Genomic DNA, 56555 nt, shown 5'->3' with positions numbered 1-56555 from the left:
GCGGACGAACACCGGCTGGGAGAACGAGGATCCGCTTCCGTTCGACTATCGCAAGGAACTGATCGGCGGCCGCACCCCCTGCCTGCTCGGCCAGGACAATCTCCTGCCGACCGCGAGCAAACTGGGCTGGCGGTACGACGCCAGTTCGCCCGGCGGCCGTCAGACCTGGCCCGTGAAGCGCGGCGGCGTCTGGGATCTTCCGCTGCAGGCGATGCCGTTCCCCGGGCACTCCTTCGAGGTGCTCTCGATGGACTACAACATCCTCGCCAATCAGTCGCAGAATTCGACGAAGGGTATGCCGTCGCGTTATCCGGGCTGGCGCACCCAGGCGACCGGGGCGTATCTCGCCGGTTTCCAGCGCGCGTACGAGTCGAATCGTGCGCCGTTCTACATCGGCAACCACTTCGAGGAGTGGAACGGCGGCATCTATATGGACGCCGTGGAAGAAGTGATCAAGAAGGTGGCCGACAAGGACGACGTGCGTCTCGTCTCGTTCCGGCAGTACGTCGACTGGCTCGACGTACAGGATCCCGCCGTGCTCGCCAAGCTCCGGACGCTGGACGTCGGACAGGCGCCCGCCGGTGGTTGGAACTCCTTCTTTAAACAGGCTTGACAAGGGGCTTTACGGGCACGGAGGGGGGCGCGGGGGAGCCCGGAATCTGCCATGCGAAACTTTTCACATGAGCTTTGGCCGCGCGTCCCGACGTCGCTTCACCCTGCTCGCCGCCACCGCTGTGGCCGGTGCCCTGACGCTGTCCGCGTGCAGCGGGGGCAACAAGGCCGGAGGCGGGGGCAACACCAACTTCGTCACCGGCAGCGGCGGCATCTCCACCGTCGCCAAGAGCGACCGGGTGGCGGCGCCGAAGCTCGACGGCAACGGTCTGGACGGCAAGCCGCTCGACCTCGCCGACTACCGGGGCAAGGTCGTCGTCCTCAACGTCTGGGGCTCCTGGTGCGGCCCCTGCCGCCTGGAGGCGAAGTACTTCGCGCAGGTCTCGAAGGAGACGGCGGACCAGGGCGTCCAGTTCGTCGGGATAAACACCCGCGACGCCCAGCGGGACGCGGCGATCAACTTCGAGAAGGACTACGGGGTCGAGTACCCGAGCTTCTACGACCCGATCGGCAAGCTCATCCTCCGCTTCCCCAAGGGCACCCTGAACCCGCAGGCTATCCCGTCCACCGTGGTCATCGACCGGGACGGGAAGATCGCGGCCCGCACGCTCCAGGCGCTCGACGCGGACGAGCTGCGCAAGATGATCGACCCGATCATCGCGGAGAAGTGATCCGGTGATCCCGCTCGCCGCGCACCACGAGACCGTCACGCTGGCCGCGTACAACGAGACCGTCATGAGCGGGACCCTCCTGGTGTCCCTGCCCATCGCCCTGCTGGCCGGCCTCATCTCTTTCTTCTCCCCGTGCGTGCTGCCCCTCGTGCCCGGCTATCTGAGCTACGTCACCGGGGTCAGCGGCACCGACCTCGCCGAGGCGCGCCGGGGCCGCGTGGTGACGGGCGCCGCCCTCTTCGTGCTCGGCTTCACCGTCGTCTTCGTCTCGGGCGGGGCCCTCTTCGGCTACTTCGGCCGGGAGCTCCAGGTACACGCCGAGCTGTTCAACCGGATCCTCGGCGTCCTGATGATCCTCATGGGGGTCTTCTTCATGGGGCTCCTGCCGGGGGTGACGCAGCGCGAGTTCCGGTTCCACAAGCGGCCGGTGACCGGGCTGGCCGGCGCGCCCCTGCTGGGCGCGCTCTTCGGGATCGGCTGGACCCCCTGCATCGGTCCGACCTTCGCCGCCGTGAGCACGCTCGCGTTCACCGAGGGCACCGCCGGACGTGGCGCGATACTGACCGTCGCGTACTGTCTCGGACTCGGTGTCCCGTTCGTCCTGGCCGCGGTCGCCTTCCGCAAGGCGCTCGGCGCGTTCGGCTGGGTCAAGCGCCACTACGCATGGGTGATGCGGATCGGCGGCGGCATGATGATCGTGACCGGAATCCTGCTGCTGACGGGTGCGTGGGCCACGCTCATGCAGCACATGCAGAGCTGGTCCAGCGGCTTCGTTGTAGGGATCTGAGTTCATGAGCAAGTCGAACAGCACGGAGACACGGGAGCGCGAGGACGAGCGCGGCCGGGGCTCCGCCCACGGCGCGGCGGGCGAACGGCTCTCCACCGCGCCCCGCGAGGAGCGCCCCGACACCGGGGCGGGCGTGCCCGCGATGAGCGTGGTCGGCTGGGTGCGCTGGTTCTGGCGTCAGCTCACCTCCATGCGGGTGGCCCTGATCCTGCTCTTCCTGCTCTCCCTCGGCGCGATCCCGGGGTCGCTGATCCCGCAGACCAGCGTTGACGACATGAAGGTGCAGGCCTTCAAGGACCAGCACACCACCCTCACCCCGATCTACGAGAAGCTCCAGCTCTTCGACGTCTACAGCTCGGTGTGGTTCTCCGCGATCTACATCCTGCTGTTCGTCTCGCTCATCGGCTGCATCGTGCCGCGCACCGGCCAGTTCGTCGGCCAGCTGCGCAGCCGCCCGCCGGGCGCGCCGAAGCGGCTGACCCGGCTGCCCGCGTACACCACCTGGCGCACGGAGGCCGAGCCCGAGGAGGTCCGCGAGGCGGCCCTCGCGGTCCTGCGCGGGCGGCGCTTCCGGACGCACGAGGTGGGCGACGCGGTCGCCGCCGAGAAGGGCTACCTCCGCGAGGCCGGGAACCTGGTCTTCCACATCGCCCTGATCGTGATGCTGGTGGCCTTCGCCTCCGGGCAGCTCTTCAAGTCCGAGGGCGGCAAGCTGATCGTCGAGGGCGACGGCTTCTCCAACACGCTCACCCAGTACGACGACTTCAAGTCGGGCTCGCTCTACGACTCCGACTCGCTGGCCCCGTTCAGCTTCGTGCTCGACGAGTTCGTCGGTACGTACGAGAAGAGCGGCCCGCAGCGCGGCACCCCGCGGACCTTCGAGGCCCGGGTGACGTACGCCGAGGGAGCCGACGGCGCGGAGCGCAAGGGCGTCATCAAGGTCAACGAACCGCTCGTCGTGGACGGCACCAAGGTCTATCTGATCGCCCACGGCTACGCGCCCGTCGTCACCGTCCGGGACGGCAGGGGGAAGGTCGTCTCGCGGTCCGCGGTCCCGCTGCTGCCGATCGACAACAACATCACCTCGTCCGGCGCCATCAAGGTGATGGACGGCTACAAGGACAAGAAGGGCGAGAAGACCCAGCTGGGCTTCAAGGCGTTCTTCGTGCCGACCTTCGCCGGCGAGGGCAAGGGCCAGATGTTCTCGCAGTTCCCCGCCCTGGACTTCCCCGTGCTGGCGCTCAGCGCCTACCACGGCTCCCTCGGCGTCGACTCCGGGCTCGCGCAGAACGTCTACCAGCTCGACACGTCCAAGATGAAGGAGTTCAAGGGCGAGGACGGCGAGCTCCTCAAGAAGATGATGATGCCCGGCGAGAAGCTGGACCTGCCCGACGGCGCCGGATCCATCACCTTCGACGGCGTCGAGGAGTGGGCCAGCTTCCAGGTCTCCCAGCAGCCGGGCAACGGCTGGGCGCTCGGCGGATCCGTCGCCGCCATCGCCGGTCTCGCCGGCTCGCTGTTCATCCAGCGCCGCCGGGTGTGGGTGCGGGCGGTCCGGGGCGCCGACGGCGTCACGGTCGTGGAGATGGCGGGCCTGGGCCGCAGCGAGTCCGCGAAGCTCCCCGAGGAACTGGGCGACCTGTCGGCCGCTCTGGTCACCACGGCGCCCGTCGCCCCCGCCGCCGCGGAGGCCCCGGACACGCCGGAGAAACCGGACGCGCCGGACGGGCCCGGCTCGACCGACGCCACGACCGACGCCACGAACGAGGCCGGGAGCCGGCCCGTACATCCTGCCGAAGCACCTGTCGAAGGGGCTGAGAAGTGAATCTCGCCGCCGCAACCAACGAGAGCCTGGCGAACACCAGCAATGTGCTGATCTATTCGTCGATGGCCGTCTACACCCTGGCGTTCTTCGCGCACATCGCGGAGTGGGTCCTCGGCAGCCGCAGCAAGGTCGGCCGTACGGCCGCCGCGCTGTCCGCCCCCGGAGCCGGTGCCTCCGCCGCCACCGCGGGGAAGGCGCGCGCCGGTGGCACGGCCGTGCTGGACCGGCCCGAGGTCATCACCCGCTCCGCCACCGGTACGCGTGACGTGCCCGACGGCCCGGGTGCGGCCGGCGGCACGTTCAAGGGCGACCTGTGGGGCCGGATCGCGGTCTCGCTGACCGTGGTGGCGTTCCTCGTCGAGGCGAGCGGCGTCGCCACCCGCGCCCTGTCGGTGCAGCGGGCCCCCTGGGCCAACATGTACGAGTTCTCCATCACCTTCTCCACAGTGGCGGTCGGCTCCTACCTGGTGCTGCTCGCACTGAAGAAGAACGTCCGCTGGATCGGTCTCCCGCTGGTGACCACCGTCCTGCTGGACCTCGGCATTGCGGTCACGACGCTCTACACCGACAGCGACCAGCTGGTGCCCGCGCTGCACTCGTACTGGCTGTGGATCCACGTCTCGACCGCGATCATCTGCGGCGCCGTCTTCTACCTCGGCGCGGTCGGTACGGTCCTCTACCTCTTCCGCGACAGCTACGAGAGCAAGCTCGCCTCCGGCGGCACGCCCGGGAAGTTCGCCTCCTCCGTCATGGAGCGGCTGCCCTCGGCGTCCTCGCTGGACAAGTTCTCGTACCGGATCAACGCGGCCGTCTTCCCGCTGTGGACGTTCACGATCATCGCCGGCGCGATCTGGGCGGGCGACGCCTGGGGCCGGTACTGGGGCTGGGACCCCAAGGAGGTCTGGTCCTTCATCACCTGGGTCGCCTACGCCGCCTATCTGCACGCCCGCGCCACCGCCGGCTGGAAGGGCCGCAAGGCCGCCTACCTGGCGCTCGTCGCGTTCGCCTGCTGGCTGTTCAACTACTACGGCGTGAACATCTTCGTCTCCGGCCTGCACTCCTACGCGGGGGTCTGAGAAGGCCGCGCACGGCATACGACGGCTCCCCGGACGGATTCTCGTCCGGGGAGCCGTCGTATGCCGTGCCGCGGGTCGTCGGTGCGCTGTCAGGAGGCCGGCGGGGTCTTGTCGTCGGGGCCCGTCCCGCCGTCGCGGCGGCCCCGCTCCTCCTCGGCGTCGGGCTCGGCGTCCTTGTCGTCCTTGAGCGACTTGAGGAAGTCCGGGTTGTCGTCCGGGGCCACCCACTGCTGCCGCCTGTTCCGCTGCCACGAGCCGGGTCCCGCGGCCCCGGCCCTGTTGTGGCGGGTCTTGCCGGCGGCGAGCCACACGACCGGGCCGACAATCCAGAACAGCAGGATGATGAAGACCCAGGCGATCTTCGGCAGATGCTTGGTGTCCTCCTCCGTGGTGTTCAGGCAGTCGATGAACGCGTAGATCGTCAGAGCCAGCGGGACGATGAACATCAGGGCTCTCATGGTGCGTCCCCCAGGAAGCGGCGGTGGGCGGGATGACGCCCGGTGTCGCGGCCAGGGTACCGGCTCGGCATGAAGGATCCGGGGCCCGGAGCCGGACCTGCCGGGCGCGTGCGCGGACGATCGGCGGACTTTCGGTGCGCGGCACCGGGGGAGCCCCGGCGGGGCCGCGGGGGCGGGGATGACAAACTGGACCGCATGGCTTACGACGATCTTCGCTCCCTGCTCCGTGCTCTTGAGCGCGATGGTGATCTCAAGCGCGTCAAGGTCGAGGTCGACCCCCACCTGGAGGTCGGCGAGATCGTCGACCGGGTCAACAAGGCGGGCGGGCCCGCCCTGCTGTTCGAGAACGTCAAGGGGGCCTCGATGCCCCTGGCCATGAACGTCTTCGGTACCGACCGGCGCCTCCTGAAGGCCCTCGGGCTGAAGTCGTACAGCGACATCAGCGACAAGATCGGCGGACTCCTCAAGCCGGAGCTGCCGCAGGGCTTCGTCGGGGTGCGGGAGGCCTTCGGGAAGCTCGGCTCGATGGTGCACGTGCCGCCGAAGAAGGTGAAGTCCGGCGACGCGCCCGTCCAGGAAGTGGTGCTGACCGGCGACGACGTCGACCTGGACAAGCTGCCCGCGCTGTTCACCTGGCCCGAGGACGGCGGCTCGTTCTTCAACCTGGGCCTCACCCACACCAAGCACCCCGAGAACGGCGTCCGGAACCTGGGCCTCTACCGGCTCCAGCGGCACGACAAGCGCACCATCGGGATGCACTGGCAGATCCACAAGGACAGCGCCAACCACTACCAGGTCGCCGCCCGGCGCGGTGAGCGGCTGCCCGTCGCCATCGCCTTCGGCGCGCCGCCGGCCGTGACGTACGCCTCCACCGCGCCGCTGCCCGGGGACATCGACGAGTACCTCTTCGCCGGGTTCATCCAGGGCAAGCGGATCGAGATGGTCGACTGCAAGACCGTGCCGCTCCAGGTCCCCGCGCAGGCGGAGGTCGTCATCGAGGGCTGGCTGGAGCCGGGCGAGATGCTCCCCGAGGGCCCGTTCGGGGACCACACCGGCTTCTACACCCCGCAGGAACCGTTCCCCGCACTGACCATCGACTGCGTCACCATGCGGAAGCGGCCGCTGCTCCAGTCCATCGTGGTGGGCCGCCCGCCGACCGAGGACGGGCCGCTGGGCCGGGCCACGGAACGTTTCTTCCTTCCGCTGCTGAAGATCATCGTGCCGGACATCGTGGACTACCACCTGCCGGAGTCGGGCGGCTTCCACAACTGCGCGATCGTCTCGATCGACAAGAAGTACCCGAAGCACGCGCAGAAGGTCATGAGCGCGATCTGGGGCGCGCACATGATGTCGCTGACCAAGCTGATCGTGGTGGTGGACTCCGACTGCGACGTCCACGATCTGCACGAGGTCGCCTGGCGGGCCCTCGGCAACACCGACTACGCCCGCGACCTCACGGTCACCGAAGGGCCGGTCGACCACCTGGACCACGCCTCGTACCAGCAGTTCTGGGGAGGCAAGGCCGGCATCGACGCCACCAGGAAGCTGACCACGGAGGGCTACACCCGGGACGGCGGGTGGCCGGAGATGGTCGTCTCCGATCCGGAGACGGCGGCGAAGGTCGACCGGCGCTGGAAGGAATACGGGCTGTGAGCAGTACGGCAGAAGCGGCGTCCGTTCCCGGGCCCGCGCCATCGGACAGCAAGGTGAAGGCCTTCCTGCGGCTCGTGATGATCGAGCACTCGGTGTTCGCGCTGCCCTTCGCGTACATCGCCGCGCTGACCGCGATGTTCCGGCTGGACGGCTCCATCCACTGGGGCACGCTGCTGCTCGTCACGCTGGCGATGGTGGGTCTGCGGACGTTCGCGATGGCCGCCAACCGGATCATCGACCGGGAGATCGACGCCCGGAACCCGCGCACCGCCGGCCGTGAGCTGGTGACAGGCGCGGTGTCGGTGAAGTCCGCGTGGACCGGTGCGCTCGTCGCGCTGGCGGTCTTCCTGGGGGCGGCGGCCCTGCTCAACCCGCTGTGCCTGGCGCTCGCGCCGCTGGCCGTCGTGCCGATGGTGGTCTACCCGTACGGCAAGCGGTTCACGAACTTCCCGCACGCCATTCTGGGCCTCGCGCAGGCCATCGGGCCGGTCGGCGCCTGGCTCGCGGTGACCGGGAGCTGGTCGTGGGACGCGGTGATCCTCGGGCTCGCCGTGGGGATCTGGATCGGCGGCTTCGACCTGATCTTCGCCTGCCAGGACGTGGCCGCGGACCGGGCCCACGGGGTGCACTCCTTCCCGGCGCGCTTCGGGATCCCGGCCTCGCTGTGGGGCGCGCGGGTGTGCCACGCGATCACGACCGGGCTGCTGGTGTGGTTCGGGCTGGCCACGGACGCCGAGGTCTTCTACTGGATCGGCATGGTGATCGTCGCGGTGGCGTTCGTCTACGAGCACCGGGTGGTGCGGCCGCACGATCTGTCCCGGCTGAACCGGGCGTTCTTCTCGGTGAACGGCTTCATCGGCATCGCGCTGTTCGCCTGCGCGCTGCTCGACCTGCTGGTGCGCGGCCTGACGCCCTGAGTCCCCTCAGACGGTGACCAGGTTGTCCGGGCCGCGGCGCGCGGACGGGCGGCGGAAGAGGAACGCCGCCGCCACCCCGCCGGCCAGGCCGAACAGGTGGCCCTGCCAGCTGACGCCCGAGTCGGTCGGCAGGACGCCCCACAGCAGCGAGCCGTAGACCACGGCGACGCCGACGCCTATGAGGACGTCCCAGGGGCGGCGGTCCACGAAGCCGCGGACCAGCAGATAGCCGAGCAGTCCGAAGACCACGCCGGACGCGCCGAGCGTCACCGTGTCCGACGGGGCGGTCAGCCAGACGCCGAGGCCGCTGACCAGGATGATCGTCACGACGACGGCGGCGAACCGGCGCAGTCCCGCGAGGGCGGCGATGAAGCCGAGGACCAGCAGCGGGACGGTGTTGGAGGCCAGGTGTTCCCAGCCGCTGTGCAGGAACGCGGCGGGCACCACGTCCCGCAGCTCCGCCGTCTCGCGCGGGCTGATGCCGTAGGTGTCCAGGGCGTTGCCCGTGGCCGTGTCGATTCCTTCGAGGATCCACAGCAGGGCCACCCAGCCCGCCATCAGGAGCCCGGCGGTCAGGGCCCGCGCACCGCCGGTGGTGCCGTTGCTCGTGGTGCGGTCGGTGGTCCAGTAGTCGCCCATGGTCTGCCCCTGCCCCCGGGTTGCCCGTCACCCGGTGAACGTCTGCGGCGCCCGCCCGGTTCCGGGTGCCGGGCGCGAGGGCGTGCCGGATAGGCTCGCAGGTGTGGAATCCAGGACTTCAGTGACTCATCAGCAGCGGCGGCCTTGGATTGTCGGGGTGTCCGGTGCTTCGGGGACCCCGTTCGCGGCCGCCGTTCTGCGCGGGCTGCTGGCGGCCGGCGAGAGCGTGGACCTGGTGGTGAGCCGGGCCTCGCGGCTCACCCTGCTGGACGAGACCGGTATCGCGTTCCGGGACGGTCACTGGCGCGAGGATCTGCGGACCTGGCTGGAGCGGGGGGCCGACGGGAAGCCGGACGCGTTCGCGGTGGGGGAGGCGGAGCTGGAGCGCGTACGCCACTGGCCCGCCGGTGATCTGGCCGCAGGGCCGTCCTCCGGGTCGTACCCGGCGAAGGGGATGCTGATCGTGCCGGCCTCGACGGCCTGTGTGGCCGGAGTGGCGCTCGGTCTGTCGAAGGATCTGCTCCAGCGGGCCGCGAGCGTGACGCTCAAGGAGCGCCGCCCGCTCGTCGTCGCGGTGCGCGAGACTCCGCTGAGCGGCCAGACGCTGAAGCAGATGGTGGCCCTGGACGAGGCGGGCGCGATCGTGCTGCCCGCCTCTCCGGCGTTCTACGCGGGTGCGACGCACATCCAGGATCTGGTGGATTTCGTCGCGGGGCGGGTGCTGGACGCGGGAGGCGTACCGCACCGGCTGTACCGCCGTTGGGAAGGAGAGCTCGGTGGCGGTTCCCGAGACCCTCAGGACCGATAGGCCCTGGTCAGCGCTTCTTGTGCGCGCGCGGGGTGCGGGTCTTGTCGACGCGGTGCGCGGCGGCGGGCTGGTGGGCACGCGAGCGGTTGGCCAGGTCCTGCAGCTCGCGCATCCGGGCGTAGGCCATCTCGATCGTGTACACGGTGAAGTTCACTCCTGAAGATTCGAAAGCGTTTCTTGGATGTTCTAGAAGATTTGCAGGGCGTCAGCCCTGCATGCCTTAGATTCTACACGTAAAGTCGCGGTACTGCTGAACAATGGAAGGCTTCAGTCATATGGACGCGGTGGACAGGCAGCTCATCCAGGCCCTCAGGGAGAACGGCAGGGCCTCGTACGCCGAGCTGGGACGGCTCGTGGGGCTCTCCGGGCCCAGCGTCACCGACCGCATCAACCGGCTGGAAACCGCCGGGGTCATCACCGGCTACCGCGCCACCGTCGACTCCGCGTCGCTGGGGCTCGGCGTGACCGCGCTGATCGGGATCTCGCTCTCGGACGCGGCCGACCACGAGGACGTGGCGCGCCGGCTGAAGGACCTCGCGGAGATCGAGGACTGCTGGTTCATCGCGGGCGACGACTCGTACATGCTCAAGGTCAGGGTCGGCGACGTGGACGGCCTGGAGAAGACGATCCGCCGCCTCAGCGGTACGAAGGGCGTCTCCCGGACGCGTACGACGATCGTGCTCTCCACCAAGTGGGAGAACCGGGTCGGAGAACTCCCCGAAGAGGCGTAGGCGTACGGTTGGTCGGAGTCTGATACACGGAGATATGGGAGGCGGCCTAGTGGACGCGGGACTCAAGCGCGAGCTGGAGGAGAAGGTCCGGGCCGGCGAGCGGCTGACCCGCGAGGACGGGATCGCCCTCTACGAGTCCGACGACCTGGCGTGGCTGGGCGGGCTGGCGCACGAGGTGCGCACGCGCAAGAACGGCGACGTGGTGCACTTCAACGTCAACCGTCACCTCAACATGACCAACGTGTGCACCGCCTCGTGCGCGTACTGCTCGTTCCAGCGCAAGCCGGGCGAGAAGGACGCGTACACGATGCGCATCGAGGAGGCCGTCCGCCTCGCCAAGGCGATGGAGGGCGAGAACCTCACCGAGCTGCACATCGTCAACGGACTCCACCCGACGCTGCCGTGGCGCTACTACCCGCGCTCGCTCAGCGCGCTGAAGGAAGCCCTCCCGGACGTCGCGCTGAAGGCGTTCACGGCGACGGAGATCCACCACTTCGAGACGATCTCCGGCCTCTCGGCCTCCGAGATCCTCGACGAGCTGATCGAGGCCGGTCTCGAATCGCTGACCGGCGGCGGTGCGGAGATCTTCGACTGGGAGGTCCGCCAGCACATCGTCGACCACCGCACCCACTGGGAGGACTGGTCGCGCATCCACCGGCTCGCGCACGAGAAGGGGCTCAAGACCCCCGCGACGATGCTGTACGGGCACATCGAGGAGCCCCGTCACCGCGTCGACCACGTGCTGCGGCTGCGGGAGATGCAGGACGAGACCGGCGGCTTCCAGGTCTTCATCCCGCTGCGCTACCAGCACGACTTCGTGGACATGAAGGACGGCAAGGTCCGCAACAAGCTCCAGGCGCGCACCACGATGGCGACCGGCGCCGAGGCGCTGAAGACCTTCGCGGTCTCCCGGCTGCTCTTCGACAACGTGCCGCACGTCAAGGTGTTCTGGGTGATGCACGGTGTGCAGACCGCCCAGCTCGCGCTGCAGCACGGTGCGGACGACATGGACGGCTCGGTCGTCGAGTACAAGATCACGCACGACGCCGACGACTTCGGCACGCCGAACAAGCTCGGCCGCGAGGATCTGCTGGACCTGATCCGCGACGCCGGTTTCCGGCCGGTCGAGCGGAACACCCGGTACGAGATCCTGCGTGAGTACCCGGGGCCGGAGGCGGACCGCCGCGAGTCACCGCAGCCGATGCGCGTCTGACGCCGCCCTGCCCGACCCCACACCGAACGAAAGCCCCGGCCGCCGTCCCCGGCCGGGGCTTTCTCGCGTTTCGGACAGGGTTGAGCCGAGCGAGGTGTAATGGTTAGTCTGCGCTTATGGCGCTTACCTTCGAGCTGGATCCCTCGTTCACTCCCGCCCTGCGCGACGGCGTCACCGCCCTGTGGGCCGACGTCAGCAACGCGGGCGGTGCCGTCGGCTTCGTCCCGCCCGTCACGGCCGAGGAGATCCGGCCCGAGCTGCTGAAGCACCTGGTCGCCATCGAGGACGGTCGCACCCGGCTGCTGGTCGGCCGGGACGAGGACGGGGCCGTCGCCGCCACCGCCTTCCTCGCCCTGAACACCCACCGGCTGATGAAGCACTGGCTGTGGCTCTACACCGTCATGGTCCACCCCCGCCACCAGGGCAGGGGGTACGGCCGCGACCTCATGGCCGCCGCCGCCGACGCCGCCCGCTCCGTCGAGGGCATCGAGGCGATCCGCCTCACCTGCCGGGGCGGCACCGGCGCCGACCGCTTCTACGCCGCCTGCGGATACAAGGAGGTCGGCCGGGTGCCGGACGCGATCCGGGTCGCCCCCGGCGACGACCGGGACGACGTCATCATGCTGCTCCCGCTGGGCCCCGCGACCCCCTGAACCGAGAACTCCCGCCGCCCGGCAACCCCCTGAACCGAGAGAATTCGGGCCATGCTTCACTGGACGGGCAGAAGCGTGTCGAGAGTCCATGGGAAGAGAGAGGGCCAGCCGTGTCCGCTGCCAAGCCGAGCGCGTTGATCCGTTACACGGCGTTGCGCCTGCTGATCTTCGTCGGCTGCTTCCTCGCCGCCGGTGTCGCCGTCCACTTCGGGCTGGTGCCCGCAGGGCTCGGGGGCTCCAACATCGTCTGGGTGATCCTCCTCGGCCTCCTCCTGTCCGCCCCGCTCAGCTACGTGCTGCTGCGCAGGCAGCGCGACGAGATGTCCGAGCAGATCGTCTCCACCGTCGACCGCACCAAGGCACGCCTCGACGCCAACCGCACCCGCGAGGACGCGGTCCAGTAGCACCCGTGGTGCCTGTAGGCGCCACGTAAGCTTCCTCACACGCGCACGCCGTGCGCACCCCTTCTCCGCCGGACCCCGGGCCGGAGCCGACAGGCTCCAGCACCGGGGTTCGCGGCGTTCTCCACTGTTTTCCGGCGCTTTCCAGCCTTTTCTGCCCGGCGGAACCATGCCCGGGAGCCAAAGAAAGGCTTTGAGGTTCCCAAAGTTCAAGTGTTAACGTATTCGACATGAAGACAGCTGTGCGCCTCCGTCATGCCGCGAGCATCCCGCTCGTGGCGCGCCTGCATGTCGATCTCTGCCGCTGTATGTCCGCGGTCTGTTGCCGCAAGGTCTGATACGGCATCATGCAGCGGCTCCGCCCCCGATGCGGGCGCCGCGACCCCGTCCCCGTTCCACCGCACGACCGCACGGATGGATCCGTGCGTCCCGATGCGTCCCCAGTTGGAGTGTGTCCGTGTCCGCGAATCCCGCGTCCGCCGCCCCCGAGGCCGAGCAGCCCACCGGCTCCGGTTCCCGTATACCCAGGGTCCCGTTCTGGGCCCAGATCGTCGCCGGTCTGGTCCTCGGCGTGCTGCTCGGCTGGCTGGCCCGCAGCCAGGACCTCGGCTGGCTCGTCACCACCCTCGACGAGATCGGCTCGCTCTTCGTCCAGCTGCTGAAGCTGGCCGTCGCCCCGCTGGTCTTCTTCGCGATCCTCGTGTCGATCACCAACCTGCGCCAGGTCAACAACGCCGCCCGGCTCGCGACCCGCACCCTGCTCTGGTTCATGATCACGTCCCTGATCGCGGTCGCCATCGGCCTCGCGATCGGCCTGATCACCAACCCGGGCTCCGGCACCGGCCTCACGCCGAAGGACGGCGCGCTCTCCGAGACCAAGGGCAGCTGGATCGACTTCCTGACCGGCATCGTCCCGGACAACGTGATCACGCCGTTCACCGAGCTGAACGTGCTCCAGATCGTGTTCATGGCCGCCGTCGCCGGTATCGCCGCCCTCAAGCTCGGCGACAGGGCCAAGCCGATCCTCACCCTCAGCCAGTCGATCCTGGAGCTGCTCCAGAAGGCCCTGTGGTGGGTCATCCGCCTCGCTCCGATCGGCACCGTCGGCCTCATCGGCTACGCCATCGCCGACTACGGCTGGGACCTCATCGGCAAGTACGCGACGTTCACCGCCGACGTCTACATCGGCTGCGCCCTGGTGATGTTCGGCGTCTACCCGCTGCTCCTGGCCACCGTCGCCAAGGTCAGCCCGCTCCAGTTCTTCAAGGGCGCCTGGCCCGCGATCCAGCTCGCCTTCGTCTCCCGCTCCTCGGTCGGCACGATGCCGGTCACGCAGAAGGTCACCGAGCGCCTCGGCGTTCCGAAGGAGTACGCCTCCTTCGCCGTCCCGTTCGGCGCCACCACGAAGATGGACGGCTGCGCCGCGATCTACCCGGCGCTGGCGGCGATCTTCATCGCGCAGATCTTCGACGTGCAGCTGGGCATCGGCGACTACCTCCTGATCGCCTTCGTCTCGGTGATCGGCTCGGCGGCCACCGCCGGTCTCACCGGCGCGACGGTCATGCTGACCCTCACCCTGTCCACGCTGGGCCTCCCGCTGGAGGGCGTCGGCCTGCTGATGGCCATCGACCCGATCCTGGACATGATGCGCACCGCCACCAACGTGGCCGGCCAGGCGCTGGTCCCGGTGATCGTCGCGGCCCGGGAGAAGATCCTCGACCACGACGCGTACAACTCGGCCTCGGCCTCCCCGATCGACTCGTTCGGTGACACCGACCGGGACGAGGTCCGCGACGCGGAGCCCCAGAGCGCGGTGCCCGTCACCGCCTAGCGCCACTCGGCCCCGGCCGTCCTGACAGCGCCCTCGGACCACGTACGGAACGTGGTGGTCCGAGGGCGCTGTCGTGCTGTCCGTACGGTCAGGGGTGCTGGAAGAGGACCTCGGGGTTGGCCGGGGTCGGGCCGTTCAGCAGGCGGGCCGGCCGGCCGCGCAGGCTCCGGTCGAAGAAGGCCGTCACATAGCTCCGGGTGATCGTGGTCGAGCGCGCGGCGGAGAGGGGCGCTTCCGGGTCCTCGATGCCGAGCTGCTCACCGATCTCGGGGAGGTCGGTGAAGGTGAAGTGCCCGGAGTCCCGGACCGTCAGCCACCGCTTGAAGCCGTCCAGCCGGTCCCAGGCGTCGTCCCAGGACCTGTCGACGCCGGGGCCGTGCCCGGGGTCGGTGCCCAGCATCAGGAACGGTCGCCCGTCCAGCCCCCGGACGGGGGCCGGGTCGAAGAACGTGCCGTCCATGTCGACCCCCGCGTCCACCCGGCGGTCGGCGGCCATCGTGGAGGAGGCCGCGTTGCCCCCGATGGAGTGGCCCGCCATGCCCACCCGCCGCGGGTCGATCGTCCGCGAGTGCCGCCATGCCGGGTCCGGGCCGGTCAGCCGGTCCAGCAGGAACGAGAAGTCGTCGGCCCGCCCGGCGGAGACGGCGGCCAGGACCTCCCGCCGCGCGGCGTCGTCGGGCTGTGCGTCCACCTTGTCGCAGGCCGCACAGGTGAGGACCCGCCCGTCGGGCAGCTGCGTACCGGTCGACTCGTACGGATGGTCCGCGGTCGCCACGACGTAACCCCGGCTCGCCAGTTCCTCCGCGAGCCCGGTCAGCGTGGCCCGGGGCGTGCCGAAGCCGGGGGAGAGCAGGACCAGGGGGAAGCGGCCCGGGGCCGGACGGGCCGCCGTACGGGCATGGGTGCCGATGTCGCTGACCAGCTCGGGCGGCACGACGTCCTCAAGGCCGCGCTGCGCGAGCATCAGCCGCGCCTCTTCCTTCGTCAGGTACGGGGCCGGGTCGCCGCCGGTGCCGGGGCGGGCCGGGTAGTTCAGCGACACCAGCAACTGGCGCGGCCCGGCGGCCGGCACCCAGGCGTCGGTGCGCGTGTGGTCGGTGAGGAACAGGGTGTCGCGGCCGGTGGCGTACCGGCCGGTGGGGCGGGGAAGGGTGGGCGCCGCAGGCTCGGCCGGGGCGGCGGAGGCGGGGGCTAAGGCGGTGGCCGGCGCCGGACCGGACGCCGAGGCGGGCGCGGCCGTGGCCAGCGCGGCCAGAGCGGTCAGGGCGAGCGCCGCGGCGGTCGCGGCGACCCCGGCCGGTCTGTTGCGAAGCGAGATCGTCATGTCCGCAACGCTAGGCGGCGGCCCGGACGGCCCGCATCGGACGCCGGGTGGAAGCGTTGTCGGACCAGGGGATGACCCCTCTCCTCCGCCGGTCGCACGGGCGGGTCCCCGCCACCGGTGATCGCTCTCCACGACGCCGGGCCGCGGGCCGCCGTACCCTGGGGCGGGAGCAGGGCAGTGGGGGCGGGGAGGATCGACATGGGTGCAGTGAAGAGCAAACGGATGCCGCGCGCCGTGCGCGAGCAGCAGATGATGGACGCCGCGGTGCGGACCTTCGGGCAGCGCGGCTACCGGGCCGCCTCGATGGACGAGATCGCGGAGCTGGCGGGCGTGTCCAAGCCGTTGGTCTACCTGTACCTGAATTCCAAGGAAGAGCTGTTCTCCGCCTGCATCCGCCGCGAGGCGAACGCCCTGCTGGAGGCGGTGCGCGCCGGGGTGGAGCCGGGGCTGCCCGCCGACGGCCAACTGTGGGCGGGACTGCGGGCGTTCTTCCTCCACACCGCCGAGAACCCGGACGGCTGGTCGGTCCTGCACCGCCAGGCGCGCTCGCACGGGGAGCCGTTCGTCAGCGAGCTCGGCTCCATGCGGGACGAGATCGTCGCGTTCGTGACGGGTCTGATCGGGGCCGCCGCCCGCGAGGCGCACCGTGACCCCGCACTCGCGGACCGGGACGTGGTGGGGCTCGCGCAGGCGCTGGTGGGGGCCGCGGAGTCGCTGGCGGGCTGGGCCAACGACACCCCGGACGTCTCGGCGAAGGAGGCCGCGGCGACCCTCATGAACTTCGCCTGGGCGGGCCTGGAGAACCTGATGCACGCCCGGCCCTGGCAGCCTCCGGCGGCGTAGGGACGCCTTCCCGGTCGGGCCGGGGCGGGCACGGCGCCCCCTGGCGGTCGCGGCGGGCAACCCCGGGGCGGGTGGGTAGCAACTCATCTTCATCGGCCGCTGGTTGAGTACATGTACTCAAGAAGGCGCTTGCCCGCGAGGCTGAGACTGGCGGCCCGTACCGACCTCCTAGGAGCAGGCGATGGCCGCCACCACCCCGAACCCCGCCCCGTCGCTGGACGTGCGGCTGTCGTCGAGCCGCCGGCTGCCGGCCGCCCTTGCCGTCGCGGTGACCGCGGCGCTCGTCGTGTCGAGGTTCGGCGCCGCCGACCCGACCACCTGGCTGCTGGAGACGGTGTGGGTGATGGCGGGCCTGCCGCTGATCATCCTGTTCCGCAACCGTTTCCCGCTGAGTGGCCTGCTCTGCGGCTTGTTGGCGGCGCATGCCCTGGTGCTCATCGTGGGCGGCCACTACACCTACGCGGAGGTGCCGGTGGGCGACTGGGTGCGCGACTGGCTCGGATGGGAACGCAACCCCTACGACCGCTTCGGCCACCTCGTGCAGGGCTTCGTCCCGGCCGTCCTCGTGCGCGAACTGCTCGTCCGCACCTCCCCTCTGCGCGGCAGCCGCTGGCTCGCCGTCCTCACCGTCTGCGCCTGCCTGGCCTTCAGCGCCGTCTTCGAGATGCTGGAATGGCTGGCGGCCGTCACCGGCGGCGAGGCCGCGGACGCGTTCCTGGGAACGCAGGGGGACGTGTGGGACACCCAGTGGGACATGTTCTGCGCCCTGATCGGCGCCATCTGCGCCCTGCTGATCCTGAGCCGCGTCCACGACCGTGCCCTCACCCGCCCGGGGCTGGAGCGGTCACCCCGTCGGTGAACCCCCGGTCTGCCTCGTCACCGCCCCCACCAGGTGCACGCGCCCGTCGGGGCCGCGCAGTTCGAAGGCGTTCCCGGTGGCGTCGGCCGCGTACGTCACGGTGGCGGGCAGCAGGACGGGAGCCCTGAACCCGGCCCGTACGGAACGGATCGAGGACGGGTCGCCGGCCTCGGCCAGGCAGCGGGCGACCGTCCACATGCCGTGCGCGATGGCCCGGGGAAAGCCGAACAGCCGGGCGGTCAGCGGGTGGAGGTGGATCGGGTTGCGGTCCCCGGAGACGGCCCCGTAGCGCCGCCCCAGATTACCGGGCAGTCGCCATTCGGCGCGGGACGGAAGGCCCCCGGCGTCCGGGGGGACGGCGGTGACGGGGCCGGCCGCCTGCGCGGCCTGCCGGTGACGGGACAGATAGCCGCTGCGCGATTCCCACACCAGCTCCCCGTCCACCCGCGCCTCGGTCGCCATCGTGACCTCGGTGCCCCGCCGGTGCGGGGTCAACTTCTCTGCGTACACCGTCAGTTCGAGTGGTTCGGCGGGCGCCGCGGCCCGGTGCGGGGTGATCTCGATCCAGGTGTGGACGAGCCCGAGCACCGGCAGGGGGAAGGCGTGTCCGGTCATCAGCCGCATGGTGAGCGGGAAGGCCAGTACATGCGGGTACGTGAGCGGCAGCGGCCCGGATTCCGTGAACCCGCAGATCCTCCCGTACGCGGCGAGGGGGCCGGGCGCGACGGGCGCGGCCGGGCGGGCCAGGCGGTCGGCGGGCAGTGTGGCGTCCGGCCGTCCGGCGCGCTTGAACGGCGAGGTGAGGGCCCCGCGCGCGAGCGAGGCGGTGAGCGAGGTCATCGGACTCATGCCCCCAGCAGGCTCTGGCCGCAGACGCGCAGCACCTGGCCGTTGACGGCCCCGGAGGCGGGCTGGGCGAACCACGCGACGGCCTCGGCGACGTCGGCCGGGAGCCCGCCCTGGGAGAGGGAGTTCATCCGGCGGCCCGCCTCACGGATGAGGAACGGCACGGCGGCGGTCATCCTCGTCTCGATGAAGCCGGGGGCCACCGCGTTGACGGTGACGCCGTGCCCGGCGGCGGCGCGCGGGCCGAGCGAGCGGACCAGGCCGATGACGCCCGCCTTGCTGGCCGCGTAGTTGGTCTGGCCGTCGTTGCCCGCGATGCCCGCGATGGAGGCGGTGGCGACGATCCGGCCGCCCCGGTTCAGGGCGCCCGAGGCCAGGAGCTCGTCGGTGGTGCGGAGCACGCTGTCGAGGTTGACCTCGATGACCTGGGCCCAGCGTTCGGCCGGCATGTTGGCGAGGCGGCGGTCGCGGGTGATGCCCGCGTTGTGGACGAGGACGTCGAGCCCGTCCGGTGCGGCGGCGGCGATGCGGGCCGCGGCGTCGGGTGCGGTGATGTCCAGCGGGAGCGCGGTGGCCCCGAGCCGGTCGGCGGTGCGCACCAGGTCGTCCCGGGCCCCGGGGACGTCCAGCACGATCACCTGTGCCCCGTCGCGGGCGAGCACCGAGGCGACGGACGCGCCGATGCCCCGGGCGGCGCCGGTGACCAGGGCGGTCCGGCCGGCGAGCGGGGCGGCCCAGTCGGGCACGGAGCCCGGGGCGGCGGAGGTCAGCTCGATCACCTGGCCGCTGACGTACGCGGACCGGGGGGAGAGGAGGAAGCGGAGGGTGGACTCGGCGGCCTCCGGCGTCCCGTCGGCCGGGAGCCGCAGGAGCTGGACCGTGGAGCCCCGCCCGACCTCTTTGCCCAGCGACCGGACGAAACCCTCCAACGCCTGCTGGGCAGCGGCCTGATGGTGGTCCTCGGGGGACGGCGGCGTGCCGATGACGACGATCCGGCCACCGGGAGCCAGCGACCGTACGACGGGATGGAGGGCGGCGTGCACCTCGGCGAGTCCCCGGGCGGAGGTGACCCCCGTGGCGTCCAGGACGATTCCGGCGGGCCGCGCCGGCCGCGCCTCGACGGTGAGCCCGGTCGTGGCCAGCACCTTCGCCAGTCCGTCCCGGATCGCCGAGGTCCCGGCGGTCAGGTGCAGCAGCGGCCCGTCCAGGCGCGGGGTCTCCAGGGTCCAGCGGCGCAGCGGGGCGGGCTGCGGCAGGCCGAGCCGCCGGGTGAGGAAGCGGCCGGGTGCTGTGCCGGTGAGGTGCAGATAGCGATCGGCCATTGTCCTGACTCCCTGCTCGGTCGTAGATTTACTCCTGAGTAAGGTTACTTAAGAGTCAGGAGCTGGTCGAGATGAACAATCCCGGACCGACCGAGACGAGATGGTCACGGTGACGCGCCCGCGCCCGTCGATTCCCCTCGCCCTGCCGCAGCCGCGCCGCGTCGCGGTCATCGGCGGCAGCCGTACTCCCTTCGCCCGCTCCGACGGCCCGTACGCGACCGCCTCCAACCAGGATCTGCTGACGGCCGCGCTCGACGGCCTCGTGGAGCGGTACGGCCTGGCCGGGGACCGGGTCGGGGCGTTCGTCGCGGGCGCGGTCCTCAAGCACAGCCGCGACTTCAACCTGGCGAGGGAGACGGTCCTCGGCTCCGCGCTCGACCCGCGCACCCCGGCCTACGACATCCAACAGGCCTGCGGCACGGGCCTCCAGGCGGTGATCGCCGCCGCGAACACGATCGCGCTCGGGTCCGTCGACTCGGCGATCGCGGGCGGCTCCGACACCACCAGCGACGCCCCGCTCGGCGTCAACGACGAACTGCGCCGCATCCTGCTCGCCGCCCGCCGCGCGAGGACGGCGGGCGCCCGCCTCAAGGCGCTGGCCGCCGTCCGCCCCCGCCACCTCGTCCCGGACATCCCGCGCAACGCCGAACCCCGCACCGGCCTGTCGATGGGCGAGCACGCCGCCGTCACCGCCCGCCGCTGGGCGGTGAGCCGCGAGGACCAGGACCTGCTGGCCGCCACCAGCCACCAGCGCCTGGCGGCCGCGTACGAACGGGGCTTCCTGGACGACCTGGTGGTCCCGTACCGGGGCCTGGACCGGGACCAGAACCTCCGCCCGGGATCAACGGTCGGGAAACTGGCGGCGCTCAAGCCGGTGTTCGGGACATCCGACCCCGACCCCACCATGACGGCAGGCAATTCGACCCCGCTGACGGACGGGGCGGCGACGGTCCTGCTGGCGACGGAGGAGTGGGCACGGGAGCGGGGTCTGGAGCCGCTCGCCCACCTCTCCCTGTACGAGACGGCGGCGGTGGACTACGTGGACGGCGACGACGGCCTCCTCATGGCACCGGCGTACGCGGTGCCGCGCCTGCTGGAGCGGGCCGGGCTGGGGATCGAGGACTTCGACCTGTACGAGATCCACGAGGCGTTCGCCTCCCAGGTGCTGGCCACCCTCGCCGCCTGGGAGAAGCAGGGCCTCGCCCCGGTGGACCGGGCCCGCCTGAACGTGGCCGGGTCCTCCCTGGCCACCGGCCACCCCTTCGCCGCGACGGGCGCCCGGATCGTCGCCACCCTGGCCAAGCTCCTCGCGGAACGGGACGCGCCGGGCCGGGGCCTGATCTCGATCTGCGCGGCGGGCGGCCAGGGGGTGACGGCCATCCTGGAACGCCCCTGACCCGCTCGCCTCTTGCCGCACCACTGCCGGACGGACGACCCGGCGGACCGACCCGCCCGACCCCCGAACCGAGGAGCCGCACGTGTCAACGCCACCTTCCGCCGCCGCAACCGCCCCCGCAGTCAAGCCCGTTCTGGTCGAACCGACGAAGAGGCGAGGCCCCGACGGGAGGGTCCAGGAGGTCTCCGTACCGAGGTCCGCACCGGTCGTGGAGCGCGGCTCGCTCGCCGAGATCCCGTTCGACAACGCCCGGGAGGCCCCGTCGGATCCGGTGCTCAGCCGCAAGGACGCCGAGGGCGTGTGGCAGGACGTGACGGCGGCCGAGTTCGCCGCCGAGGTGCTGGCCGTGGCCAAGGGCCTGATGGCGGAGGGGCTGCGGGCGGGCGACCGGGTCGCGATCATGGCCCGGACGACGTACGAGTGGACGCTGCTGGACTTCGCGTCCTGGGCGGCCGGCCTGGTGACGGTCCCCATCTACCCGACCTCCTCCGCCTTCCAGGCCCGCTGGATCCTCCAGAACTCGGGCGCGGTGGCATGCGCGGTGGAGTCGAAGGAACAGGGCCGCGTGATCAGCCAGGAGCGCAAGCAGCTCGGCGACCTGGCGCATCTGTGGCAGTTCGACACGGGGGCGATCGGCCACCTGAAGTCCCTCGGCAAGGACATCCCGGACGCGGCGGTGACGGCCCGCCGGGCCTCCCTGGAACCGGACACCCCCGCCACCCTGATCTACACCTCGGGCACCACGGGCCGCCCGAAGGGCTGCGTCCTGACCCACGGCAACTTCTTCGCCGAGGTCGACAACGCGATCGAACTCCTGCACCCGGTCTTCAAGTCGGTCTCGAAGGACCCGGCCTCCACCCTCCTCTTCCTCCCCCTCTCCCATGTGTTCGGCCGCATGGTGGCGATCGGCTGCATGCGGGCGAGGGTGCGCCTGGGCCACGCGCCGTCCATTCAGACGGAGGAGTTGCTGGCGGACCTGGCGGGCTTCCGCCCGACCTTCCTGCTCGCCATCCCGTACGTCCTGGAGAAGGTCTACAACACGGGGCGGGCGACGGCCGAGAAGATGGGCCGGGCCTCCTCGTTCGACCGGGCGGCCCGCATAGCCCAGCGCTACGGCAAGGCGGTCGAGGCCGCCGAACACGGTACGGGACCGGGCCCCGGTCTGGGCCTGCGCGCCGCCCGCGCCCTGTACGACCCGCTGGTCTACCGCCGTATCCGGGCGGCGCTCGGCGGCAGGGTCCGGTACGTGATCTGCGGCGGCTCCCCGCTGGGCCGCCGGCTCGCCGCGTTCTACGAGGGCGCCGGCATCGGCATCTTCGAGGGCTACGGCCTCACGGAGACCACGGCCGCCCACACGGTGACCCCGCCCCTCAAACCCCGCCTGGGCACGGTCGGTTGGCCGCTGCCCGGCACGTCGGTGCGCATCGCGGACGACGGCGAGGTGCTCCTGCGGGGCGGCCAGGTCTTCCGGGGCTACTGGGACGGCGAACGGGCGGAGGTGACCCCGGCGCTCCTGCCGGACGACTGGTTCCCCACGGGCGACCTGGGCGCGCTGGACGAGGACGGCTATCTGACGATCACGGGCCGCAAGAAGGACATCATCATCACGTCGGGCGGCAAGAACGTCACCCCGGCCCCGCTGGAGGACTGGCTGCGCGCCCACCCCCTGGTCAGCCAGTGCATGGTCGTCGGCGACAACCGCTCGTTCATCACCGCCCTGATCACCCTGGAGCCGGACGGCCTCCAGCACTGGCGCCAGATGACCAAGAAGCAGGACATCCCGATGCGGGACCTGGTCCACGACGAGGACCTGCGCACGTCGCTCCAGAAGGCGGTCGACGAGGCCAACCGCCTGGTCTCCCGCGCGGAGTCGATCCGTAAGTTCACGGTCCTGGCCGTGGACTTCACGGAGGAGGCGGGCCACCTGACGCCGTCGCTGAAGCTGAAGCGGGACGCGATCGCGCGGGACTTCGCGGGGGAGATCGAGACGTTGTACCGGAAGTGAGGGGCGGGGGCGGGGCCTGCCCCCACGGGTCGGGCCCGCCCCCGCTCCGGGCGTTTGGCGGAACCGGTCAGGCGGCCTGGAGGACGTCACAGGAGCAGTGGCGGAATTCCAGGCCGAGCTCCCGGTCCACGGCCGCGCTCGAACGCGTGGCGGCTTCGGAGACCTTCTCCCAGGAGCCGTACTTCAGGTAGAGCTGGTCCGCCGTCGGGCCGAGCGGGTTCCCGTACTTCTTCTGGTTGCGCGCCTCCAGCTCCGCGACCTGCTCCGGGGTCATGCCGGCGCGGACGACGTCCTTGGCGTCATTGCGCATCTCGACCAGAGCGCGGGCGATGTCCTCCTCCGAGCGCCCTTCGGCGCGCATGGCGCACTCCGTGCGTTCCATGTCCTCAAGGAGGTCGTGATAGCGCATCCGCTGTGCGCGGGCGACCTCGCGCTGCTGCGGCGTCTCGCTCCGGATCAGGCACACGACCGGTTCCGGACTGGTGCAGTCACCGTGCTCCGGTGCGGCCTGCGAGACGGGCGCGACGACGACCGAACCGCAGCCGGCGGACGACGCGCACGGGTGCGCGGTGAGCGCGGTGGCCGAGGCGGACTGGAGCGGGAAAAGGGCGACTTGGGCGACCAGCAGCGCGGGTACCACGCGGCGGGCCAGCGAACGCAGACCGTTCGGCGATGTGTTCAGTGACATGCGCTCATGCTTCGGCACACCACGACGGGACCGAAGCATGGCGAGGCCGGACCACCCCTGCGGGCGGCCGACTCCACTCCGCCGGGTGAAGCGGGGTGAAGCCGGAGGGAGCCCGACGGGGTTCAGGTCACCCGGCCTGTTCCGGCGGGTCCGCCTCAGGAGCGGGAGCGGGATCGGAGGTGGGCGCGGGAGTGCGGACGGAGGCGGGCGCGGGAGTGGGGACGGAGGCGGGCACGGGAGTGGGGACGGAGGCGGGCACGGAGGCGGGCATGCGTCGGGCCACGATCGCACCCGTCACGAGTCCCGCACCGGCCAGCAGCGTGGCCACCAGGTACGGGTCGAACGCGTGCAGGGCGGGCGCGAAGCCGACCCCGACGCAGACCGCCACCCCGGCCGCGCCGCCCATCTGGTCAGCGGCGCGCTGGACGCCCGAGGCGATTCCGGCGTCGTCCTCGGTGACGCCGGTGACCGCGACGTACTGGAGCCCGACGATGCCGAACCCCATGCCGGCCGCGATCAGGAGCATGGCCGGGACCAGCGCGGCCCCGCCCGCGGACGAGGCCGAGACGAGCGCGATCGCCACCATCGCCGCCGCGGTGAACCCCATCCCGGCGAGCACGCACGCGCGTGCCCCCCAACGGCCCAGCAGGCGGGGCACCAGCATGGAGAACGCGATCAGCGAGACCGCCAGGGGCAGCATCGTCAGACCCGCGCCCAGCGGGCCCATGCCCAGCCGGTCCTGCAGAAAGAACGTGAACAGCAGGAACGACGTCGACAGCGCCCCGCTCAGCAGCATCGTGGCCAGATTGGCCGCGACCCGGGTGCGGTGGGCGAAGAAGCGCAGCGGTACCAGCGGGTTGCGCGAGCGTGCCTCGACCCGTACGAACCCGATCCCGGCCGCCACCGCCCCGGCCAGCGCCGCCGGGACCACCCATAGGGGTGTTCCGGGCTCACCGGCCTCGACCACGCCGAACGTGAACAGCAGCGGGCAGGCGGTCAGCAGCAGTGCGCCGGGAAGGTCCAGCGCCTGCCGGTCCTCGGCCACGGGCCGGTCGGCGTCGACCAGGAAGACGGCTGCCAGCAGGACGACCAGGATGAACGGGACGGAGATCAGGAAGATCCACCGCCACCCCAGGTGAGCGGTGACGAAGCCGGAGAGCACGAACCCGAGCACGAGTCCGCAGCTGGCCACCGCCGCCCATACGCCCAGGGCCCGCGACCGGCGCGGCCCCTCGGGGAACATCAGGATGACCGTGGCCATCGCGGCGGGCAGTGCGACGGCCTCCCCGGCGCCCTGGAGCAGGCGCATGACGACCAGCAGGCCGAACGTGGGGGCCAGGCCCGCCAGCAGCGACGCGACGCCGAACAGGCCGGTGCCCAGCAGCAGCACGCGCCGCCGCCCGAGCAGGTCGCCCAGCCGGCCGCCGAGCATCAGCATCCCGCCGCCGGTGACCGTGTACCCGACCACGACCCAGGTGAGGGAGTGCCCGTCGACGCCGAAGTCGGCGCCGATCGAGGGCAGGGCGATGTTGACCACGGTCACGTCGACCGCGATGAAGAACTGCAGCATGGACATCGCGCACAGCACCAGCCATGCGCGTACGGGGGACGGGCTGTGCCCGCGTGAAGACCCGCGTGAAGAGAGGATGCCTGAGAACATCAGGTGCTCCGTAGCTCAGAAGTGGCTCCGAGCAGCACGAAGATGCCGCCCGGATCTGATCACGAAGCGGCTGGACGCCCTGGAAAGTGTGTGAGCAGAACGCCCGCCGCTAGCGGCGGGTCCTGGTCACCGCGGCGCAAGCGGCCGCGCACGAAGCTGCAGACATGCGATCGACGGTACCAGGAGGGGTCGGTGTGGGCCGGGGAGCGCCGAGGAGCGGCACCCCCGGAAGCCCCCCGGAAGCCCCCCCCGCGAGGTCTGTCGCTCCGCCGGAAGTTGCGGCACCCTGGTCTCCGTTCAACTCGCGTAGATGCACCGGCACTTCGTACTTCGCATCTCGCGCCGCGCGCTCCGCACCTCGCACCCCACTGCCCGGTTGTCGACCCGGAGGATTCCCCGCCCATGCGCTCGACCCGTACCAGTCTGCTGGCCCTGCTGGCGCTCCTCGGAGGCCTGCTCACCGTCACCGCCGCCGCGAGCCCGGCCGCGGCCGCCCCCAACTTCAAGGCGCCCTACGGCTGCGGCCAGCAATGGACGTACAGTCATCACTCCGCCGAGGTCAGACAGGCTCTCGACTTCGTCCGCACGGACGGCGGGGCCACGGCCGGCTCCCCGGTCCTCGCCTCGGCGGCCGGAACCGCCTACCGCTACTCCCAGCCGAGCGGGGCGGGCAACTACATCGCGATCGAGCACGGCGGCGGCTGGAAGACGTACTACTTCCACCTCGCCGCGTTCTCCGTCGCCAACGGGGCCCAGGTCGCCCAGGGCCAGCAGATCGGCACCACCGGCTCCACCGGGAACAGCTCCGGCGCCCACATCCACTACGAGCAGCTCTACAACGGCGTCGGCCAGAACATCGTGATCAACGGCCAGTCGCTCGCCCCGTACCCCGGCTCGTACTACAACAAGTACCTGACCAGCGACAACGGTTGCGGTGGCGGCGGAGGCGGAAAGTACTGGGTCGACACCTTCGCCAACGCCACCGGCTACGCCGCCGCGAACACGGCCGACGCCCAGGGCATCCTGAACGCCGGCACGAACTACGTGTACTGCAAGGTGTGGGGGGAGCGGGTCGGCACGGCCACCCAGTTCAACCACTGGTGGCTGCGCACCGACCTGGACACGGTGTACGCGGGCAAGAACGGCCGCAACGCGTATGTCTCCGCGTACTACCTCTCCCGCTGGGGCAACGACGAGGCCCGCGACAACAACGGGGCGGTGATCCCGAACTGCTGAGCCGGGGGCGGCCCGGCGGAGTGGCGCGTCGCGGTATGGCGTAAAAGCCGTCGAGCAAGATCGGTCCGGCCTGGCACCCTGGATGTACGGGCCCGACGGCGGAAGTTCCGGGGGCAGGGGACCTCACGGAGGAGCGGGCCACATGGCGACCGTCGTCGATCTGTTCACCTACCCCGTCAAGGGCTGCGCGGGAACGCCCCTGGACAGTACGCACCTCACCCCGGCAGGTCTCGCGCACGACCGCAGCTTCATGGTCGTCAGCACCGACGGGGTCTACCGCACCCAACGCCGCGACCCCCGCCTCGCCCTCGTCCGGCCCACCATCAGCGCCGACGGCGGCAGGCTCACGCTCGCATCGGCGGAGCGGGGGAGCGGCGACGGCGGGGACGGGGTTCGCGGTGGTGACGGGGTTCGCGGTGGTGAGGACGAGCTGCACCTCGACGTCACCACGTCCGCGCCCCGGCGCGACGTCGACCTGTTCGGCGCGACGTTCCAGGGCATCGACCAGGGCGAGGAGGCAGCAGCCTGGCTCTCGGACTTCCTGGGCGTCCCGAGCCGGCTGGTCCGCGTGCCGCCGGAGCACGACCGGAAGACCGATGGCCTGACCCCGGGCACCTCCGGCTACGCGGACAGCAGCGCCGTGCATCTGCTCTCCCGCGCCTCGCTCACCCACCTGCACGCGCGGATGGCCGAGCGCGGCGCCCCGCCCCTGGCCATGGACCGCTTCCGCCCGAACATCGTCATCGACAGTCGCCCCGGGGAGCGCCACGGGGAGGACTGGGCGGCGGCGCCCCACGCCGAGGACCGGATCCGCCGGATGACCATCGGCGCGGCCGACCTGGGTTACACCAAGCTCGCCGTCCGCTGCGCGGTCACCCTGGTCGACCAGGAGGCCGGGGCCCGGGGCGGCCCGGAGCCGCTGCGGACGCTCGCGGGCTACCGGCGGGCCGCGGGCGGCGGTGTGGTGTTCGGCGCGAAGTTCTCCGTGGTGCGGCCGGGGAAGCTCTCGGTGGGCGATGAGGTGGCCGTCGAGGAGTGGGGCGACGCGGAGGTCTGACGCCGGGGTGCGGGCGGCTTTCTCCGAGCTACGGCCGAGTGGCTAGAGTCGGCGGCTCACCCCTCACCGAAGAAGCTGGAATCACTGTGACGACTGGAGCCCGTCCCACCATCCGCCCGGCGACCGGGGAAGACCTCGGTGAGCTCCGGGCTCTTGCGCGTCGCACGATCGACACCTGCTACCGAGGGTTCCTCGGCGACGAGGCAGTGGACTGGTTCACCGGCAGTGGTGCTTCCGACGAGCACGTGAGGAGCCACCTGGAGCGGGGCGGCGTCCACTGCCTCAGCCAGGACGGCCGGATCGTCGGCCTCTCCATCCTCGACGGCCGCACGGTCGACCTGATGATGGTCGACCCGGACCATCACCGTCGAGGGTGGGGGCGGCTCCTGCTGCGGCACGCGGAGGAGACGCTCCTCGCCCGGTACTCGACCATCCGGCTGGAGACCTTCCCGGACAACGCCGGGGCCAAGTCGTTCTACGAGGCGTGCGGCTGGGTTCTCGCCGAGCGACTGGAGGGCGAAGGGCCGGCCAAGCTCGTCTACACCAAGAGCGGCACGGGCGACTGAAGGCTTCCAGCTTGCGAACCCGGACTTCCCGGAGTTCGCCGAAGCTGCCGCCGCCGACCCGGAGGGGGGCGTCCGGGACGAGCCGAACGAGAGGCCCGGGTCCGCCCGGGTACTGCCGACGGCCGGCTCAGCTGCTCCCCGCGATCCCGTCCAGCCGCGCCCGCTGCTCCGGCGTGAGCGCGATGTCCGCCGCCGCCGTGTTCTCCTCCAGGTGGGCGACGCTGGACGTGCCCGGGATCGGGAGCATCACCGGGGAGTGGTCCAGCAGCCAGGCCAGGCAGACCTGGGTGGCCGTGACGCCCAGGTCGGCGGCGACGGCCGCCACTTCCGCGCGGTCGCCCGCCTTGCCCCAGGCCACCGTCCGCCACGGCAGGAAGGCGATGCCCGCCGCCTCGCACGCCGCGAGGACCGGCTCGTGTTCGCGGTCGGTCAGGTTGTAGCGGTTCTGCACGCTCGCGATGTCGACGATCTCCCGGGCGGCTGCCAGCTCGGCGGCCGACACCTCGGAGAGGCCGATCCGGCCCACCTTGCCCGCCTCGCGCAGGTCCCGCAGAGCGCCGAGCTGGTCGGCGAGCGGGGTCTCCGGGTCGATGCGGTGGAGCTGGAGCAGATCGATCCGGTCGACGCGGAGCCGGCGCAGGGCGTGGTCCACCTCCGCGCGCAGGGACTCCGGGCGGCCGTTCAGGGACCAGTCGCCCGTCCCGGCGGAGCGGACGACGCCGACCTTCGTCGTGATCAGGAGGTCCTTCGGGTACGGGTGGAGCGCCTCGGCCAGAACATCCTCGTTGGCGCCACCCCCGTACATGTGGGCCGTGTCGATCAGGGTGACGCCCAGTTCGACCGCCCGGCGGGCCACGGCGATGGCTGACGGCCGGTCCTCGGGGCGTTCGGTGGGCAGGTGCATCGCGCCGAAGCCCAGTCGCCCCACGGTCAGGTCCCCGCCGATACGGAATGTCGTCGTCGATGGCATGTTCGCTGGCGTCCCCTTGTTCGGATGGCCTTCGACAACCTAGTGGCCCGTGCCGTGCGGAGGAGCGGATTCAGGGTGTTCCCGGGCCCTGGAGGATCTGGAGGTAGTTGCCCACCGGGTCCACGATCGTGGAGAAGAACCAGCCGTCCCCGGTGTCCTCGACCGGCCGCACCCAGGTCACCCCGAGCGTGTTGAGGTGCTTCTCGGCCGCCCGGATGTCGCGCACGGTGAGGTTGATCAGCTGCCGGCCCGGTTCGGCGGCCTTCTCCGCCACGTCGTCCCGCTCGTCGAACCCGATGATCGCCCCGGGGCCGACGATCAGCAGATGTTCCGCCCAGCGGGCGCCCAGGGGCTCCAGTGCGGCGCGGTACCAGGCGATCAGGGCGGCGGAGTCGGTGCTGCCGATGACGACGCCGAGGCCTGTGATGCCCTCGGTGCCGGTGGTGCCGGTGGTGCCGTCAGTGGTGGTGTCGGCGGTGTCGTCGTTCGTGGGTGTGGTCATCGTTGTTCCCCTTGCTCTGCCGATAGTGCGTGCGGCGTGCGGCGTGCGGCGTGCCTCGTGCCATGTGCTGCGTGCGGGCCGGGTCACCCCGGCCGCCCGCTTTGTCCTGCCTGCCAGTCATGACCGCTCCCGGCCGCGAAACTCATCGGTGCCGCCGCCGATGCGCCCCGATGTCCCCCCACCCCTTGTCTGATGGTCCGTCAGGTATGACGATGGCGGCCGTCGCCCGGGGCGGGACCGTCCCGGGCCGGAGGGGAAGGAGGCCGTCGTGCCGATATCGCCCGATGGGCCGCTGGCGTACGGGATGCAGCTGCCGGTCCAGTCGCAGAGCGCCATCTACGCGGAACCCTGGGAGGCGGCGGCGACCCCCGCCGATCTCGTCCGCACAGCCCGCGCCGCCGATCGGGGCGGCTTCGCCTACGTCGCCGGTTGCGATCACGTCGCCATTCCGCGCCGACTGGCGGACGGCATGAGCACCGTCTGGTACGACCCCGTCGCCACGCTCTCCTTTCTCGCCGGGGTCACCGAGCGCGTGCTGCTGATGAGCCATGTCGCCGTCGTCGGGCTGCGCCATCCGCTCGTCACCGCCAAGCAGTACGCCACCCTCGACCACCTCAGCGGCGGCCGGCTGATCCTCGGGGTCGGGGCCGGGCACGTCCGGGAGGAGTTCGAGGCGGTCGGGGCGGACTTCGACGGGCGCGGGGGCGTGCTGGACGAGTCGATCGACGCGCTGCGGGCCGCGCTCGGGCCCGAGGAGTACCCGGAGTTCGCGGGGGAGCGGTTCTCGTTCGGCGGGCTCGGGCAGTTGCCCCGGCCGGCCCAGGAGCGGGTGCCGATCTGGGTGGGCGGCTCCTCGCCCGCCGCCACCCGCCGGGCCGCCGTGCGCGGGGACGGGTGGCTGCCGCAGGGTGATGCCCGGGAGCGGCTGCCCGCGCAGATCGCCCGGGTGCGCGCCCTGCGGGAGGAGGCGGGCGTCGAAGCGCCGATCGTCATCGGTGCGATCACCGAACCGCTGTACGTGGGTGAGCCCGGGTGGCCCGTGGGGCGGCGGACGCTCACGGGGAAGCCGGAGGCCCTCGCGGAGTCGCTGCGGGAGTACGCGGCGATCGGCGTGCACCAGATCCAGGTGCGCTTCCGGAGCCGGAGCGTGGACGAACTGACCGATCAGATGGCGGCGTTCGGTGCGGACGTGGCCCCCCACCTCGGTACGTGAAGGAGACGGACATGGGCAAGCTGGACGGGCGGGTCTTCCTGGTCACCGGGGCGGCGCGCGGGCAGGGCGAGCAGGAGGCGCGGCTCTTCGCGGCCGAGGGCGCACGGGTCGTCGTCGCCGATGTGCTGGTCGAGCAGGGGGAGGCGCTGGTCAAGGAGTTGGGCGAGGAGTTCGGGGAGGACGTCGCCCGGTTCGTGCGGCTGGACGTCGGGAGCGAGGAGGACTGGGCCGCCGCCGTCGCCGTCGCCAAGGACGCCTTCGGGAAGATCGACGGGCTCGTCAACAACGCGGGCATCCTGCGCTTCAACGAGCTGGTCAACACCCCGCTGGCCGAGTTCGAGCAGGTGGTGCGGGTCAACATGACGGGCGCGTTCCTCGGGATACGCGCCGTCGCGCCCGAGATCGAGGCCGCGGGCGGCGGGACGATCGTCAACACGTCCTCGTACACCGGTCTGACCGGCATGCCCCTGGTCGGCGCGTACGCCGCGACCAAACACGCGGTGCTGGGGCTCACCAAGGTCGCCGCCATGGAGCTGGCGGGGAAGGGCGTCCGGGTCAACGCCGTCTGTCCGGGGGCCGTCGACACCGCGATGACCAACCCGGCCCTGCTGGACGCGGACGCCGATCTGGCGACGTCCGGCGCGGCCCTGGACGCGTACTACCGCAAGCTCGTGCCAATGGGGCGGATCGGCAGGCCCGAGGAGGTCGCCGCGCTGGTCCTGTTCCTGTCCTCGGACGACTCCTCGTACATCACCGGCCAGCCGTTCGTCATCGACGGGGGGTGGCTCGCGGGGGTCAGCCCTTTCTGACGCAGCGTCAGCTATTGACGGGTCGCGGTGGCGGTGGAACAGTCGGTCGCACCACAATCTGACGGTGCGTCAGAAAAACCGCCAGGAAAACTTGAGGACGGTGAACCTCCGTGGAATTCGGGCTCTTTGTTCAGGGGTACGTGCCCGCCGCGCGTGCCAAGGTGGACCCCGAGGCAGAGCACAAGGCACTGATCGAGGAGACCGAGTACGTCATCCAGGCGGACAAGTCCGGCTTCAAGTACGCCTGGGCCTCCGAGCACCACTTCCTGGAGGAGTACTCGCACCTCTCCGCCAACGACGTGTACCTCGGCTATCTGGCGCACGCCACCGAGCGCATCCACCTCGGCTCCGGCATCTTCAACCCGCTCGCGCCCGTCAACCATCCGGTGAAGGTCGCCGAGAAGGTCGCGATGCTCGACCATCTCTCCGAGGGGCGCTTCGAGTTCGGCACCGGGCGCGGCGCCGGCAGCCACGAGATCCTCGGGTTCATGCCGGGCATCACCGACATGAACCACACGAAGGAGCTGTGGGAGGAGACGATCGCCGAGTTCCCCAAGATGTGGCTCCAGGACGAGTACGTCGGCTTCCAGGGCAAGCACTGGTCCCTGCCGCCGCGCAAGATCCTGCCGAAGCCGTACGGGAAGTCCCACCCGGCCATGTGGTACGCGGCCGGGTCGCCGTCCTCGTACGCCATGGCGGGCAAGAAGGGGCTCGGCGTGCTGGGCTTCAGCGTGCAGAAGGTCTCCGACATGGAGTGGGTCGTCGAGTCCTACAAGAACGCGGTCAAGGACGCGGAGCCGGTGGGCGCGTTCGTCAACGACAACGTGATGGTGACGTCCACCGCGATCTGCGCCGAGACGCATGCCAAGGCGGTGGAGATCGCGGTCGGCGGCGGGCTCAACTACCTCCAGTCGCTGCTGTTCCGCTACCACGACACGTTCCCCCGGCCGGAGGGGATTCCGGAGTGGCCGCAGCTGCTGCCGGAGTACACCGAGGAGATCGTCGAGCTGCTCATCGCGGAGGAGCTGATGATCTGCGGGGATCCCGACGAGGTGCTGAAGCAGTGCCGGCGGTGGGACCGGGCGGGGGCGGACCAGTTGAGCTTCGGGCTGCCGATCGGGATCAGTCCCGAGGACACGATGAACACGATCCGGTTGATCGGGGAGCACGTGATTCCGCAGATCGACACGGATCCCGTGCATCGGACCTCGCGGTTCCGGGCCGCGGGCTGACCCGCAGGAAAGACTCGCCTCAAACGCCGGCGGGGCTGGACAACCAAGCCCCCCGGCCCACAGCCGGGCGGCGTCTTCCCGGACCGTCGCCCTGATGAGCCGGGGTACGTACCGCGGCCGAAAGCGTGCGTACCCCGGCTGTCCCAGCCGTCCAAGCCGTCCCAGCCGTCCCACCCGAGCCGGAGAAGGAACCCCGAGAAGGGAACCGTCATGCTCGACCACCTCATCCGCCGCGCGACCGTCGTGGACGGCACCGGCGGGCCCGCGTACACCGCCGACGTCGGTATCCGCGGCGGCCGGATCGTCGTCGTCGCCGAGCCGGGGGCCGTCGCCGAAGAGGCCGTCACCAGCGAGGACGCCGACGGGCTCGTCCTCGCCCCCGGCTTCGTCGACCCGCACACCCACTACGACGCCCAGCTCTTCTGGGACCCCTACGCCACCCCCTCCATGAACCACGGCGTCACCACCGTCGCGGGCGGCAACTGCGGGTTCACCCTCGCCCCGCTCCACCCCGACCGGCCCGAGGACGCCGACTACACCCGGCGGATGATGTCGCGGGTCGAAGGCATGGCGCTCGCCGCGCTGGAGGAAGGCGTCGACTGGACCTGGTCCACCTTCCGCGAGTACCTCGACGCCCTCGAAGGGCGCATCGCCGTCAACGCCGGGTTCATGGTCGGGCACTGCGCCCTGCGCCGGCACGTCATGGGCGCCGACGCCGTCGGCGGGCAGCCGACCCCGGCGCAGCTGGACGCCATGCTCGCCCTGTTCCACGACGCGATGGACGCCGGGGCCTGGGGGCTCTCCACCACCCAGTCCTCCACCCACTCCGACGGCGACGGCGAGCCCGTCGCCTCCCGGCACGCCCGGCCCGAGGAGCTGCTCGCCCTCTCCCGCGCGGTCGGCGAGCACGAGGGGACCCAGCTGGAGGCGATCGTCGCCGGGTGCCTGGACCAGTTCTCCGACGAGGAGATCGACCTCTTCGTCGACATGACGGCCGCCGCCGGACGCCCGCTCAACTGGAACGTCCTCACCATCGACGCCGCCGTCCCCGAACGCGTACCGCGCCAGTTGATCCCGAGCGAGCGAGCCCGCCGCGCCGGCGGGCGGATCGTGGCCCTCACCATGCCGATCCTCACCCCGATGAACATGTCGCTCGGCACCTTCTGCGCCCTCAACCTCATCCCCGGGTGGGGCGAGATCCTCGCCCTTCCCGTCCCCGAGCGGATCGAACGCCTCCGGGACGCCGGCACCCGCGCCGAGATGCTGCGCCGGGCCGACAGCAAGGAGGCCGGGGTCTTCCGCCGGCTCGCGAACTTCGGCCGGTACGTCATCGGGGACACCTACAGCGCCGCCAACGAAGGGCTCAGCGGCCGGGTCGTCAACGACATCGCCGCCGAACGCGGCCAGGACGCCTTCCACTGCCTGGTCGAGATCTGCGCCGCCGACGACCTGCGTACGGTCCTGTGGCCGATGCCCACCGACAACGACCCGGACTCCTGGGCGCTGCGGCAGCGGACCTGGGAGCACGAGGACGTCATGCTCGGCGGCTCCGACGCGGGCGCGCACCTGGACCGGATGTGCGGGGCCCCGTACACCACCCGCTTCCTCGGCGACTGTCTGCGCGGGCGCAAGCTCGTCCCGCTGACCGCCGCCGTCAAGATGCTCACCGACGACCCCGCCCGGCTCTTCGGGCTGCGCGAGCGCGGCCGGATCGAGGAGGGCTTCCACGCCGACCTCGTCCTCTTCGACCCCGAACGGATCGACGCCGGGCCCGCCACCCTCGTCCACGACCTGCCCGGGGACAGCCCGCGCCTGGACTCCAAGGCCATCGGGATCGTCTCCGTACGCGTCAACGGGATCGAGACCCTGCGCGACGACAAGGTGACGGGGGCCGTGCCGGGGACGGTGCTGCGCTCGGGCCGCGACACCCGGACGGTGAGTACCGCGTGAGCCCCGCACCGGAGCGGCTGTTCATCGGCGGGGAGTGGACCGAGCCCGACGGCGGCCACTACGAGGTGGTCGACCCCGCCACCGAGGAGGTCGTCGGCCTCGCCCCGGAGGCGAGCCGCGCCCAGGTGTACGAGGCGGCCGGGGCGGCCAAGGAGGCCTTCGGGCCCTGGTCGCGGACGCGGCCCGAGGAGCGTGCCGCGATCCTGGACCGGGCAGCCGACATCGTCCAGCGCGACTTCCTCGCGCACGCCGAGGTCGCCCGCGCGGAGAGCGGGGCCACCGCCTCCACCGCCCGGGGCATGCAGGTGGGGGTCGGTGTCGCCCGCTTCCGGCGGTACGCGCGAGGGGCCCTGGAGCCCGTCGAGGAGGCGATCGCGCCCCAGATCAACGAGGCCGGTCCGATGGGCCGGGCCGGGGTCTTCGGGGCGCTGGCCGTCCGCCAGCCGGTCGGCGTGATCACGTGCATCACCTCGTACAACAACCCCTGGGCCAACCCGGCGGGCAAGATCGCGCCCGCGCTCGCGATGGGCAACACGGTCGTGGTGAAGCCCGCCCCGCAGGACCCGCTCTCCGTCTACCGGATGGCCGCCGCTCTCGCGGAGGCGGGTGTTCCGCCGGGCGTCGTGAACGTCGTCACCGGGTCGGGCGCGGAGGCGGGGGAGGCCGCGGTCGACTCCCCGGACGTCGACATGGTCAGCTTCACCGGGTCCACCGCCGTCGGGCAGCGCATCGCGGAGGTGTGCGGGCGCGGGATGAAGCGGCAGTTGATGGAGCTGGGCGGCAAGGGAGCGGCGCTCGTCCTCGACGATGCCGATCTGTCCTCGGCCGTCGCGGGGATCGGGACCACGTTCTCCTTCTACAGCGGACAGATCTGTACGGCTCCGACCCGCGTCCTGGTCCACCGGTCCCGGCAGGACGAGCTGATCGCCGCGCTCACCGCGTACGCGAACCGGCTCACCGTCGGCGACCCCCGCGACCGGGCCACCGTCGTCGGCCCGGTCATCTCCGCCGCCCACCGCGACCGCGTCGAGGCGTACGTGGAGCTGGGCCGGAAGGAAGGCGCGCGGGTCGTCGCGGGCGGCGTCCGGCCCGGCCACCTGGACCGGGGGTTCTACGTGGCCCCCACGCTGCTGGCCGACTGCACGCCGGACATGCGGGTGGTCCGCGAAGAGATCTTCGGGCCGGTCGTCGTGGTCGTCCCCTTCGACGACGAGGAGGAGGCCGTCGCCCTGGCCAACGACAGCGACTACGGCCTCATCGACTACGTGTGGTCCGGCGACGTGGCCCGCGCCTTCCGGATCGCCCGCCGGCTGCGCGCCGGCGGGGTCGGCGTCAACACGGTCGGGCGGAACATGGAGGCCCCGTTCGGCGGGTTCAAGAAGAGCGGGGTGGGGCGGGACGTGGGCTCGTACGCACTGCACGCCTACAGCGAGACGCAGGCGATCGTCTGGCCCGGCTGAGGTCGCTTCCACGCACCGCGGGAAAATTTTGAATCGGTAGATAACGGACAGTGCTGCGATTACCGTACGTCGTCACGCTCGGCCGAGTGGCATGCAATACAAGGTTTCATGTGAATGTGACCTTGAATTGATGAAGTCTTCTTGGGGAGTTGGCTGGTATATCCAAGGGTGAGACGCGGGAGTCTCGCACTCCGGATGTGGATATCGCAGCGCATAGCGTCCTTCCCATGACTCAGCTGGACGCGCGGCCACAGGCCGGAGACACGGTACGGGGAAGCGCCCCGGCCGACGGCGGTGACGGCCGCGGCGGCGTACGGGGCAAGGGGCTCGGCGGGAACTCCGTCGGCCTCATGGGCAGCGCCGTCATCGGCGTCTCCACCGTCGCCCCCGTCTACTGCCTGACGTCCACCCTCGGCTCCACCGCCGGAGAGGTCGGCGTGCAGATGCCCGCCGTCTTCCTGGCCGGGTTCCTGCCGATGCTGCTCGTGGCCTTCGCCTACCGCGAGCTGAACCGGGCGATGCCGGACTGCGGCACCTCCTTCACCTGGACGGTGAAGGCGTTCGGTCCGCGCGTCGGCTGGATGTGCGGCTGGGGCCTGGTGATCGCGACGATCATCGTGCTGTCCAACCTGGCGGGCGTCGCCACCTCGTACTTCTGGCTGCTCGCGGGGGAGATCACCGGCAGCGCGTCGGTCGCCGCCCTGGACGACAGCAAGCCGGTCCACATCCTCACCTGCCTGGTCCTCATCGCCGTCGCCACCGCCATCAGCTACCGGGGCATGACCGCCACCAAGGGCATTCAGTACGCCCTGGTCGGGCTCCAGTTGGTCGTTCTCGCCGTGTTCGTGACGATGGCCCTGAGCAAGGCGGGCAGCGGCGGACCGGACTTCGCGTCCTCGCTCGACTTCTCCTGGTCCTGGCTGAACCCCTTCGCCGTCCAGTCCTTCGCGGCCTTCACCGCCGGCCTGTCCCTCTCGATCTTCATGTTCTGGGGCTGGGACGCCTGCCTGACCGCCAACGAGGAGACCACCGGCAGTGAGAAGACCCCCGGCCGCGCGGCCCTCATCGCGATGGTCGTCCTGGTCGGCTCCTACCTCGCCACCGGCATCGCCGCGCAGATGGCCGTCGGCTCCGGCACCTCCGGGCTCGGCCTCGCCAACCCGGACACCTCCGACAACGTCTTCGCCGCCCTCGCCGGACCGGTGATGGGCCCCGGCCTCGGCGTCCTGCTCTTCCTCGCGGTCCTCGCCTCGGCCGCCGCCAGCCTCCAGACCACGTTCATCCCGGTCGCCCGCACGGTGCTCGCGATGTCCGCGTACGAGGCGATGCCGGCCTCGTACGCCCAGGTCCACCCCCGCTTCAAGACCCCCGGCCGGGCGACGATCACGGCGGGCATCGGCACCGGCGTCTTCTACACCGTGATGACCCTGGTCAGCGAGCACGTCCTGGTCGACACCATCTACGCGCTCGGCCTCATGATCTGCTTCTACTACGCGCTGACCGCCTTCGCCTGCGCCTGGTACTTCCGCGCCGAACTGACCCGCTCCGCCCGGGACCTGGTCTTCAAGGGCCTCTTCCCGCTGCTCGGCGGCACCCTGCTCGCAGCCGTCTTCGCCAAGACCCTCTACGACATGTGGGACCCGGCGTACGGCTCCGGATCCTCGGTCCTCGGCGTCGGATCGGTGTTCGTCATCGGGGTGGGGCTGCTGCTCCTCGGGGTGGTGCTGATGGTTGCGATGGAGCGCCGCAGCCCGGCGTTCTTCCGGGGCGAGATCCTGACGAAGGAGACCCCGGCCCTCGTGGTCGAGGACTGAGGTCTCCGGCGGTTCGTCGCCGACCGCCAGGTCGACAGGGCCTAGGGCCGCCAGTAACCCAGCGCGTTCACCCGGTCCTTGGGCAGGCCCAGCTCCTTGCGGAGGTACGCCGACAGGGTCCGGGTGGTCGCCGTGTCGCAGGCGACCCAGACGTACGCGTCCGTGTGGTCCTCGCCCAGCAGCTCGGGCAGGGTCGCCTTCACCTCGGAGACGAGCTGCCCGCCCGCGTCGCCGCGCGCCACGTGGTGCAGGGTGTGGTGGGCCTCGTCGAGGCGGAACGGCAGTTCCCGGTCCTCCTCGTGCGCGGTCTCGAACCAGATCGTCGCCTCGGCCGACGGGACCGCGTCCAGCAGGGAGTTGATCGCGGGCAGCGCCGCCGCGTCACCGATCACGAAGAGCCGCGAGGGCGCCGGGTCGGGCAGCGTGAAGCCGGTGCCCTGGAGCGTCGCGTCGATCGTCTCGCCGATCTTGACGGTCCTCGCCCACGTGCAGGCGGCGCCCTCGTGCAGGGCGAATTCCAGACCGAACGTGCCCGTCTCCGGGTCGGGGTCGACCAGCGTGTAGGCGCGCTGATGCGGTTTGCCGTCCTTCTCGAACCACAGTCGCACCCACATCGTCGGGTGGGCCCCGCCGGTCGCGGCCAGCAGCCCGCCGTCGGTCACGCGCACCCGGCGGAAGCGGTCGGTGACCTGCTCCGTGCCGGTCACCGTGAACGTGAAGTCACGCCCCCGGAACAGTTTGAGAACGACGCCTTCCCAGCCATGCCCCACGGTGTCTCCTGCCTCGCCCCGGTGCCCCGGCCCACTGCCCAGAGGGTCACTTTAGGTTAGGCTAACCTAAATCCCGGGGGCTGGGGAGTGGCTGAAAACCACCGGAAGCAGGGGATGGGCGAAACGATGACCACGGGCGTCGACAGCGAGAGACCGGGCGCGGGCGCGCCCGGCGGTTCCGAAGCGTTCCCGGATGACGGGGAAGCGTCCCGCGACCCCTTCGAGGTGTTCCGGGACGACTGGGGGATACCGCACCTGCGGGCCGCCGACGCCCTCGCGCTGGCCCGCGCCCAGGGGTACGTCACCGCCCTCGACCGGGCCTGGCAACTGGAGACCGAGCGGCACCGGTTGCTCGGCACCAGCGCCTCCTGTCTCGGTGCGGAAGCCGTCGACTGGGACCGGTTCGTCCGGCGGGCCCGGCTCGCCGACACCGCCCGCCGCTGCTTCGGCCGCCTCGCGCCGGAGACCGCCGCCTGGGTGGGGGCATACGTCGACGGCGTCAACGACGGACTCGCCGAAGGGGCGTCCCGCGCACCCGAGTTCGCCGCGGTGGGCCGCGCCCCCGGCCGCTGGGAGCCGTGGACCCCGCTCGGCGTCTGGCTCTCCACGCACATCCTGTTCGCGGGGTTCCCGACCAAACTCTGGCGCGAAGAGGTCGCCCACCGGCTCGGCGAGGACCGGATGACCCTCTTCGCGACCGACGGCCCCGGCACCGCGGGCAGCAACGGCTGGTTGCTCTCCGGCGAGCGCACGGCCTCCGGCGCCCCGATCCTCGCGGGCGACCCGCACCGCTTCATCGAGGCTCCCGGCGTCTACCAGCAGATCCGGCTCGCCTGCCCCGAGTTCGACGTCGTCGGCCTCGCGGTCCCCGGCATCCCGGGCATCGCCCACTTCGGGCACACCGGGGGTGTCGCCTGGGCGATCACCAACGCCATGGCCGACTACCAGGACCTCTACCGGGAGCAGTTGCGCCGCACCCCGGACGGCGGGGTGGAGGCGCTCGGCCCGGACGGCTGGTACCGGGCCCACGCCCACACCGAGACGATCGAGGTGGCGGGGGCGGACCCGGAGACGGTCGAGGTGATCGAGACGGACCGGGGACCGGTGATCATCGGAGGCCCGGACGGTGCCTCGGGCGGTGACCCGGGCGGTGGCCTGGACGGTCCCTCGGGCGGTGGCTCGGGTGGTGATCAGGGCGGTGGCCTGGCCGGTGGCTCGGGCGCTGGCCCGGGCTGTTCCCCGGGCGGTGACCAGGGCCGCGACCGGGGCGGTGACCAGGGCGGGGGCCCGGACGCCGACGCCTCCGCGGAGGGCCCCCGTGCCATCAGCCTGCGTCACCCGCCCCGGGTCACCGGAGCGTTGGGGTTCGACGTGCTGCCCGCCCTGCTCCGGGCCCGTACGGTCGACGACCTCGACACCGCCCTCGACCGCTGGGTCGAACCCGTCAACGTGGTCCTGGCCGCCGACACCGCCGGGGGCGCCCTGCACCGGGTCGCCGGACACGTCCCGGTGCGCCCGGACGTCAACCGGCTGCGGGTCGTCCCGGCCGAGGACCCCGCGTACGCCTGGCGCGAGGGCGAGGCCGCCCCGCTGCCCCGTACCGCGGCGGCCGGCCCCGGCGGGATCGCCGTGATGGCCAACGAGCGCGGCCTCGCCACCCCGCTCGGCGTCGAGTTCGCGCCCCCGCACCGGGCCCGCCGGATACGGGAGCTGCTCGGCGCGCGCACGGACTGGTCGTCCGCCGCCATGGCCGCCGTCCACACCGACACCCTCCTCGCCTCGTCCCGGCCCCTGCTGTCCCTGCTCGCCTGGGCCCCCGGCCTCGGGCCCGCCGCCGAACGCCTCCGGGACCGGCTGCTGCGCTGGGACCGCCACATGGACGCGGACAGCACCGACGCGACCCTCTACGCCCGCCTCCGTACCGACGTCGTCCACCGACTGGCCGGCCACCCCGCCCTCAAGGGCGTCACGGGTGCGGACGACCCGTGGCGCTCGGCCGCGTACCCGGCGCTCTTCCGCCCCTGGCTCGCCGCCGTTCCCCGGATCGGCTACGCCCTGGAGAGCCTGCTCACCGTCGGACCGCTGCCGTACGAGGACCGGTTGGCGGTGGTCGCGGCCTCGGCCGAGGCCGTCGCCGCGGCGGCCGAGGAGACGCCGCCCGGCCCGTGGGGCGAGCTGCACCGGCTGTCCCCCTGGCAGGCCCTGCCGGACCTCGTGCCCGACGAGGAGGCCCGGCCGGGGCTCGCGGGCGACCACGACTGTGTGCTGTCCACCTCCGGCGTCCCCGGCGTCACCGACCTGTTCGCCCGGGGCCCGGCCGCCCGCTACGTCTGGGACCTGGCCCGCCGCGAGGACAGCCGGTGGATCGTCCCGTTCGGCGCGTCCGGAGTCCCCGGATCCGCCCACCACCGCGACCAGACGCCCCTGTGGGCGCGGGGCGCGCTGGTCCCGGTCGTCACGGACTGGGACCTGCTGCACCCGACGACCCGTCACCCGGAGGAGAACCCCGCCATGACCGCAGCCGAAGCCGCCACCGCCGGGCCCGCGGTCCCCGCGCTCCGCGCAGCCGTCCACGAGCAGAAGGTCGAGGGCTTCGGGACGGTGCGCCTGGTCCCCGTCGCCCCCTCGGCCGACGTGGACCTGCTGCACGGCTGGGTCACCGAGGAGCGGGCCCGGTTCTGGGGCATGGGCGGCCACACCCGCGAACAGGTCCGGGAGATCTACGAGTTCGTCGGCTCGCTGCCCACGCACCACGCCTACCTCGCCCTGCGCGACGGGGTCCCGGCCGCGCTCTTCCAGACGTACGAGCCGGACGCCGACCCGGTCGGCGAGTGCTACGACGTACGGCCCGGCGACTTCGGCATCCACCTGCTGATCGCGCCCGCCGAGGGCGCGGGAGCGGTGAAGGGGTACACGGACGCCCTCCTCACCGCGTTCATCGGCTTCGTCTTCCGCGACCCGGCCCGTCTGCGGGTCGTCGTCGAGCCCGACGCCCGCAACGGGAAGGCCCTCGCCCGGATGGTCCGGGTCGGCTTCGAGCTGGGCCCGGAGATCGTGAAGCCGGAGAAGACGGCCCGGCTCGCGTTCCTGACGAGGGAGGCCGCGCTGCGCCTCGCGTAGCGCGCGGGGGGCGGGTCACCGGTGGCCCGGCCCGGTGAGCAGGCGTCGGGGCAGGCCCGTCCCGTCCGTGCGCGGACGCGGCTCCAGGGTGCAGAGCCCGCCCCGTCCGTGCGCGGACGGGGCTACGGGGCCGGGTCCGCCCCGTCCGGGTGCAGCGCGCCGCCAGGCCGGAACAGCCGTTTGGCCACCGCGTGCCCGCCCTCCGCCGCCCTCCGGAACCAGGGCTCCGCCGCCGCCAGGCCCTCGCGCTGCTCGACCAGCCGGCCCAGCTCCCACATCGACTCCACGTCGCCGGCCCGCACCGCCTGCCGCAGCAGCCGCTCGGCCGTGTCGGGGCGCCCCTCGGCCCGCGCGGTCAGGGCGAGCGCCCGCAGCCTCCGCACGGCCCGGGCGTCCCCGGCGGCGGCCGCCGCCACGAGCTTCGCCGGATCGACGGGGCGGCGCGAACGGTTCCGGAACAGCAGCAGGATCCCGAGCACCCACATGATCCAGCTCAGGCTGATCAGCGTGCCGTTGCCGGTGGCGACCCCGGTCAGGCTCAGCGCGCCGCCCGCCGGCAACAGGAAGTACCCCAGCCCCGGTCCCAGTCCCGGTCCCAGCCCCATCACAGCTCCTCTCCCTCCGCTTCCGCCGCACACGGGCGACGGTCTCGGATTTCCTTGTCGTACGGCATACCTTGGCCCTTCGCACGCATGACGCGCTGACGGACGACGGAGGTGTTCTCGATGCGGATCTCCACAACGATCTTCCTCACCGACGAGACGGTGACCCCGGTCAGGCTCGCCCGCGAGCTGGAGCAGCGGGGGTTCGGCGGGCTGTATCTGCCCGAGCACACGCACATTCCGGTGATCCGCAGCACGCCGTACCCGATGGGCGGTGAGCTGCCCCGGGAGTACGGCCGCACCCTGGACCCGTTCGTCGCCCTCGGCCAGGCCGCCGCCGTCACCGAGCGCCTCGCCCTGGGCACCGGCATCACCCTGGTCGCCCAGCACGACCCGATCGACCTCGCCAAACAGGCGGCCACCCTGGACCACCTCTCCGGCGGCCGGTTCACCCTCGGCATCGGCTACGGCTGGAACGTCGAGGAGGCGGCCGACCACGGGGTGGAGTGGTCGACGCGCCGCGACCTGGGGCGGGACCGGATGGCCCTGATGCGGGCCCTGTGGGCGGACGAGCCGACCGGGTACGAGGGCGCGTTCGGGTCGGTGCGGGCGAGCGAGGCGCACCCCAAGCCGGCCCAGCGGCCGCGCGGCCCGGTCAACGGCCCGCGCACCCTGATCGGCGGCGGGGCGGGCCCGAAGCTGTTCGCGCACATCGCGGAGTACGCGGACGGCTGGCTGCCCATCGGCGGCGGGGGCCTCACCGAGTCCCTGCCGAAGCTGCGGGCGGCCTGGGAGGCGGCCGGGCGCGACCCGAAGGACCTCCAGGTGGTGCCGTACGCGGTCCTGCCCAGCCCGGGGAAGCTCGCCCACTACGCGGATCTGGGCATCGAGGAGGTCGTGCTCCAGCTGCCGCCGGCGGACGAACCGGAAGTCCTGCGGGCGCTGGACGCCTACGCCGCGTACCTCTGACGCCTACGCCGCGTACCTCTGACGCCTACGCCGCGTATCTCCGACGCCCACGCCGCGTACCGCCGATGAGGTGCGCCCGGGGCCGCCGGTGCAACCGGGCACGCCCACAGGGCATCCTTGTTCATCGGGAACGCATACGCGGGCCCGGTCGGCGGGCGCCCCGCCGCGTGGACCGGAGCCCGCCCGGGTGGGGAGTGGAATGAACAGGCCGTTGCGGCACATAGCGATCTTCTGCGGGCTGCTGGTGCTGGCGCTGCTGCTGCGGGCGAACTGGCTCCAGCACGTCGACCGCCAGGAGCTCGCCCAGCACGAGAACAACGCCCGGGTGCGGTTCGAACGGTTCTCCACCCCGCGCGGCGACATCATCGTCGGCGGCAAGGCGATCACCGGATCGAAGGAGACCGAGAGCCGGGACTACGCGTTCATCCGGACCTCCAAGGACGGCCCGATGTACGCGCCCGTCACCGGGTACGCCTCCCAGGGGCGGGGCACCTCGCTGCTGGAGCGGACCTACGACAGCGTCCTCAGCGGCCAGGACGACCGGTTCGCCTTCCGGCACGCCAAGGACGTCCTGACGGGGCAGCCCCGGCGCGGCGGCGACGTGATCACCACGATCGACGCCAAGGCGCAGAAGGCGGCCTACAAGGGCCTGACGGACCTGGGCGCCCGGGGCGCGGTCGTCGCCCTGGACCCGCGCACCGGCAAGGTGCTGTCCCTGGTCTCCACGCCCTCGTACGACCCCGAGATCTTCGCCGGGAACTCCTTCAAGGAGAGCGACCGCTTCACGGCGCTGGAGAAGAAGAAGAGCAAGCCGCTGGCCAACCGCCCGCTGCGCGAGACCTACCCGCCCGGCTCCACCTTCAAGATCCTCACCGCCGCGGCGGCGCTGGAGCACGGTGTGGTCACCGACGTGGACGCCCGGACGGACGCGGTCTCGCCGTACCCCCTGCCGCTCTCCACCAACAAGATCGGCAGCGAGGCGGGCGACGGGGTGTGCAACAAGGCGTCGATGAAGACCGCCATGCAGTACTCCTGCAACAACGTCTTCCTCGACGCGGCGTCCGAGCTGGGCGAGGACCGGATGCGGGAGACGGCGGAGAAGTTCGGCTTCAACGAGGACGTGTACGCGGAGGAGTTCGGCGACATGCTCGCCACGAAGAGCCTCTACCCGCCGAAGCTCGACAAGCCCGGCACGGCCCTCACCGGCATGGGCCAGGGCAGCCTCACCAGCACCCCGATGCAGATGGCGATGGTCACGGCGGCCCTCGCCAACGACGGCAAGCTGATGCAGCCCTACATCGTCGACGAGCTGCGCGGCCCGGACCTCTCCACGCTGGAGAAGAACGAGCCGATGGAGATGAGCCAGGCCGTCTCGCCCGAGACGGCGAAGAAGGTCCAGGAGATGATGGAGCACACCGCGAAGGAGGGCAGCGCCCAGCGCGCCCTGATCGACGGTGTGACGGTCGGCGGCAAGACGGGCACCGCCCAGCGCGGCGTGAACGTCCGCGACGAGGTCCCGTACGGCTGGTTCGTCAGCTACGGCAAGAAGGACGACGGCCGTTCGGTCGCGGTCGCCGTGTTCATCGACCCGACGGACATGGACATCTCCCGCTCCGACATCTCGGGCGGCCGGCTCGGCGCCCCGATCGCGAAGAGCGTGATGCAGGCGGTGCTGGGGGACTAGGGGGTGTCTTGCCGATCAGGCCGGGCTCGCGGGGTCCGGCACCGCACCTCGCGGCGTTGTCGTCGGTCCCCGACGCTCCTTCCCCAAGCTCTCAACTTCGTTCGAGCAGGGGAGACCCCATCCGACTCCCTCCTCCGCCTTGCGATGCACGGCACCGGACCCCGCTCCCTGATCCGGCCTGATCGACAAGACACCCCCTAGGGCCCCACCTCAGCCCGTCTGGGCCGCCCGGCGCCCGGCACGGGGCCCCACCCCGGCCCGGCTGGAAGGGCGCACGCCGGACGGGCTGGGCGCGCTCACCGGACCGACCTCAACCCGCCCCGCCGCACCACCTTGTCCTCCTCGCCGGGCGAAGCATCCGGCGCGTCCGGGACCGCGGCCCCCGCCAGCCCCACCAGCTCCGTCAGCGCGTCGATGCGGAAGTCCGCCGTCTCCACCACGTCCGGGTGTTCCGCCCACCAGTGCCCGTACGGCCCCCGCCGCAGATGCGCCGTCCGCATCCCTGCCGCCGCGGCCGGGAACAGGTCCTCGGCCGGGTGGTCGCCCACGTACAGCGTCGACTCCGGGGCCGCGCCCGCCACCTCGGCCAGCCGTGCGAAGAACTCCGGGTCCGGCTTCCGGGCGCCCCACTCGTCCGAGGTGACCACCAGGTCGGCGGGCAGGTCCAGGCCCCGCAGCAGCTCCCCGGCCCGGACGGTGCCGTTCCCCGCCACCACGACCCGGATGCCCGCGGCCCGCAGCTCGCCCAGCGCGGGCCGGACGTCCTGGTAGAGGTCCGACTCGTCGAGGTGTTCTCCGCGCCCGGCGGCGGCCCGCGCGCGGTAGGCCTCCTCGACGTCCATATCGGGCCGCAGGACACGCAGCGCGTCCGTGGCCTCGCGGCCCTGGGCGACGGCCGCGCCCACCAGCGCACTGAGCGTGTGCGGCGGTACGCCGAGCCAGTTGGCCCAGGACGCCCAGTGCCGGTCGTCGCGTACGAGGGTTTCGCCGATGTCGAGGACGATCGTTTCCATCACCGTTCCGACACTAAGCGTGAGGACACCGTCGGCGGGGTCTCATCCGGGTGAGTCGGCCCGCACGAGTGACTACGGGCACGTCGCGACCGGCGCATCCTCGACAAGCGACCCCCGATGCCCTGGTCCGGCGCGCGCACGTCGCTCGTATGCTCGGTTCATGACCGATGCTCAGAGCGGACGCCCGACCTCCAACGCCATGCGGCGCGCGCTCAAACGCGCCCGCGACGGTGTCGCCCTCGACGTGACCGAGGCCGCCGTCCTGCTTCAGGCGCGCGGCGACGATCTGACGGACCTCGCGGCGTCGGCCGCCCGCGTCCGGGACGCGGGCCTGGAGGCGGCGGGCCGGCCGGGCGTGATCACGTACTCGCGCAAGGTCTTCATCCCGCTCACCCGCCTCTGCCGTGACAAGTGCCACTACTGCACCTTCGTCACCGTCCCCGGCAAGCTCCGGCGGGCCGGCCACGGCATGTTCCTGTCGCCCGACGAGGTGCTGGCCATCGCCCGCGAAGGCACGGCGATGGGCTGCAAGGAAGCGCTGTTCACGCTCGGCGACCGCCCCGAGGACCGGTGGCCCGAGGCGCGGGAGTGGCTGGAGGCGGAGGGGTACGACGACACGCTCGCGTACGTACGGGCGATGGCGATCCGGGTCCTGGAGGAGACGGGTCTGCTGCCCCACCTCAACCCGGGCGTGATGACCTGGACCGACCTCCAGCGCCTGAAGCCCGTCGCCCCCTCGATGGGGATGATGCTGGAGACGACGGCGACCCGCCTGTGGTCCGAGCCGGGCGGCCCGCACCACGGCTCCCCGGACAAGGAACCGGCCGTACGGCTGCGCGTCCTGGAGGACGCGGGGCGCTCCAACGTCCCCTTCACCACCGGCATCCTGATCGGGATCGGCGAGTCCTACGAGGAGCGCGCCGACTCCCTCTTCGAGCTGCGGAAGACGGCCCGCGCCTACCACGGCATCCAGGAAGTCATCGTGCAGAACTTCCGCGCCAAGCCGGACACGGCGATGCGCGGGATGCCCGACGCGGAGCTGGAGGAGCTGGCCGCCGCCATCGCGGTGGCCCGGCACATCCTCGGCCCGTCCGCCCGGATCCAGGCCCCGCCGAACCTGGTGGACGCCGAGTACGCGCTCCTCATCGGCGCGGGCATCGACGACTGGGGCGGGGTCTCGCCGCTCACACCCGACCATGTGAACCCCGAGCGCCCCTGGCCGCACATCGACGAACTGGCCGCGAAGACGGCGGACTCGGGCTTCACGCTCCGTGAACGCCTGACCATCTACCCGGAGTTCATCCAGCGCGGCGAGCCCTGGCTCGATCCCCGCCTCCTCCCGCACGTCCGCGCCCTGGCCGACCCGGAGACGGGTCTGGCCCGCGAGGACGCGATCCCGGTCGGCCTCCCGTGGCAGGAGCCGGACGAGGGATTCACCTCCTCCGGCCGCACCGACCTGCACGCCACCATCGACACCGAGGGCCGCACCGGCGACCGCCGCGACGACTTCGACGAGGTGTACGGGGACTGGGAGGCGCTCCGCGAGGCGGCGGCCCCCGGCATGGTGCCCTCCCGCATCGACGCCGACGTACGCCAGGCGCTGGGCCAGGCCGCCGACGACCCGACGAAGCTCACCGACGACCAGGCGCTCGCCCTGCTCCACGCGGACGGCCCGGCGCTGGACGAGCTGTGCCGGATCGCCGACGCGCTGCGCAAGGACGTGGTCGGCGACGACGTCACGTACATCGTCACGCGGAACATCAACTTCACCAACGTCTGCTACACCGGCTGCCGCTTCTGCGCCTTCGCCCAGCGCCGCACGGACGCCGACGCGTACACGCTCTCCCTGGACCAGGTCGCGGACCGGGCGGCGCAGGCGTGGGACGTCGGCGCGGTCGAGGTCTGCATGCAGGGCGGCATCCACCCGGACCTGCCCGGGACGGCGTACTTCGACATCGCCCGCGCGGTGAAGGAACGCGTCCCCGGCATGCACGTCCACGCGTTCTCGCCGATGGAGGTCGTCAACGGGGCGACCCGCACCGGTATGTCGATCCGCGACTGGCTGACCGCCGCCAAGGAGGCCGGGCTCGACTCGATCCCCGGCACGGCGGCGGAGATCCTGGACGACGAGGTCCGCTGGGTCCTCACCAAGGGCAAACTGCCCACGGCCACCTGGCTGGAGGTCATCAGGACGGCGCACGAGGTGGGCCTGCGCTCGTCCTCGACGATGATGTACGGGCATGTGGACCAGCCCCGCCACTGGCTCGGCCACTTCCGCACCCTCGCCCGACTCCAGCAGGAGACCGGCGGCCTGACGGAGTTCGTGACGCTCCCCTTCATCCACACCAACGCCCCGGTCTACCTGGCCGGTATCGCGCGTCCCGGCCCGACGGACCGCGACAACCGCGCGGTCACGGCCATGGCCCGGCTGCTCCTCCACCCGCACATCACCAACATCCAGACGAGCTGGGTGAAGCTCGGCACGGAGGGTGCGGCGGAGATGCTCCGCTCGGGCGCGAACGACCTGGGCGGCACGCTGATGGAGGAGACCATCTCCCGCATGGCCGGGTCGAGTTACGGCTCGTACCGCTCGATCCAGGGCCTGGAGGCCATCGCCGAACTCGCGGGCCGCCCGTCCCGCCCCCGCACGACCCTGTACGGGGAGGTCCCGGCCGAACGCGTCGCGGCGGCCACGGCCTCGGACGGCCACCTGCCGGACCTGCTGCCGGTGCTGCCGAGCTGAGGGCGGGCGGAAGGGCGGGGCGGGGCGGGGCCCATGGCCTCCCCGGCCGCCGGGGACATAGCGTGGGCGGGATGGAACCCCCGTACCTGGACCCGATCCGGCAGTCGTACGACGCCGTCGCCGCCGACTACGCCCGGACCGTCAAGGACCCGGGCGAGCTGGACCCGCTGTCGCGCGCCGTACTGGGCGCGTTCGCCGAGCTCGTCACGTCGGCGGGTCTCGGGCCGACGGCGGACGTGGGCTGCGGACCGGGCAAGGTGACCGCGTATCTGACCGGGCTGGGGGTCTCCGCCTTCGGGGTCGACCTGTCGCCGAGGATGGTCGACCTGGCCCGCGCGGCCCATCCGGAACTGCGGTTCGACGTCGGCTCGATGACCGCCCTGGAGACCGGCGACGGCGCGCTGGGCGGCATCCTGGCGTTCTACTCCACGCATCATCTGCCGGCGGAGTCGCTGCCCGGGGTGTTCGCCGAGTTCCACCGGACGCTGGCGCCCGGTGGGCACCTGCTGATCGTCACCCGGGTCGGCGACGACGGGCACCGGCGTCTGACACACGGCTACGGAGGCCCCGCCGTGCCCTTCGACAGCTACCGGCTGCCGGCGGACCGGATCGCCGAACTCCTGGAGCTGGCGGGGTTCGTGGTCACGGGGCGGACGCTGCAGGAGCCCGAGGAAGGCGCGAAGCGGCCGGTCGCCGGCTTCCTGGCCCACAAGCCGGGCGCCGCCACCCCGCAGGGGTGATCGGCCCCTCCTCCGCCTCGGCCTCCTGCGCCGCCCCGCAGGGGGCCAGCCGCCCCGTCGCCCCCTACGCCGCCGCGCGCTCGCCCACCGGTCGCCTGCGCCGGGCGACGTCGGTCAGTGAGGGCGGGGTCCACGCGCCGTCCGGCGGATAGACGTCGGTCCCGGGCGCGACGATCGCGTCGATGCGGTCGAGCGTCTCGTCGTCCAGCGTGAGCGAGGCGCCCTTCACCAGACCCTCCAACTGCTCCATCGTGCGCGGCCCGATGATCACCGAGGTCACCGCCGGGTGCGCCAGGGGGAAGGCGACCGCCAGCGCGGGCAGGGTGGTCCCGATGCTGTCGGCCACGGCGACGAGCTGCTCGACGACCTCCAGCTTGGCGGCGGTCAGCGGGGCCTCCGGGTCGAACCGGTGCGGGGTGAGCGCCGCCCGCCCCGTGGACAGGTCGATGGTCCCGCCCTTGCGGTACCTCCCGGTCAGGAAGCCGGAGGCGAGCGGGCTCCAGGTCAGCACGCCCATCCCGTAGCGCCCGCAGACCGGCAGGACGGACCGCTCGATGCCTCGGGCGAGGATCGAGTACGGCGGCTGCTCGGTCCGGAACCGCCCGAGGCCGCGCCGCTCGGCCACGACGTGCGACTCCACGATCTCCTCGGCCGGGAACGTCGAGCAGCCGAAGGCGCGGATCTTGCCCGCGCGCACGAGGTCGGTCAGCGCCGAGAGGGTCTCCTCGACGTCCGTGGTGTGGTCGGGGCGGTGGACCTGGTAGAGGTCGATCCGGTCGGTGCCGAGGCGGCGCAGGCTCTCCTCGACCTCCTGCACGATCCAACGCCGTGAGTTTCCACCCCGGTTGGGCCCTTCGCCCATCGGGAAGTGGACCTTGGTGGCGAGGACGACATCGTCGCGCCGCCCCTTCAGCGCCTTGCCGACGATCGTCTCGGACTCCCCGGCGGAGTACATGTCCGCGGTGTCGACGAAGTTGATGCCCGCGTCGAGGGCGGCATGGATGACGCGTACGGAGTCGTCGTGGTCGGGATTGCCGACCGAGCCGAACATCATCGTGCCGAGACAGTGCGCACTGACCTCGATGCCGGTGCCGCCGAGTGTGCGGTAGAGCATGGTCGAGCTCCCTGGTGGTGTGCGGTGAGCTGGGGCCGGACCTCCCGCACTGTAGGACTTCGAGTGCGTTCTAGGTCAAGGGCCGCGATGTCGCCGCCGCGCCATGAAAAGTAGTGACCGTGTACGGACAACTGTCGGGATCGTCCATCAGACTGCGACAGGTGCCCCACGCGGAAGCGGGGCAACCCCCTCCACCGCCCGGCGACATCCAGCGACATCCAGCGACATTCAGCAAGGAGAGAGGCAACATGCGCAAGCCGCCCCCACCCGGCCCCGCCACCCCCAGGCCGGTCGCCCGCGCCAAGGCCCTGTCCACCCGCGTCGGTGCGGTCCTCGCCGCCACGGCCCTGTTCGTCCTGATTCCCGCCTCCACGGCCCACGCCGACCCGCCGGGCAACCTCCCCCAGAACGCGGGCGGTTACGAGCAGGCGTTCTCGCCCGCCTTCGACTACGACGGCGACGGCTGCTACGCCACCCCTGCCATCGGCCCGGACGGCACCCTGGCGCCCGGGCTGAAGACGACCGGCGCGATCAACGGCAGTTGCCGGGACCAGGGGGACCTGGACAACTCCCAGACGTACGCCCGCTCGAAGTGCAACAACGGCTGGTGCGGCATCGTCTACGCGAGCTACTTCGAGAAGGACCAGGCCGTCCACGGCAGCGGACTCGGCGGGCACCGCCACGACTTCGAGCATGTGATCTCCTGGGTCAACCAGGGCGCCGACCAGGTGGACTACGTCTCGACGACGCAGCACAGCACCGTGAAGACCTACCCGCGCTCGCAGGTGCGGTTCGACGGCTCGCACCCCAAGGCCGTCTACCACAAGGACGGTCCGAGCACGCACTTCTTCCGGCTCGCCAACGGCAACGACGAGCCGCCCGAGAACCACTACGGCAACTGGCGCTACCCCCCGGTCGTCGACTGGAACGGCTTCCCCAGCACGGAGTTGCGCGACAAGCTCATGAACGCCGACTTCGGGTCCGCGACCATCAAGGTCACCGACAAGGACGACCGCTTCCGCAATCTGCTCAACAACTCCAAGCCCGCCGGGATCCCCTTCGACCCCTGGGCCTGACGGAGAAGGTCATCCGTGCGGGCGGCGGCCCTCGTCGTGGCGGGGCAGGCCGCGCAGCAGTGTGCCGAGGTAGAGGGCGAACGGCGGCTCCGCCGGGTCGTTGCCCGCCGCCGCCAGCCAGCGGACCACGCCGAGTCCGAAGACGGACCAGTTCTGCTCGGCCTGCCGGGCGTCCGCGCCGCCCGCGCGGAACGCGGCGACGGCGCCGTCGTGCAGCCGCTCGAAGGATGCGAGGTGATGGCGGTGCGGGCGGGCCACATGCGCGGCGTAGCCGGGTACCGCCAGGAACTCGTCGTGCATCGACCAGGCCAGCCGCTCCAGCCAGTCGAGCCAGGTCCCGGCGTCGGGCTCGTCGTCGGGGAGCACCCGGCCGACCATGACCTCGCTGACGAGGTCCAGTACGCCGTCGCGATCGGGCACCCACCGGTAGAGCGACGAATGCGAGACCCCGAGCCTCGTCGCGAGCTCCCGCATGGTGAGCGTCGCCACGTCCCCCTGCAGGGCGGCGTCGGCGATGCGCTCCCGGCTCAGCCTCGGCGGCCGGCCGGGCCCGTTCCGTTCCGTGCTGTTCATCGGGGCAAGCGTACGCAGGGAAGGGCGGATCCTTATTAGTGACCAGTGGTCGTTAATGCTGTTAGGGTCGGCTGATGGACATACAGGGAGCGGCACCGGCCCCGCGGGAGATCGACACCTCGGGGCTGCCCATGGACCAGGCCCAGGCGCTCGTCCTCGACGAACTGCGCGCTCTCACGGAGCGCGCCGAGCCCTTCGCGGCGATCCTCCTGATGCCCGCACCGCCACAGGGGCGCACCCCAGCGGCATCGGCATCCGGCACCTCCACCGCCGACCGTGTCCGGACCCTCAAGCTGATCCGGCCCGGCCTCACGGCGCTCTGCCGCGGCCTCGCCTTCGTCGCGCCGGCGGACATCCCGGCGGAGCGCGCGGAAGCGATCCACAGCGGTGAGCAGCTCTGGGGCTGCCCGACGATGGCCACGCAGGACGTGACGGCCGCCCGCGCCTGGGCCGGGGCACGGGTCGGGGGCTGACGGGACCGGTCCGGTTCCCTGCCGTCGTGGCCGGAGAACATACCGAAGGCGTGCACCGTTCTCAGGAGTGCCCCGCACGCGCGACCCGGGGTGAATGGGGGAGTGGTGTCGTTGCTTCGGTGCGTCGTCCGTCGTTCAGCCGGTGTGGACCCGCGTCATGTTCTTCTCCGCGAGCGGCGCGTAGTACTCGGTGAACAGTTTGCCCACCAGTTCGCCGCGGCTGGAGACCCCGACCTTCTCGAAGACCGCCTTGATGTGGTCCCGGACCGTGTGCGGGGAGAGGTGCAGCCGATCGGCGATCTCGCCGGTCGGGAGGCCGCGTGCGATGTACTGGGTCACCTCGGTCTCCCGGTCGGTGAGTTCGTACGCGTCCACGATCAGCGGGACGATCTCCGAGGTCTTCGCGGGCTCGATCACCACCGCGGACGCGCCGAGCCCGTCGCCCGCCTCCCGCAGGCAGGAGGCGTGGCAGACCAGCCAGCGGCCGGCCCGGTTCCGTACGCGTGCACGCGCCTGGCCGCGGTCCCGTTCCTGCGCGACGGCGCGGGCCTTCATCGCGGTCGCCTGGACCCAGGCCGGCACACGGATGCCCTGGGGCGAGGGCACGGCGGGGCCCTCGGGGAGGGTGTCGAGATAGACGAGGGCGTCGTCGTTGACCGACAGCAGCGCGCCGCTCGGGTCGAACAGGAGGAGCCCGGGGCCGTGCGGAGCGTCCGGGAGCGGCTGCGGGGCGGGCTCCGCGAACGAGCGCAGCTGCTTGGCGAGCGGAGTGAGGACGGAGGCGATCAGCTGGGTCTCGGCGTCGTCGAAGGCCGCGCGGCCCTCCGCGCGGAACAGGCTGATGTGGCCCTGGGGGTGGCCTCCGACGCGCAGGACCGCGCGCAGCTCGTCCTGGAATCCGCGAGGCCGCATGAAGGTCTGGTAGAGCGTGCTGCGTGCGGGCAGGTCGCCGGTGGTCCGGCGGAGCCCGGCGACCGGCACGGAGGCCTGCGCCAGATCGCGGAACAGATTGACGTTCTCGGTGAACAGCTCGGATTCCCAGTAGACGGCGCAGCCGTCCTCGTCCAGGTTCTCCGCGCGGATCGGCGCGGTCATCATGCCGGTCACCGGGTCGGTGACCCGCCATACCGCCGCGTCGTACGGGATGAGCCGTCGCAGTTGGGTCGATGCCTCGGCGAACATGCTGAGCGCGTCGGTGGCCTTCGCGGACCGGGAGAGCAGTTCCGCCCGGCCTACCGAGATGCGCGAGATCGTCGAACCGGTCATCCCACGACTGTGTCAGCCCCGCAGCCCACCTCCAACCCCCTTTCTGAGGGGGGGTAGTTCTTTCCCGCCCGTTTCTCCGGGGCGCCCCGGCAAGGCGGTCGCGGACCTGAGCGTTCCCTCGCGGACCGATTCGACGCCGGAGGCCTGGACAACGCCTGGGCGCTGGAAGCCGGCGCGGGAGCTGGGGCTCGAGCCGAGCGAGAAGCTGCGCGTGATGGAGTGGCTGATCCTGGACCGGCGTCCGGCGGGAGAGCTCTCGCCGGGCATCGCGCCGGGGCTGCCGATGCCCGCACGTGCCGCCGCCACGGGTCCGCAGGACCGGATCGCCCTACTGGAGCGGGAGATCGCGGATCTGCGCGACGCGAGCGTGCGTCCCGGCTGATCGCCGCCCGCCGCCCGCCGCCCTGCCCGGGGCCCCGATGGAGGGGCGGGCCCTCTCCCATACCCCCTAAGCAGGGGATGGGAGAGGGCCCGCCGGGCGAGAACACTGCTCCTCATCGCCGCCGCGCCATGCGGGACCGCCGCGCGGCTCGGGAGGAAGGACGTGAACGTGGCCGGACAACCTGGACACGCGGGCATCGCCGAGAGCGCCATGGACGGGCTCGTCGCACGGCTCAAGGGTGAGGTCTTCACTCCGCAGGACGCGGGGTACGAGAGGGAGCTCGCGGGGTTCAACCGGATCGGGCGGCACCGGCCCGACGTGATCGTCGCCGCGCAGTCGGCCGGGGACGTGTCCGCCGCGGTGACCTTCGCCGCCCGGGGGGCGCTCCCGGTCGCCGTCCAGGCGACCGGCCACGGCATCGCGGCGTCCGCGCCCGGCGGTGTCCTCGTCTCCACCCGCCGGATGAACGCGGTCGCCGTCGACCCGCTCACGCGTACGGCACACGTGGAGGCCGGAGCCCAGTGGCACCAGGTGATCGCCGCCGGCGGGCCGCACGGCCTGGCGCCGCTCAACGGGTCGTCGCCGCTGGTCGGCGTCGTGGGCTACACGCTGGGAGGCGGGCTCGGTCCGCTGGGCCGCCAGTACGGGTTCGCGGCGGACCATGTGACCTGTATCGAGGTCGTCACCGCCGACGGCGGCGTCCGGCAGGTCACCCGCGACCGGCATCCGGACCTGTTCTGGGCGCTGCGCGGCGGAAAGGGGAACTTCGGCATCGTCACCGGGCTCTGGTTCGGCCTGATGCCGGTGCGCCGGCTCTACGGCGGCGGGATCTACTTCCCCGGCGAGCAGGCGGCGCAGGTCCTGCACACCTGGCGGCAGTGGACCGCGACCGTGCCCGAGGAGATGACCTCCTCCGTGTCGTTGCTGCGGTTGCCGGACGTGCCGGACGTGCCGGAGTTCCTCCGCGGGACGTTCGCCGCGCATGTGCGGATCGCGTTCACCGGCCGGGCCGAGGAGGGGGAGCGGCTCGTCCGTCCGCTGCGCGAGTGCGGTACGCCGCTGGTGGACGGGGTCGCCGAGATGCCGTACACCGCGGTGGCCGACATCCACAAAGACCCGGTACATCCGCTCGCGTACCACGAACGCAACATCGTGCTGCGGGAGTTGGGGTCGGACGCCATGGAGGCGCTGCTGCGGGTGGCCGGAGCGGGTTCGTCCTGCGGCGACCTGATGGTCGAGGTGCGGCATCTCGGCGGCGCGCTCTCCCGGCCCGCCGAGGTGCCCAACGCGGTCGGCGTCCGTGAAGGCGCGTTCACGCTCACGACGCTCTCGCCTCCGGGCTCGCCCGACGTGGTCCTCGGGCCGATGGAGCCGTGGAGCACGGGCCGCCGGTATCTGAACTTCCTCGCGGGCGCGGACACGGCCGACTCGACGGCGGAGTGCTTCGATCCGGAGACCCTGGGCCGGCTGGCGCGCGTGAAGGCGGCGGTCGACCCCGACAACCTCTTCCGGCTCAACCACAACATCGCGCCTCTTCCGTAGGGCGGTCGCTGTTCGCCCGTCACGCCGAACGGCCTTTCGTGCTCCGGTGGATGCGGGCTCCCGAACCGCTCATTTTTGGCAGGTTCTCGTCAATCCTTGGAGTTCATCCTGACCACGCACGAGGCCGCTTCGACCGCGGCCGCCGGTACCGTCTCCTCCCCGGGAGCCCACTCGGACGGGCTGCGCTACGGCGCCCTGTTCGGCCCGGTCGTCTTCGGTGTCACCGCCGCCGGCGTCGCCCTTCCCGACGTGGCGTCCTCACTCGACGCCTCGTCCACCGCCACGGCCTGGGTCCTGACGGCCCACGCGCTCGCCCTCGGCGTCGGCACCGCGCTGTTCGGCCGCCTCGCCGACACCCGCGGCGTACGCGCCGCACTGCTGCTCGGCTCGCTGGCCCTCGCGGTCGGCGCCGTCGTCTGCCTTCTCGCGCCCAACCTCGGCGTCCTGGTGGCCGGACGCTT

At 71.8% G+C, this 56555-nt stretch carries 52 protein-coding genes (2 of these 52 only partly in view); 36 read left to right on the top strand and 16 right to left on the bottom strand.

Going from position 1 to position 56555, the window contains the following annotated elements; all coding sequences use genetic code 11:
• The 5 genes from IE272_RS30705 to ccsB form a co-directional block, all read left to right on the top strand.
• A protein-coding gene (locus IE272_RS30705; protein ID WP_047177194.1) for a polysaccharide deacetylase family protein crosses the window boundary here: on the top strand, positions 1–613 show its 3' end. 644 nt of this gene lie to the left of the window's left edge; only the last 613 of its 1257 coding nucleotides appear in the window; its start codon lies off the left edge, out of view; the stop codon is at positions 611–613.
• 67 nt (positions 614–680) lie between these two features.
• The gene (locus IE272_RS30700) at positions 681–1283 is read left to right on the top strand and encodes a TlpA family protein disulfide reductase (protein ID WP_057663648.1); all 603 of its coding nucleotides are present in this window, start codon (positions 681–683) and stop codon (positions 1281–1283) included.
• Positions 1284–1347: 64 nt separating this feature from the next.
• The gene (locus IE272_RS30695) at positions 1348–2070 is read left to right on the top strand and encodes a cytochrome c biogenesis CcdA family protein (RefSeq protein WP_047180754.1); all 723 of its coding nucleotides are present in this window, start codon (positions 1348–1350) and stop codon (positions 2068–2070) included.
• Positions 2071–2074: 4 nt separating this feature from the next.
• Positions 2075–3895, top strand: coding sequence for a cytochrome c biogenesis protein ResB (resB, locus tag IE272_RS30690; protein WP_057663646.1), 1821 nt, complete (start codon positions 2075–2077; stop codon positions 3893–3895).
• Positions 3892–4971: a c-type cytochrome biogenesis protein CcsB gene (ccsB, locus tag IE272_RS30685; RefSeq protein ID WP_050358759.1), complete on the top strand. Its 1080-nt coding sequence runs from the start codon at positions 3892–3894 to the stop codon at positions 4969–4971. Before resB ends, ccsB begins: the two co-directional genes overlap by 4 nt.
• A gap of 89 nt (positions 4972–5060) precedes the next feature.
• Here ccsB and IE272_RS30680 read toward each other — a convergent pair whose 3' ends face one another.
• Positions 5061–5417 (bottom strand): PLD nuclease N-terminal domain-containing protein, encoded by a 357-nt coding sequence (locus IE272_RS30680; RefSeq protein WP_190009088.1) that lies wholly within the window; start codon positions 5415–5417, stop codon positions 5061–5063.
• A 207-nt stretch (positions 5418–5624) separates the two neighbouring features.
• Here IE272_RS30680 and IE272_RS30675 point away from each other — a divergent pair, with 207 nt between their 5' ends.
• A complete protein-coding gene (locus tag IE272_RS30675) occupies positions 5625–7082 on the top strand; it encodes a menaquinone biosynthesis decarboxylase (protein ID WP_007460435.1) in 1458 nt (485 codons plus the stop codon).
• Positions 7079–7999, top strand: coding sequence for a menaquinone biosynthesis prenyltransferase MqnP (gene mqnP / locus IE272_RS30670; RefSeq protein ID WP_050358761.1), 921 nt, complete (start codon positions 7079–7081; stop codon positions 7997–7999). The genes IE272_RS30675 and mqnP overlap by 4 nt, the downstream gene beginning before the upstream one ends.
• Before the next feature lie 6 nt (positions 8000–8005).
• Here the strand turns inward: mqnP and IE272_RS30665 are convergent, their stop codons facing one another.
• Entirely contained in the window at positions 8006–8638 is a 633-nt protein-coding gene (locus IE272_RS30665; protein ID WP_050358762.1) for a rhomboid family intramembrane serine protease, read from the bottom strand.
• Positions 8639–8759: 121 nt separating this feature from the next.
• Between IE272_RS30665 and IE272_RS30660 the strand changes: the two genes are divergently transcribed.
• The gene (locus tag IE272_RS30660) at positions 8760–9446 is read left to right on the top strand and encodes a UbiX family flavin prenyltransferase (RefSeq protein ID WP_050358763.1); all 687 of its coding nucleotides are present in this window, start codon (positions 8760–8762) and stop codon (positions 9444–9446) included.
• A 7-nt stretch (positions 9447–9453) separates the two neighbouring features.
• Here the strand turns inward: IE272_RS30660 and IE272_RS30655 are convergent, their stop codons facing one another.
• Positions 9454–9600: a hypothetical protein gene (locus tag IE272_RS30655; RefSeq protein WP_007460445.1), complete on the bottom strand. Its 147-nt coding sequence runs from the start codon at positions 9598–9600 to the stop codon at positions 9454–9456.
• Positions 9601–9721: 121 nt separating this feature from the next.
• Between IE272_RS30655 and IE272_RS30650 the strand changes: the two genes are divergently transcribed.
• The 5 genes from IE272_RS30650 to IE272_RS30630 all read left to right on the top strand — a co-directional run bounded on the left by IE272_RS30650 (position 9722) and on the right by IE272_RS30630 (position 14275).
• Positions 9722–10177: an Lrp/AsnC family transcriptional regulator gene (locus tag IE272_RS30650; RefSeq protein WP_018961621.1), complete on the top strand. Its 456-nt coding sequence runs from the start codon at positions 9722–9724 to the stop codon at positions 10175–10177.
• Between the two features lie 49 nt (positions 10178–10226).
• Positions 10227–11390, top strand: coding sequence for an aminofutalosine synthase MqnE (gene mqnE, locus IE272_RS30645; RefSeq protein WP_032794822.1), 1164 nt, complete (start codon positions 10227–10229; stop codon positions 11388–11390).
• Positions 11391–11506: 116 nt separating this feature from the next.
• Positions 11507–12043: a GNAT family N-acetyltransferase gene (locus IE272_RS30640; RefSeq protein ID WP_050358764.1), complete on the top strand. Its 537-nt coding sequence runs from the start codon at positions 11507–11509 to the stop codon at positions 12041–12043.
• A gap of 110 nt (positions 12044–12153) precedes the next feature.
• A complete protein-coding gene (locus IE272_RS30635; RefSeq protein WP_050358765.1) occupies positions 12154–12447 on the top strand; it encodes a DUF4229 domain-containing protein in 294 nt (97 codons plus the stop codon).
• Positions 12448–12901: 454 nt separating this feature from the next.
• Complete coding sequence (locus IE272_RS30630; protein WP_050359008.1) at positions 12902–14275, top strand: dicarboxylate/amino acid:cation symporter; 1374 nt, start codon at positions 12902–12904, stop codon at positions 14273–14275.
• A gap of 88 nt (positions 14276–14363) precedes the next feature.
• Here IE272_RS30630 and IE272_RS30625 read toward each other — a convergent pair whose 3' ends face one another.
• A complete protein-coding gene (locus IE272_RS30625; protein WP_190009054.1) occupies positions 14364–15599 on the bottom strand; it encodes an alpha/beta hydrolase family protein in 1236 nt (411 codons plus the stop codon).
• 198 nt (positions 15600–15797) lie between these two features.
• On the opposite strand from IE272_RS30625, the gene IE272_RS30620 reads away from it, so the two are divergent.
• Together IE272_RS30620 and IE272_RS30615 are read left to right on the top strand one after the other, a co-directional pair.
• Positions 15798–16442, top strand: coding sequence for a TetR/AcrR family transcriptional regulator (locus IE272_RS30620; RefSeq protein ID WP_097967043.1), 645 nt, complete (start codon positions 15798–15800; stop codon positions 16440–16442).
• 181 nt (positions 16443–16623) lie between these two features.
• Positions 16624–17301, top strand: coding sequence for a DUF2238 domain-containing protein (locus tag IE272_RS30615; RefSeq protein WP_050358768.1), 678 nt, complete (start codon positions 16624–16626; stop codon positions 17299–17301).
• Here the strand turns inward: IE272_RS30615 and IE272_RS30610 are convergent.
• Both IE272_RS30610 and IE272_RS30605 read right to left on the bottom strand, forming a co-directional pair.
• Positions 17287–18141: a MaoC/PaaZ C-terminal domain-containing protein gene (locus tag IE272_RS30610; protein WP_190009086.1), complete on the bottom strand. Its 855-nt coding sequence runs from the start codon at positions 18139–18141 to the stop codon at positions 17287–17289. The two genes, IE272_RS30615 and IE272_RS30610, sit on opposite strands and share 15 nt — an antisense overlap.
• 5 nt (positions 18142–18146) lie before the next feature.
• Positions 18147–19469, bottom strand: coding sequence for a 3-oxoacyl-ACP reductase (locus IE272_RS30605; protein ID WP_050358770.1), 1323 nt, complete (start codon positions 19467–19469; stop codon positions 18147–18149).
• 100 nt (positions 19470–19569) lie between these two features.
• On the opposite strand from IE272_RS30605, the gene IE272_RS30600 reads away from it, so the two are divergent.
• Both IE272_RS30600 and IE272_RS30595 read left to right on the top strand, forming a co-directional pair.
• Positions 19570–20865, top strand: coding sequence for an acetyl-CoA C-acetyltransferase (locus tag IE272_RS30600; protein ID WP_050358771.1), 1296 nt, complete (start codon positions 19570–19572; stop codon positions 20863–20865).
• A gap of 82 nt (positions 20866–20947) precedes the next feature.
• Complete coding sequence (locus IE272_RS30595; protein WP_057663640.1) at positions 20948–22870, top strand: AMP-dependent synthetase/ligase; 1923 nt, start codon at positions 20948–20950, stop codon at positions 22868–22870.
• Positions 22871–22937: 67 nt separating this feature from the next.
• On the opposite strand, the gene IE272_RS30590 is transcribed toward IE272_RS30595, so the two are convergent.
• Positions 22938–23558: a hypothetical protein gene (locus IE272_RS30590; protein ID WP_073960769.1), complete on the bottom strand. Its 621-nt coding sequence runs from the start codon at positions 23556–23558 to the stop codon at positions 22938–22940.
• Between the two features lie 127 nt (positions 23559–23685).
• A complete protein-coding gene (locus IE272_RS30585) occupies positions 23686–25134 on the bottom strand; it encodes an MFS transporter (RefSeq protein WP_190009051.1) in 1449 nt (482 codons plus the stop codon).
• Positions 25135–25620: 486 nt separating this feature from the next.
• Here IE272_RS30585 and IE272_RS30580 point away from each other — a divergent pair, with 486 nt between their 5' ends.
• The 3 genes from IE272_RS30580 to IE272_RS30570 all read left to right on the top strand — a co-directional run bounded on the left by IE272_RS30580 (position 25621) and on the right by IE272_RS30570 (position 28077).
• Positions 25621–26454, top strand: coding sequence for a M23 family metallopeptidase (locus IE272_RS30580; protein ID WP_190009049.1), 834 nt, complete (start codon positions 25621–25623; stop codon positions 26452–26454).
• 142 nt (positions 26455–26596) lie between these two features.
• Positions 26597–27511, top strand: coding sequence for an MOSC domain-containing protein (locus tag IE272_RS30575; RefSeq protein WP_190009047.1), 915 nt, complete (start codon positions 26597–26599; stop codon positions 27509–27511).
• Positions 27512–27597: 86 nt separating this feature from the next.
• The gene (locus tag IE272_RS30570) at positions 27598–28077 is read left to right on the top strand and encodes a GNAT family N-acetyltransferase (protein ID WP_229897830.1); all 480 of its coding nucleotides are present in this window, start codon (positions 27598–27600) and stop codon (positions 28075–28077) included.
• Between the two features lie 127 nt (positions 28078–28204).
• Here IE272_RS30570 and IE272_RS30565 read toward each other — a convergent pair whose 3' ends face one another.
• The gene (locus IE272_RS30565) at positions 28205–29047 is read right to left on the bottom strand and encodes an aldo/keto reductase (protein WP_190009045.1); all 843 of its coding nucleotides are present in this window, start codon (positions 29045–29047) and stop codon (positions 28205–28207) included.
• Positions 29048–29117: 70 nt separating this feature from the next.
• A complete protein-coding gene (locus IE272_RS30560; protein ID WP_050358778.1) occupies positions 29118–29549 on the bottom strand; it encodes a VOC family protein in 432 nt (143 codons plus the stop codon).
• A 268-nt stretch (positions 29550–29817) separates the two neighbouring features.
• Here IE272_RS30560 and IE272_RS30555 point away from each other — a divergent pair, with 268 nt between their 5' ends.
• From IE272_RS30555 to IE272_RS30530, 6 genes are all read left to right on the top strand, one after another.
• Positions 29818–30762: a TIGR03619 family F420-dependent LLM class oxidoreductase gene (locus IE272_RS30555; RefSeq protein WP_190009043.1), complete on the top strand. Its 945-nt coding sequence runs from the start codon at positions 29818–29820 to the stop codon at positions 30760–30762.
• Between the two features lie 11 nt (positions 30763–30773).
• Positions 30774–31571, top strand: coding sequence for an SDR family NAD(P)-dependent oxidoreductase (locus IE272_RS30550; protein ID WP_050358780.1), 798 nt, complete (start codon positions 30774–30776; stop codon positions 31569–31571).
• A 110-nt stretch (positions 31572–31681) separates the two neighbouring features.
• On the top strand, positions 31682–32803 hold the full coding sequence (locus IE272_RS30545; RefSeq protein WP_050358781.1) for an LLM class flavin-dependent oxidoreductase: 1122 nt from the start codon (positions 31682–31684) through the stop codon (positions 32801–32803).
• A gap of 210 nt (positions 32804–33013) precedes the next feature.
• Positions 33014–34753 carry an N-acyl-D-amino-acid deacylase family protein gene (locus IE272_RS30540; RefSeq protein WP_050358782.1) on the top strand — a complete coding sequence of 580 codons (1740 nt, stop codon included), beginning with the start codon at positions 33014–33016 and terminating at the stop codon, positions 34751–34753.
• Positions 34750–36213, top strand: coding sequence for an aldehyde dehydrogenase family protein (locus IE272_RS30535; protein WP_057663613.1), 1464 nt, complete (start codon positions 34750–34752; stop codon positions 36211–36213). Before IE272_RS30540 ends, IE272_RS30535 begins: the two co-directional genes overlap by 4 nt.
• Before the next feature lie 227 nt (positions 36214–36440).
• Complete coding sequence (locus IE272_RS30530) at positions 36441–38027, top strand: APC family permease (RefSeq protein ID WP_050358784.1); 1587 nt, start codon at positions 36441–36443, stop codon at positions 38025–38027.
• Between the two features lie 41 nt (positions 38028–38068).
• Here IE272_RS30530 and IE272_RS30525 read toward each other — a convergent pair whose 3' ends face one another.
• Positions 38069–38797 carry a siderophore-interacting protein gene (locus tag IE272_RS30525; protein WP_190009041.1) on the bottom strand — a complete coding sequence of 243 codons (729 nt, stop codon included), beginning with the start codon at positions 38795–38797 and terminating at the stop codon, positions 38069–38071.
• Positions 38798–38911: 114 nt separating this feature from the next.
• On the opposite strand from IE272_RS30525, the gene IE272_RS30520 reads away from it, so the two are divergent.
• The gene (locus tag IE272_RS30520) at positions 38912–41917 is read left to right on the top strand and encodes a GNAT family N-acetyltransferase (protein WP_373304217.1); all 3006 of its coding nucleotides are present in this window, start codon (positions 38912–38914) and stop codon (positions 41915–41917) included.
• Positions 41918–42039: 122 nt separating this feature from the next.
• On the opposite strand, the gene IE272_RS30515 is transcribed toward IE272_RS30520, so the two are convergent.
• Positions 42040–42522, bottom strand: a complete 483-nt coding sequence (locus tag IE272_RS30515) for an SEL1-like repeat protein (protein ID WP_056700420.1) — start codon at positions 42520–42522, stop codon at positions 42040–42042.
• A 120-nt stretch (positions 42523–42642) separates the two neighbouring features.
• On the opposite strand from IE272_RS30515, the gene IE272_RS30510 reads away from it, so the two are divergent.
• Together IE272_RS30510 and IE272_RS30505 are read left to right on the top strand one after the other, a co-directional pair.
• Positions 42643–43488: an LLM class F420-dependent oxidoreductase gene (locus IE272_RS30510; protein WP_056700418.1), complete on the top strand. Its 846-nt coding sequence runs from the start codon at positions 42643–42645 to the stop codon at positions 43486–43488.
• Positions 43489–43687: 199 nt separating this feature from the next.
• Entirely contained in the window at positions 43688–45172 is a 1485-nt protein-coding gene (locus IE272_RS30505) for a peptidoglycan D,D-transpeptidase FtsI family protein (protein WP_190009039.1), read from the top strand.
• A gap of 296 nt (positions 45173–45468) precedes the next feature.
• Here the strand turns inward: IE272_RS30505 and IE272_RS30500 are convergent, their stop codons facing one another.
• Positions 45469–46185: an HAD family hydrolase gene (locus IE272_RS30500; RefSeq protein WP_050358788.1), complete on the bottom strand. Its 717-nt coding sequence runs from the start codon at positions 46183–46185 to the stop codon at positions 45469–45471.
• Positions 46186–46345: 160 nt separating this feature from the next.
• On the opposite strand from IE272_RS30500, the gene IE272_RS30495 reads away from it, so the two are divergent.
• Both IE272_RS30495 and IE272_RS30490 read left to right on the top strand, forming a co-directional pair.
• Entirely contained in the window at positions 46346–48928 is a 2583-nt protein-coding gene (locus IE272_RS30495; protein WP_190009037.1) for a bifunctional FO biosynthesis protein CofGH, read from the top strand.
• A gap of 71 nt (positions 48929–48999) precedes the next feature.
• A complete protein-coding gene (locus tag IE272_RS30490) occupies positions 49000–49668 on the top strand; it encodes a class I SAM-dependent DNA methyltransferase (protein ID WP_190009035.1) in 669 nt (222 codons plus the stop codon).
• A 64-nt stretch (positions 49669–49732) separates the two neighbouring features.
• Here IE272_RS30490 and IE272_RS30485 read toward each other — a convergent pair whose 3' ends face one another.
• Positions 49733–50782, bottom strand: coding sequence for an aldo/keto reductase (locus tag IE272_RS30485; RefSeq protein ID WP_056703438.1), 1050 nt, complete (start codon positions 50780–50782; stop codon positions 49733–49735).
• A 248-nt stretch (positions 50783–51030) separates the two neighbouring features.
• Between IE272_RS30485 and IE272_RS30480 the strand changes: the two genes are divergently transcribed.
• Positions 51031–51858, top strand: coding sequence for an NPP1 family protein (locus IE272_RS30480; protein ID WP_057663593.1), 828 nt, complete (start codon positions 51031–51033; stop codon positions 51856–51858).
• A gap of 9 nt (positions 51859–51867) precedes the next feature.
• Here IE272_RS30480 and IE272_RS30475 read toward each other — a convergent pair whose 3' ends face one another.
• A complete protein-coding gene (locus IE272_RS30475; RefSeq protein WP_056703441.1) occupies positions 51868–52431 on the bottom strand; it encodes a TetR/AcrR family transcriptional regulator in 564 nt (187 codons plus the stop codon).
• Positions 52432–52505: 74 nt separating this feature from the next.
• Here IE272_RS30475 and IE272_RS30470 point away from each other — a divergent pair, with 74 nt between their 5' ends.
• On the top strand, positions 52506–52904 hold the full coding sequence (locus IE272_RS30470) for a hypothetical protein (RefSeq protein ID WP_190009033.1): 399 nt from the start codon (positions 52506–52508) through the stop codon (positions 52902–52904).
• Positions 52905–53039: 135 nt separating this feature from the next.
• Here IE272_RS30470 and IE272_RS30465 read toward each other — a convergent pair whose 3' ends face one another.
• A complete protein-coding gene (locus IE272_RS30465; RefSeq protein WP_190009030.1) occupies positions 53040–54170 on the bottom strand; it encodes a helix-turn-helix domain-containing protein in 1131 nt (376 codons plus the stop codon).
• Positions 54171–54384: 214 nt separating this feature from the next.
• Between IE272_RS30465 and IE272_RS30460 the strand changes: the two genes are divergently transcribed.
• The 3 genes from IE272_RS30460 to IE272_RS30450 form a co-directional block, all read left to right on the top strand.
• Positions 54385–54552, top strand: coding sequence for a hypothetical protein (locus IE272_RS30460; protein WP_229897828.1), 168 nt, complete (start codon positions 54385–54387; stop codon positions 54550–54552).
• A 168-nt stretch (positions 54553–54720) separates the two neighbouring features.
• Complete coding sequence (locus IE272_RS30455; protein WP_229897826.1) at positions 54721–56094, top strand: FAD-binding oxidoreductase; 1374 nt, start codon at positions 54721–54723, stop codon at positions 56092–56094.
• A 108-nt stretch (positions 56095–56202) separates the two neighbouring features.
• Positions 56203–56555 carry the beginning of an MFS transporter gene (locus IE272_RS30450; protein WP_190009078.1) on the top strand. The gene runs 1000 nt beyond the window's last position, so 353 of the gene's 1353 nt are visible here — the first part of the coding sequence; its start codon is at positions 56203–56205; the stop codon falls past the right edge of the window.

Source organism: Streptomyces anulatus (assembly GCF_014650675.1).
Lineage (GTDB): Bacteria > Actinomycetota > Actinomycetes > Streptomycetales > Streptomycetaceae > Streptomyces > Streptomyces anulatus.
This window is presented reverse-complemented; position numbering and strand designations above follow the sequence as displayed.

What these genes read in the sequence shown, in the direction of transcription:
- IE272_RS30700 (WP_057663648.1), top strand. Translation starts at nt 681, where the DNA reads ATGAGCTTTGGCCGCGCGTCCCGACGTCGCTTCACCCTGCTCGCCGCC.
- IE272_RS30695 (WP_047180754.1), top strand. Translation starts at nt 1,348, where the DNA reads ATGAGCGGGACCCTCCTGGTGTCCCTGCCCATCGCCCTGCTGGCCGGC.
- resB (WP_057663646.1), top strand. Translation starts at nt 2,075, where the DNA reads ATGAGCAAGTCGAACAGCACGGAGACACGGGAGCGCGAGGACGAGCGC.
- IE272_RS30680 (WP_190009088.1), bottom strand. Translation starts at nt 5,417, where the DNA reads ATGTTCATCGTCCCGCTGGCTCTGACGATCTACGCGTTCATCGACTGC.
- IE272_RS30675 (WP_007460435.1), top strand. Translation starts at nt 5,625, where the DNA reads ATGGCTTACGACGATCTTCGCTCCCTGCTCCGTGCTCTTGAGCGCGAT.
- IE272_RS30665 (WP_050358762.1), bottom strand. Translation starts at nt 8,638, where the DNA reads ATGGGCGACTACTGGACCACCGACCGCACCACGAGCAACGGCACCACC.
- IE272_RS30650 (WP_018961621.1), top strand. Translation starts at nt 9,722, where the DNA reads ATGGACGCGGTGGACAGGCAGCTCATCCAGGCCCTCAGGGAGAACGGC.
- IE272_RS30640 (WP_050358764.1), top strand. Translation starts at nt 11,507, where the DNA reads ATGGCGCTTACCTTCGAGCTGGATCCCTCGTTCACTCCCGCCCTGCGC.
- IE272_RS30625 (WP_190009054.1), bottom strand. Translation starts at nt 15,599, where the DNA reads ATGACGATCTCGCTTCGCAACAGACCGGCCGGGGTCGCCGCGACCGCC.
- IE272_RS30620 (WP_097967043.1), top strand. Translation starts at nt 15,798, where the DNA reads ATGGGTGCAGTGAAGAGCAAACGGATGCCGCGCGCCGTGCGCGAGCAG.
- IE272_RS30615 (WP_050358768.1), top strand. Translation starts at nt 16,624, where the DNA reads ATGGCCGCCACCACCCCGAACCCCGCCCCGTCGCTGGACGTGCGGCTG.
- IE272_RS30610 (WP_190009086.1), bottom strand. Translation starts at nt 18,141, where the DNA reads ATGACCTCGCTCACCGCCTCGCTCGCGCGCGGGGCCCTCACCTCGCCG.
- IE272_RS30605 (WP_050358770.1), bottom strand. Translation starts at nt 19,469, where the DNA reads ATGGCCGATCGCTATCTGCACCTCACCGGCACAGCACCCGGCCGCTTC.
- IE272_RS30600 (WP_050358771.1), top strand. Translation starts at nt 19,570, where the DNA reads ATGGTCACGGTGACGCGCCCGCGCCCGTCGATTCCCCTCGCCCTGCCG.
- IE272_RS30590 (WP_073960769.1), bottom strand. Translation starts at nt 23,558, where the DNA reads ATGTCACTGAACACATCGCCGAACGGTCTGCGTTCGCTGGCCCGCCGC.
- IE272_RS30585 (WP_190009051.1), bottom strand. Translation starts at nt 25,134, where the DNA reads ATGTCCATGCTGCAGTTCTTCATCGCGGTCGACGTGACCGTGGTCAAC.
- IE272_RS30580 (WP_190009049.1), top strand. Translation starts at nt 25,621, where the DNA reads ATGCGCTCGACCCGTACCAGTCTGCTGGCCCTGCTGGCGCTCCTCGGA.
- IE272_RS30575 (WP_190009047.1), top strand. Translation starts at nt 26,597, where the DNA reads ATGGCGACCGTCGTCGATCTGTTCACCTACCCCGTCAAGGGCTGCGCG.
- IE272_RS30565 (WP_190009045.1), bottom strand. Translation starts at nt 29,047, where the DNA reads ATGCCATCGACGACGACATTCCGTATCGGCGGGGACCTGACCGTGGGG.
- IE272_RS30560 (WP_050358778.1), bottom strand. Translation starts at nt 29,549, where the DNA reads ATGACCACACCCACGAACGACGACACCGCCGACACCACCACTGACGGC.
- IE272_RS30550 (WP_050358780.1), top strand. Translation starts at nt 30,774, where the DNA reads ATGGGCAAGCTGGACGGGCGGGTCTTCCTGGTCACCGGGGCGGCGCGC.
- IE272_RS30540 (WP_050358782.1), top strand. Translation starts at nt 33,014, where the DNA reads ATGCTCGACCACCTCATCCGCCGCGCGACCGTCGTGGACGGCACCGGC.
- IE272_RS30530 (WP_050358784.1), top strand. Translation starts at nt 36,441, where the DNA reads ATGACTCAGCTGGACGCGCGGCCACAGGCCGGAGACACGGTACGGGGA.
- IE272_RS30520 (WP_373304217.1), top strand. Translation starts at nt 38,912, where the DNA reads ATGGGCGAAACGATGACCACGGGCGTCGACAGCGAGAGACCGGGCGCG.
- IE272_RS30515 (WP_056700420.1), bottom strand. Translation starts at nt 42,522, where the DNA reads ATGGGGCTGGGACCGGGACTGGGACCGGGGCTGGGGTACTTCCTGTTG.
- IE272_RS30510 (WP_056700418.1), top strand. Translation starts at nt 42,643, where the DNA reads ATGCGGATCTCCACAACGATCTTCCTCACCGACGAGACGGTGACCCCG.
- IE272_RS30505 (WP_190009039.1), top strand. Translation starts at nt 43,688, where the DNA reads ATGAACAGGCCGTTGCGGCACATAGCGATCTTCTGCGGGCTGCTGGTG.
- IE272_RS30500 (WP_050358788.1), bottom strand. Translation starts at nt 46,185, where the DNA reads ATGGAAACGATCGTCCTCGACATCGGCGAAACCCTCGTACGCGACGAC.
- IE272_RS30495 (WP_190009037.1), top strand. Translation starts at nt 46,346, where the DNA reads ATGACCGATGCTCAGAGCGGACGCCCGACCTCCAACGCCATGCGGCGC.
- IE272_RS30490 (WP_190009035.1), top strand. Translation starts at nt 49,000, where the DNA reads ATGGAACCCCCGTACCTGGACCCGATCCGGCAGTCGTACGACGCCGTC.
- IE272_RS30485 (WP_056703438.1), bottom strand. Translation starts at nt 50,782, where the DNA reads ATGCTCTACCGCACACTCGGCGGCACCGGCATCGAGGTCAGTGCGCAC.
- IE272_RS30480 (WP_057663593.1), top strand. Translation starts at nt 51,031, where the DNA reads ATGCGCAAGCCGCCCCCACCCGGCCCCGCCACCCCCAGGCCGGTCGCC.
- IE272_RS30475 (WP_056703441.1), bottom strand. Translation starts at nt 52,431, where the DNA reads ATGAACAGCACGGAACGGAACGGGCCCGGCCGGCCGCCGAGGCTGAGC.
- IE272_RS30470 (WP_190009033.1), top strand. Translation starts at nt 52,506, where the DNA reads ATGGACATACAGGGAGCGGCACCGGCCCCGCGGGAGATCGACACCTCG.
- IE272_RS30465 (WP_190009030.1), bottom strand. Translation starts at nt 54,170, where the DNA reads ATGACCGGTTCGACGATCTCGCGCATCTCGGTAGGCCGGGCGGAACTG.
- IE272_RS30460 (WP_229897828.1), top strand. Translation starts at nt 54,385, where the DNA reads ATGGAGTGGCTGATCCTGGACCGGCGTCCGGCGGGAGAGCTCTCGCCG.